We start from the raw sequence: 46,525 nt of genomic DNA on the forward strand, positions 1-46,525 counted from the left end.
TGCGGTGCGAGCGCGATCTGGGGCCCCTATGGCGACGTGCTGAAGGAAGCGAGCCGCGATCGGGAGGAAGTGATTACCGCGCTACTCGACCCGGCTGTGCTGGCCGATGTCCGTGAGCGCGAAACAGTGCTTGCGGACTTCAAGACGCACGCGGTTGAGACGGCGGGTGAGTACGTGGTGCGCCGACTGGATTAACCGCACGCGCGGTGGCGGCCCTACGTGTCGCTCGTCAGGAGTAGCATTCTCTGTGCCACGGGCCCTGCCGCTCAACTGCCTTTGCGGCTGTGATTGCCCAGCATCGGCGGTCGGTGGCATGCAACATGTCATCCGCTACAATGGCACGCACTACCCACCTGGAGACTCGCCTTGAAATCTATCGTTGCTTTGGTCGCCGCGGCTGTTCTTTCTTCCACGGCGATGGCCGCTTCCACCACTGAGAAACTGCCTTCCGGCGTAATCGTTGAACATCTTACGCAGGGCACCGGTGCCCAGCCGGCCGCAGACGATGTCGTCAAGGTCAACTATCGCGGCACGCTCGCTAACGGCACCGAGTTCGATAGCTCGGCCAAACATGGCGGTCCGGCAACTTTCCCGCTTAATCGCGTGATTCCGTGCTGGACGCAAGGCGTGCAAAAAATGAAGGTCGGCGAGAAGGCCAAGCTGACCTGCCCGTCGGCCACGGCCTATGGCGAGCGCGGAGTTGGCCCGATTCCGCCGAATAGCGACCTGACGTTTGAAGTCGAACTCGTAGGTATCGTCAAGTAATACCGCGCGAAGTGCGCTGAGACTGAACCCCGCTCGGGAGATCGAAGCGGGGTTTTTCTTTTTCCGGGCACTGCATTTGCCCACTGAAATCTGTCTGTGATAGAAATCGAGCCACTCTCGTGGTGACTGAACCTGACGTGTAGTCGATCGACTGGATTCTCTAAAAGAACAGAAGTTCTCGCCTTACTCGGCTGGCGCGAATAGCATCGACACATACACAATAGTGGACACGACGATAATGCCGACGCCGACGAAGACTTTGGTACGATTGAATTCAAGGCCGCCGTTGATGGCCACTCCAATGCCGACTACGAAAGAAAGCGTACCGATAGTGGCCAGCAATACGTGAAGCTTGCTGCGTATCAGGCTACGCCGCTCCGGACTTGCACCTTCTCTCCACTCCTTGAGTTTCATTGCAGTATCCTTTTTCACCGGTGTTCAGGTGGTCCGAAGATTCGCATGAGAGACAATGCGACAAAGGATGCCGTTTCGGCATGGAACAGATCACCAGTTGGGGCGCCACGATCTACCAGTTCAACAAAAACTGGTTCGGCGCAGCGATGATCTACTATCAGCGATTGACGGGCTCGGCCGCCGAAAGTCCGGTCGTCACGCAGCGCGGCACGCGCAATCAGATTACGTATGGGGTAGGCGTGGCGTATGCGTTCCGCTAAAAGTAGTCGCGTTCTTTTTAAAGTCCTGTTGCACTCGGTCGTTTACCCTCTGCGCGTGCGGCGACACTGCAATCGCTGCTTTGCGCATTGCGGAAGATCTAGCCGTCATTCGTCGCGCGTCAGGAGCGTTTGCCATGAATATCGATTTTCACTACGGGGTGGTCTATATCGTCGCCCGTACCGGCGGGATGGCGCCCGCTGAGGCGCTCACGGTGGCCCATGCCTGCCAGTATGTCGACGATGCGACCACTTCAGGAATACTGCGTTTTGCGGGCGGCGAGACTTTTGAGCGCTTTGCCACGGCGCACAAGCTATTCGACTACACCAACACGGAAGACGACCAGAACCGTCTGGTGTGGACGCCATTTCATTTTCTGCCTGCCGGTGAGGGGGAGACGCTTGAAGAGAAGGCGGTGTGCCGGCCGGATAGCGCTGTTGCTCGCGAGGTGGTGCGCCGCGCGATCCGGCAGCGGGGCACGGACACGGCATTGCACCGCTTGGGCGTGACGCTGCACGCGTACGTCGATACGTGGGCTCACCAGGGCTTCGCCGGTATCGAAAGCCCGATGAACCGCGTTCATATGCTGGAGGCGGAAGATTGCACGCGGGAAGGCTGGCTTGCCCGTCTTACCCGCGCCACGCGGCATCTGGTCCAACACGTCGAGGAAGATGTACTGACGCTTGCACTGCCCGTCGGTCATGGGGCCGCTTTGCATTATCCCGATCAGCCGTGGGCGAAATGGCATTACATCGACGGCAGAAATGAGCGCGTCAAAAGGCACAATCTGCCGGAGTTCATGCAGGCGGCCGAGATGACTTGCCGCGCGGTGCGCGCCTATGTCGCGGGACGGGAAGATTTTGAATCCCAGCCCGGCTTGCCGGAAGATGTCAAAGCCGCGCTCACGAAGCTTCTCGATACCAATCGGAATCTCGACGACAACAAGCGCCTGCAGATCATTTGCGAAGCGCTGAAAACCGACGCCATTCCAGGCCTGTCAGAGTCGATTCCGGACTATGTAGCCAAGGGGCTCGGCTCCTGGAAATATAAAGCCACCGGTTTGCAGTCCGACGACGACAGCGGGGACCGCCCCCGGTGGAGCGACGTCTTTGAGAAAAGTGATTACCGGCGCTTTCACGACGCCGTCAAAGAGCACCGTTTTGTGATTACGCAGGAGATTCTGCCGACTCGCGGTCTACGGATCGCGTGAAAAGAGGGCGCTTTTGCGCGTCATTTCAATAGCCGCCCCAGCGGCCGCGTCCATGCCATTCGTGCTCGCGCCATTGCTCGCGACGCCATTCACGTTCACGCCATTCGCGGCGTTCGCGCCACTCGCCGTGGCGGTAGAAGGACAGTCCGGACGCAGGTGAAACAGCGCTGCGAGATTGGTAACGTGGGGTTACCGGCAAAAAAATGAACTGCCGCCCTTTGAATCTCCGGATGCTTGCCTATAGTAGAAGCGACTATTGCCGCATTGCACGGCGGCCGGCTTCTCTTGACATAGGTGACGGGGAAATAGAAATGACGCCATCGAATGCTGCAATCTATCAGGCTCAGGCTTGCACGCCGGATTCATTACGAACGCTTGCGGCCTATCTCGAACTGGCGCTCGACGAGGGAGAAAGCGTGGTTCTGATGCGGATCGGCACGCAGGTGCGCAGTATTTATGTCGGCAATCCGTCCGGCACGCTGGAGGATTTGACGGATCACGGCGTAGTGGCCGCTTTCCAGGCCGACGAGATGCTCGCATTGACGCAGCTGGGACTCAACCGGATAACCGCCGACGATCAACAGTACCGGTTCGTGCGCAGCGTGCGGTATATCGCCGATCGCCAGGTTGTCGTTTTTACGCCGACTTAAGCGATTGGCTCGCAATGGGAAAAGCTAAAGAATGCGGCTATCGGGTACAGGACGCGAAAGGTTCGTACTCCACGCGATGCGCTCCCGCGTAAACCTGATGCCCTTATAGGCGCGTAGATCTGCCTTTCTCGCGCTATTCATGGCATAGTGCGATCGATTACCACATAAGGAGCAATCAAATGCCCACGTTAGAGCAAATCCAGGCGAAGCTTAAGAAACTCCAGGCGCAAGCTGACGTCCTTATTGCCAGGAAAGCACAAGCCGCGGTCGACCAGATTCGCGACCTGATGCTCAAGCACGGCCTCACTACCGCAGATATCGAAGCAAAGGCAAAGGCGAGACGCGCCGCGCGCGCCTTGAATGGTCATGCTGCAGGTGGCAAGGTAAAAGCAGTCAGCGCGGGTAAGTCGCTGCCGAAGTACCGCGACCATAAAACCGGCGCGACATGGACAGGTCACGGGCGTGCACCGGCCTGGATTGCTGCCGTGAAAGACCGGACTCAATTCCTGATTGAAGGCGCAAGCGAACTGAAGTCCGCGGCAAAGGCAGCGGTGACTCCCAAAGGCAAAAGTAAAGGCCAGCCTAAAGGCGCGCAGCCGCCCAAGTACCTCAATCCGAAAACCGGTGCGACCTGGAGCGGACGCGGCCCGGCGCCGGCATGGCTCGCCACGGTCAAGGATCGCACCAAATTTCTGATCGATAGCGCTGCGGCCACCAGCAATGTCGCCGCCCAAAAAACCGTCACGGCGAAAAAGGCAGTGGCGTCCAAAGCGGCTGGGAAGAAGGGTACTGCGGCGACTAAAAAGGCTGCGGCAAAGAAAAGCGCGGCCAAGCCCGCTGCGAAGAAAGCCGCGGTAAGGAAGACTGCCGTGAAGAAAACCGCAACGGCCAGGAAAGCACCGGGCCGCAAGACGGGTGGTAAAGGCAAAGCCGGCGCGACGAGCGTTGCCGCAGCGCCGCAAACCTCGACGGTACAAGCCGGCGTGTGAGCGCAACGGAGTCGTGAAGTAGATGACCAGCATGCTAGAAGTACCCCAGCAGGAGGACCATGTCGTCCTGCTGGACTCCGTTCCTCATCCGGCAGCCGATGCCGCCGAACCATTCATTGTCGCCAGCGACCGCCGGGTGATTCTGGCTTATCCGATTGCTGAATCCGACTTCGAACGGTTCGGACCATTCGATTCCGACGACGATCCATTTTGCACGGTGCTATTTCCCGACGCCGTGTTTCATCGGCTCGGGCCGCCCGGCGATGTCGATCTCGAGATCCATCCACTCGCGTCGCAAGGGCTCAGTGGGTACTCGGTTCACGAAGTCATGAATTCGTCGCTGGCCGCTGAGATTTCGGCCGCTACGTCGCCCGGTCCCGTACAACGCCATTTCGTCATCACGTTTCAGGGCGCGACGTTCGAATGCGTGGCGTCGGACTATACGGTGGTCGGCGTGTATGGCGCAGGTGAGATCGCCTGCCGGGAAGCCTTCTCGCTGGTCCGTTAGTGTTGTCAACGCACATCGGGAAGTTCGCGTCGCTGCTGGCTACGCAGCGGCGACGCGATGACTGCGCAACGCGCTGCTGTTTCCTTTCAATAACATTTTCCCGCCAAATTCGAACATATGCTCAATGACTTTTTTTAGCTTTTATTTTTGAAACATGTTAAAAAGCTTTCCGTCATCGTATATTGACATGAAGTCTTCACGCAGTGAGGGCAGACTGGCGTCAACGAATGGCGTGCCGCAGAGATTGAAGCAGCGCATTCGAAATTACATATAAATATATTACGAGGCATCGAACGCTCGATTGAAGCGGACCTGAGTTCAGGCGCGCGTCACGAAGAGCAGGCGGGTATCACGTCGAGTGGTACGTGTTTTCGGTGCAGCAGCGGTCGTCGCGGATCGGATTTGCCGGCGTAAAGGTACGTAATGTACGTAAAGGCAAATCGCATGGGCCTGATCCCCGGTAGTACGGCCGCAAGGCGTCCGCGAGCGCGGGCGCGGTATCGGTACGCATTTGCCTTGCGCAAGTGCATGCGAATACGCCATGCCCATCGAAAAACTCCTTGTTCCGCTACCGGCGGGCCTGAAAGTCTACGTTGAACGTCACGTATTCGATCCGGCCTTCGAGAGTGTCATTCTGATCAACGGCGCGCTGGCCACCACGGCGTCGTTCGGACAGACAATCAAATACCTCGGCGAACGCTATAACCCAATTTGTTTCGATTTACCCTATGCGGGTCAATCGAAAGCGCATAACGTGTGCGACTTCGTTCTGACAAAAGACGATGAAGTCGACATTCTGCTGCATCTAATAGGCTTATTCGAGCCAAGCTTCCTGTTGTCGGTGTCGTGGGGCGGGGTGGCGTCGCTGCTGGCGCTCTCGCGGGCGCGCACCAGCGTGCGACGCGCTGTGATTGCGTCGTTCTCGCCGCGGCTCAACGCGGCAATGACCGCGTACGTGACCGCGGCACGCGACCACATCGCCGCCGGCGAAAATCTGAAGGCCGCGCAGTTGCTCAACGATACCGTTGGCCAGCATCTGCCGCGCATCATGAAGCTCTATAACTACCGCTACCTCTCAACGCTGCCACGCGATGAGCAGGACCAGGTGGCCTTTCACGTCGACCAGATTCTGGCCATTCGTCCAGAGGACTATCTGCACGAGTTCCGCAACATCGAGTGCGGTCTGAAATTCCTCAACGGCGAGATCGACGACTACACCACACCGGAAGACGCCCGCTCGCTTAGCGCGCATCTGAAGCGCGCCGAGTTTCTGACGATCGAGCAGGCCGGGCATTTCCTCGATCTCGAAGGGCGGGCCGCGCTGCGCCAGGTTCGGACGGCCATTTTCGATTACTTCGGCGCCGCGCGGGCGCAGGCGCCAGGCCGTGGGCTCGACTGTTTCGACACGTTCGCCGCCCGCGCGCCCATCATGCCGGTGCAACAACCCGCCATCGCGAACGTCGCGAATGTCGCGTTGCAAGCTTCCGCCGATCACTCGTTCCAAGAGGTCGAACTACCGTGAATATCGCTCAGAGCATCGCTATCGTCGTACCGTGGACGCTGTGGCTGCTGTATTGGATCGCGACGTCGAACCGGGTCAAAGAAACCGCGCGCAAGGAGGCGTCTCTATCGCGCACGTTGCAGTCGATTCCGTTGATCGGCGGAGGCGCGTTGATCGTCCTGCCGGACTTCAACACAGCGGCGCTGTCCTTCGATCCGCATGCAATCGGGCCGCTGCAGTTTGCCGGCCTCGCCGTGCTGCTGGCCGGCCTTGCATTTTCCGTGTGGGCGCGGCTGCATCTCGGCACTAACTGGAGCGTGTCGGTCACACTGAAGGAAGGGCATGAGCTGGTGCGCAGCGGACCTTATGGACTGGTTCGTCATCCGATCTATACCGGCTGCCTGCTGGCGCTGCTCGGCGCTGTGCTGATCGGCGCGCAATGGCGTGGCGTGGCTGGGTTAGTGCTGATTTTCGCCTCGCTGGCGTACAAGGTCCGGGTCGAAGAGAGCTGGCTGACCGGTCACTTCGGCCGCGCGTATTCGCAGTATCGTCGCGACGTCGCCGCGCTGATTCCCGGTCTCTTCTGAGCGACCTGAATGACGAAAGTCATCATCACCGCGATCGGCTCGGCGGGAGACGTGCATCCTTTGCTCGGCATCGGCGCGGCGTTGGCTGCGCGCGGCCACGAGATCGTCTTCTGCACGCATCCGCCGTTCGCGGAGGCTGTCTCGCGCCAGGGTTTCACATTCGTGCCGATCGGCACCGCCGCGGAATATGAAGCGGCGATGGCGAACCCGGCGCTATGGCATCCGCGTACGTCATTCCGCACGCTGTGGGCGGTGATTGCGCCGACGCTGCGACCGCATTTCGACACGCTGGCTGCGTTGACCGATAGCGACACTGTGCTGGTCGGCACGTTGTGGGCTTTTTCAGCGCGGTTGATGCAGGAGCTGTATCGGGTGCCGTTCGTGTCGGTGCAGGTCTCGCCGTCGACACTGCTCTCCGCGCATGCGCCGCCCACCCACCCGCGGCTGACGATTCCGCGTGGCTTGCCGCTGGCTGTAAAAACGGCGCTGCTGCGGCTGATCGAGCGCCAGGCGCTCGACAAGGTCTGCGGCCCCGCATTGAATGCGTTGCGCGTGGAACTGGCGCTCGCACCGGCGCGGCGCATTTTCGGCGAGTGGCTGCATTCGACCGACGGTGTGCTGTGTCTCTTTCCTGACTGGTTCGCGCAAGCTCAACCGGATTGGCCGTCGCCGCGCTGCCTCAGCGGTTTTCCGCTGTTCAACGACACGGGCGTGCACGCGCCCGATCCGCAACTCGACGCCTTTCTCGCCGCGGGCGAGCGGCCGGTGGTTTTCACCGCCGGTTCGACCTTGATCGATCAGGCGCGCTATACGAATGCAGTGAGCGCGGCGCTGGCGGAAAGCGGGTTGCGCGGGATTCTTTTGACGCCGGATGCGCCGCAAGCTCCGTTGGACGGGCAGACAGACGCACAGGGCATGCTGCTCAAGCGGCGCTACGTGCCGCTACAGAAGCTGTTGCCGCGCTGCCGGGCGCTGGTGCATCACGGCGGCATCGGCACGGCGGCGCTTGCGTATGCTGCCGGCATTCCGCAAGTGGTTACGCCGTTCGCGCACGATCAGTTCGATAACGCGCAGCGTGTCGTCGTGAGCGGTTGCGGCGTTCGGCTCGATAAACCACTGGAGCCGCAGGCGCTTGCGCGTGCGCTGAGGCATTTGCTCGGCAGCCCGTCAATCGCGACGCAGTGCGGACGCGTGCAGGACCGGCTCGCGTCATCGCCGGATGGTTGCGAGGCGGCCGCACGCTATATCGAAGGTTTCATGCCGACCGGCATGCGCGCGCAAACCGTCGGCCGCATGTCTTTGCCGGCATTCGCAGACAGCGGGCATAGCGTATGAGCGCCGCCACGCCATTGCCGAAACGCGCCGCGTCGTTTGACGAGGCGCATGGCGTCGGCCCTGGCGCCACCGGCGAGCGCAGCGTACCCGGCATGCACGGTGCGCGGCTCGCCTTGCTGACGTTCGCGCTGTCGCTGGCCACATTCATCGAAGTCCTGGATTCGACGGTAACCAACGTCGCGGTACCGGCTATTTCCGGCGGCCTCGGCGTGTCCAACAGCCAGGGCACGTGGGTGATCAGCTCGTACTCCGTGGCCGCCGCCATCGCCGTGCCCTTGACGGGCTGGCTCTCGCGGCGGGTCGGCGAAACGCGGCTGTTCCTTGGCGCGGTGATCCTTTTCACGTTGACGTCGCTGCTATGCGGCGTGGCCGGCGACTTTCATCTTCTGGTGGTATGCCGGGCATTGCAGGGGCTCTTTTCCGGGCCGATGGTGCCGCTTTCCCAAACGATCCTGCTGCGGACCTTTCCGCCGGATAAGCGCGTCGTGGCACTCGCGCTGTGGGCGATGACGGTGCTGCTTGCGCCGATCTTCGGTCCGGTGGTGGGCGGCTGGATCATCGACAATTTTTCGTGGCCGTGGATCTTCCTGATCAATCTGCCGATCGGCATCTTCTCGTTCGCAGTGTGTATGACGCTGTTGCGCCGCGATGCACCCGTCGGCAAGGCGGTGCCGATCGATCTGCCTGGCATTATCTTGCTGGTCGTCGGCGTGGGCTCGTTGCAGACGGTGCTGGATCTCGGTCACGACCGCGGCTGGTTCGATTCGCCGTTAATCCTGACGCTGGCGATCATCGCCGGCTTGGCGATCGCGTCGCTGTTGATCTGGGAGGCGGGCGAACGGCATCCGGTGATCGATCTGAGCCTGTTCCGTGATCGCACGTTTTCGTTCTGCGTGCTGATCATTTCGCTGGGCATGATGAGCTTCTCGGTGGTGGGCGTGATCTTTCCGCTCTGGTTGCAGGCTGTGATGGGCTACACCGCGTACCAGGCCGGACTCGCCACCGCGCCGCTTGGCGTGCTCGCGCTGGTGTTCTCGATTCTGGTCGGCATTTATGCGGCCCGTTTCGACGCGCGCGTGCTCGCGACTTTCGGCTTTCTCGTGTTCGCGGCCGTGCTGTGGTGGGATGCGCATTTCACGCTGACCATGACTTTCACGCAGATCATCACGCCGGGTCTGATTCAGGGCATCGGCTTGCCGTGCTTCTTCATTCCGTTGACGGCAGCGACGCTCTCGCGCGTATCCGACGACAAGCTCGCCGCGGCCTCGAGTCTGTCGAATTTCTTGCGCACGCTGTCGGCGGCGTTCGGCACGGCGATGAGTGTCACGCTATGGGATAACCGTGCGCTGTATCACTATGACGTCGTCGCGCAGTCGGTGACGAAATCGTCCGGCAATACGCAGCGCTTCGTTCAGAGTCTGCACGGCATGGGCATCGACGGCGCGCGCGAACTCACCACCTTGCATCACGTCGTGCAGCAACAGGCCTACATGATGGCGACCGGCGACATGTTCTACATGGCAAGCATCACCTGCCTCGTGCTCGCCGTCATGATGTGGCTCACGCGTCCCAAGCGCGGCGCGGCGATGGCTTTAGGTCACTGAGGAACTTCGAATGACGATCCTGGGCGCATTGATCATCCTGTTTCATCCGAGTGAAGCGCAGCTCGCGCGCGCGGTGGCGATGCGTTCGGCGTGCGACCGCTTGTTGGTGGTCGACAACTCGCCGTTGCCGGACGCGCGCGCCGCGATGATGCTGGGCGAGGCTGGCGTCGCGTTGCTGCATCACGGCAACCGCAACGGCATTGCCGGCGCCTTCAATTGCGGCTTGAACGCGCTGTTCGACGCAGGCGCGGATGCGGTCGCGCTGTTTGACCAGGATTCCGAGGCGCCGGAGGCTTACTTCGCCGTGATGCGCGACCGGTGCACGTCGATGAGTGGCCGGGCATTTTTAGCGGGCCCGCGTATCTTCGATGAAAACGATCAACGCTTCCTGCCCGAACTCGCGACGAGCGGTTTGGCGGTAGAGAGGCTGTCGATACACGCCGATGCTGCGATGCAGCGCTGCGCGTTTCTGATTTCGTCCGGCTGTGTCATTTCACGCGAGGCGCTCGCGCGGCTCGGCCGATTTGACGAAGCGCTCTTTATCGACCACGTCGATACCGAATACTGCTTGCGTGCATTGCTGCGTAATGTGCCCGTGTACGTGGTGCCGTCGCTCGTGCTGCTGCATCGGATCGGCTCACGGCGCCGCCACAAACTGGGTTCTCTGGAATTGACGACGATGAATCACCCCGGTTTCCGCCGCTATTACAGCGCGCGAAACGCGATGCAGCTTGCGCTGCAATATGGAATGCGTCTGCCGGTCGCAATCGTGCCGAACGTGCTGACGCTCTGGCAAATCGTGCAGATTGCGCTGCTTGAAAAAGACAAGCTGGCCAAGCTCAACGCGATTGCGCTGGGTCTATTCGATGGGTTCTTCGGACGAATGGGGCCGCTTGAGAGGACCCGTCCGCGATTTGCGTCCAAAGTGGCCAGGACCACGAATGCGGTTAATGCGGCTAACTCGGCGAGCTTTGGCGAGATGAATACGCCGGTAGCAGGAGAACGTGCAATGCCTCTTACCCGGCACTCATGAGACGGTCTATGCAATTCCCTATGACACGCACCTTGCCGTTGCTGCTGCCGCTGCTGCTGATTGCAGCGGCGCTGACCGGTTGCGTGAGCGATGCGGGTCTGCAAGCCAACGTCAAACCGATCAAGCCATCCGCCGATGCACTTTCGCAGACCATCGGGCCAGGCGCGAACGGTGCATGGCCCGCGCCCGATTGGGTCAAGCGCTACCGCGATCCGCAACTGGATGAGCTGACCGCCGAAGCCTTGCAAAACAATCCCGACCTGCAGATTGCCAAAGCGAGAGTGGGTGCCGCGCAGGCACAACTCGAGCAGTTTGCATCGCTCACCGGCCTCACCGGCACGGCTGGCGCGACGGTGAGTAAAGCCCGCTTACCGCAGCCGAACGATGTGGCCAACGTATCCGTCGGCGGCCAACAGATTCCGGTGCAGTTGTTCAATGATCCGGTGGTGTCGCCGGCTGCGTTATTCGCGGGCTTGAGCTACCAGCTCGACCTGTGGGGCAAAAATGCCGCGCTGACCGGCAGCCTGCTGTCCACGCGCGATGCCGCACGAGTCGATGCGGAGCAGGCGCGGCTCACGCTGACGGTCGCGCTCGTGACGCTCTACTGCGAGCTCGACCGCGCCTTTGCGATGCAGGACATTTTGCTGCAAAAGCAGCAGGCCGCGGACAGGGTCGATGCGGTCTTGCGCGAGCGTGGCGCGCGTGGCATCGATAACGCGTACGACTCGGCCGACGCCACACTCAAGCGAAGCCGGCTCGCCTCCCAGCAGGCGCTCAACGACGAGCGCATCAAACTGACCGAATTGCAGATCGGCGTGTTGACGGGGCGCGGCGCGGAGCGGGGTTTGTCGCTGCATCGTCCGCAACTGGCCGCGGCGGCCGATGCGCCGATGCCTGCGCAATTGCCGGTCGATCTGTTGGGCCGTCGGCCTGACATCGTGGCGGCGCGTTTGCGGGCTGAAGCGGCGCTCGCCAACACCGACGCCACGCGGGCGCAGTTCTATCCGGACGTGAATCTGGTGGCCTTTGCCGGACTGACAGCATTGACGCCCGGCGCGCTTTTCTCGCGCGCGGCGTTGACCGGCTCGGTGGGACCGGCGATCTCCTTGCCGATTTTCGACCGGACCCGGTTGCATGCGCAATTAGGCGGCGATTACGCCAACGTCGACGCCGCGATCGGCCTCTACAACAAGACCGTCGACGAGGCGCTAGGGGAGGTCGCGCGTCAACTGACTTCCTTGCGCACGTTCGATACGCTCGCGACCGAGCAGACGCGCGCCGTGGAAGCGGCCTCGCATATCGTCGCGATCGCTGAAGAGCGGCATCGCCGCGGCATCGGCATGCAGAAGGACGTGACGCTGGCCGACCTGTCTTTGCTCGACGAACGCGCGCAGCAGGTGGATTTGCAGGGCCGCCGCAGAATGCTGCAGGTTGCGCTGGTCGGCGCGCTCGGTGGTGGCTTCGACGTACGCAAGGTGGCGGGCGCACCGATTTCTCACTATCAGACCACCTTTCCCTCCCACGCACGCATCACGGATACGCACTTCGATTGAATGCACAACGATAAACAGGCACAACATGCCGCGAGCTGGACCGAGGAGCAGGCAAACCCGGCAAACGCGGCGGGCGTAACGAGCGACGCGCATGATTCGAAACGGGCGGCGCGCCGGCGCCGTTTTGCCGTTTTCTTCGGTGTGGTGGCGCTCGCCGGTGTGGCGTGGCTGACGTATTGGGGCTTAAGCGCGCGTTTCTTCGAAGAGACCGACGACGCCTACGTGGCGGGCAACATCGTCCAGATCGCCGCGCAGATACCCGGCACGGTCACCGATATTCTGGTGGACAACACACGGCAGGTGGGTGCCGGTCAGCCGCTCGTCAAACTCGACGATGCCGAGGCAGCCGCCGCGTTCGCGCAGGCCAAAGCGCAACTGACACTCGCCGTGCGACAGGTGGCGAACGCGACGATCTCGCGCAAGCTCTATGTCCAGTCAATCGAGGCGCGCCGCGCCGAACTCGCGTTGGCGCAACGTGCACTGGCGGCGCGCGATCATGCGTCAGTGGAAGTCGTGTCGCCGGAAGAATTGGCGCGTGCTCGCGAAGCGGTCGCAGTCGCGCAAGCGAATCTCGCCTCGGCGCAAGTCCAGCTCGATGCCGCCCGCGCGCTCGGCGGGAAATTCCCGGTCGAAGCCAGCCCGCCGGTTCTGCAAGCCGCGGCGCAATTGCGGCTCGCTTACCGTAATCTGCAGCGCACCACCGTCGTTTCTCCCGTCGACGGCACGGTCGGACAGCGTTCGGTGCAGATCGGCCAGCAGGTCGGGCCGGGGCTCGCACTCATGTCGATCATTCCGCTTGAGCGTCTGTGGGTCGAGGCGAATTTCAAGGAAGGCCAGATTCGCAGCATGCGCGTGGGGCAGCCGGTACGTATCGTGTCGGACGTGTACGGCTCGCAAGTGGTGTATCAGGGGCACGTGGAGGGTTTTTCGGCAGGCACAGGCAGTGCGTTTTCGATGCTGCCCTCGCAGAACGCTGCCGGTAACTGGATCAAGGTCGTGCAGCGCGTGCCGATCGTGATTTCGCTCGACGCGGCCGAACTCGCGGCGCATCCGCTGCGGCTCGGCCTGTCGATGCAGGTGTCGGTGGATACGCATGTGCGCAGCGGTCATCTGATCGGCAACGATACGCCGGCGGCCACACAGAGTACCCGCGTTCACGATAACGTCTCGCGCGATGCGGACGTGCTGATCGCGCAAATCATTCGGGACAATAGTGACCGTGGGGGTGCTGCTGACTAGATTGCCGCCGCTGCGCTACTGTGGCTAGTTGCCCGGATCGATCACGGGCTTGTCAGGATCTGCCAGCGTTTTATAGGGTAGCGACGCTGCGTGCGGGTTGGTTGTAGTGTCGTCGATCACGCGATCGACGTCCGCCGTTTTCGCGAGTTCCGCGAGGAACGTCTGTTTGTCGAAGCCTGGTGCGACGCAGCCTTGCACGTAGATGAAACGACGTTGCAGCGTGAGCCACAGCGTCGACTGTTCGCGCCAGTGAGTGGCGTAATTGATGTTGGTGAGACGCCGCTGGACGGCGTCCGCGATTTCCACGTCGTAGAGATACGCGTTCGACAGACGGCAACGGCCCTCCACCCAGCAGCTATTGCCGCGCTCGATCCGGTAATGACTGTCGTCGAGCCATTCCTGCTCGGTCTCGAGTGGACCTAAGGGAACCGGGCATTTGTCGATCGCTTTGGATATCTGAAAGAATGGATCGTGGCCGCGATTGACGCGTTGCGCTTGCGCCTGGGCATGCGTCGCGGCCATGCAGATCAGCAGACTCGCCAGGTGCTGTTGGATCAGGCGCTTCATCGTCTTGGGCTCCGGGATTTGAGCGTGGGGCAGACGGACCGACGGTTTTGATTCTCGACTACCCAGTCGAGATTATGCAGCGGCTCAGGGCATCACTGACTCTTGCGACGATTTTCAACGGCGAACTTGATCAACTCGGCCTGGCCTTCGATATCGAGTTTGCGCTTCAGGTTCAGCCGATGCGTTTCCACCGTGCGCACCGAGAGGTCGTTGCGTTGAGCGATCTGCTTGCTCGAGAGACCTTCCGCGAGCGCATCGAGAATATCGCGCTCGCGCGGTGTGAGCCTTTCAATGGGCGACTGCGTCGCCGATGCCTGGATCAACCGCGCGCCCAGCCCCGCGCTGAAAAACGTTTTGCCTTCCAGCACCGCGCCAATCGCCTGAATGATTTCGGTGGCGGGCGAGTCCTTGAGCACATAACCGCTGGCCCCTGCGCGCACCGCCTGGGTCACGTACTCGAGGTTGTCGTGCATGGAGAGCATCAGCACGCGTATCGCCGGGAAGCGCTCATGAAACATGCCGGCCAACGCGATGCCGTTCATTCCGTTCATGCCAACATCCATCAGCACCAGATGAGGTTCCTGGCTGGCGGCGAGTGCGAGTGCTTCCTGCGCATTGCCCGCTTCGCCGACGATTTCGATGTTGCGCACGGCTTCGAGCCGGGCGCGCAAGCCGTCGCGTACCAGCGGATGGTCGTCGATCAGAATCAGACGTGCGATGGCAAGTGACATGTCGTTCATAGTGAGGTTTCCTGCAAGGCCGGCGATTGAAGCCCAGACGCAACGACCGGCACGCGCGCGGTTACGATCGTATGACCGGCTTGCGAACTGAGCGACAGCTTGCCGCCCAGTACGTCCAGCCGCTCGCGCATATTGCGCAGACCCACGCCCGCGCGTGGACTGACGAGTGCGTGCGCCACATCGAAACCGCGCCCGTTGTCCGAAATCGTCAGCGTGACGGCGTCGCTCGATACTTCCAGCGAAAGCGCCGCGCTGGACGCCTGTGCGTGCCGTACGATGTTCGTCAGCGCTTCCTGGGCGATACGGAACAGGACCGTATTCACGGCTTCCGGCAAAGCCGCTACATGAGTGTGGGCGATCTGCGTGAAGCCGATCTTGATGCCGGATTCGTCGCTCAACTCGCGCGTGAGCTGCTCCAGCGCGGCCGCTACGCCGAGGTCATCGAGCATCGACGGACGCAGCGCGTGGGAAATGCGGCGCACTTCACGCAAGGTATCGCCGATGCGCGCCACGCTGGTCGATAGCGCGGCTTCCGCCGCAGGCACGCGTACATCGCTGCGTTCGAAGCGCGCCAACGCCGATTCGAGCAGCAACTTCACGGAAACCATCATTTGACTGATGCCGTCGTGCAATTCACGCGACAGGCGCGCCCGTTCGTTTTCCTGCGAGTCGACCACCTGCTGCGCGAGCCGCTTCAGTTTTGCATCGGCGCTGCGGTATTCGGTGACGTTGAGTACCAGCGCACACAATGCGATCACGGCGAGCCCGGCGAGTGCGATGGCATCGATCCACTGCATCGTGCGATCGATGTTGGCCGCCGCGCGCTGATCGATGGCCGCGAGCGTGGCGTCGACATCGTCGAGATAGATGCCGGTGCCGATCATCCAGCCCCAGCGTTCGAGCGGCACCACGTAACCCAGTTTCGACGCGAGCTTGCCCGTCGACGGACGATGCCACACGTAGCGCACATAGCCGCCGCCGCGCGTGGCCGCGGCGAGCAATTGCTGGATCGTCAGCTTGCCTTGCGGATCGCGCAGCTCCCAGAGGTCGCGTCCGACGAGATCGGGTTCGCGCGGATGCATCAGCGAACGGCCGTGCATGTCGTAGACGAAGAAGTAGCCGTCCTTGCCGAAATCCATTTTCTCGAGGATGTCGAGCGCGCGGGTGCGCAGCATTGCGTCGTCGCGGGCGTTGTCCTGGCCGGCGTTGTAGAGCGGGGCGATCGCCGTGGTCGCGAGCTCGACGTAGTGTTTGAGCTCGACTTCCTTGCTGGCCAGGTACGCGGCCTGGGTGGTCGCGTGCTGCGTGTCGGCGAGCGCCGTGGCTTCCTGGCGCACGCCAATTTCAATGCTGGCGATGGCCGCCAGAAAGGGCACGATCGCCAGCAGGACAATCTTTGCTTTGAGTTTCATCGTAGACAGGACGGCCGACGGGCTACGTAGTATTACGTAGCCGGCTTACGTAGTTGCGCGCTTGTGAGAGCGCTCACGAAGGCGAATACTACATCCCCACGACGCACCGCGCCTTCCGGAGCGCGATTTCAATAATAGACCTAGGAGAAGTTTGTGGAGACCTCCCAATCTGCCGGCCGTTCATGGCTATGGCTAATCCTGCTGATCCCGTACATCGCGTTGCTGTGGTTGCCGTTCTATAACGACACGCGGCCCTCGTTCGCCGGCTTTCCGTTCTTCTACTGGTATCAGTTCTTGTGGGTTCCGTTGACCTCGCTACTGATTTACGTCGTGTACCGAGGTGTCAAATGAGCGATGTCAACCCGGTCGCGATGACCGTCTTTATCGCGTTCTTTGTTCTCGTCACTGTGATCGGTTTTTTTGCCGCGCGCTGGAAGCGGGGCGATCTGACGCAATTGCATGAGTGGGGCCTGGGTGGCCGCCAATTCGGCACGGTGATTTCGTGGTTCCTCGTCGGCGGCGACTTCTATACCGCTTATACGGTGATCGCGGTGCCCGCGCTGGTGTATTCGGTGGGCGCGTATGGCTTCTTTGCGCTGCCGTACACGATCATCGTCTATCCGTTCGTGTTCGCGGTGATGCCGAAGCTGTGGAAGATCGCGAAGGCGAAGGATCACATCACGGCAGCGGATTATGTGCAGAGCGAATACGGTGGCAAGTGGTTCCCGGCTGCGGTTGCATTGACCGGCATTGTCGCGACGATGCCATATATCGCGCTGCAACTGGTGGGCATGCAGGTCGTGATCAAAGGGCTAGGTGTGACGGGCGAGATGCCGCTGATCGTCGCCTTCGTGATTCTTGCGCTTTACACGTACGCAAGCGGCTTGCGGGCACCGGCGATGATCGCGTTCGTCAAGGACATCATGATCTATATCGTCGTTATCGCGGCGATTTGGCTGATTCCGGCGAAGCTCGGCGGCTATGCGCATGTGTTCGATGCGGCCGATACGTATTTCAAGGCCAAGGGCGGCGCAACCGGGATCATTCTGAAGCCGGCTCAGTTCACTGCTTATGCATCGCTGGCTTTGGGTTCGGCACTGGCGGCGTTCATGTATCCGCATACGATGACGGCGGTGTTGTCGTCCTCGTCGGCTAATACCGTACGCAAGAATGCGATTTTCCTGCCGGCGTATACGCTGTTGCTGGGGTTGATTGCGTTGCTCGGGTATATGGCGATTGCGGCCGGTGTGCATGTGAAGTCGGCGTCCGATATGGTGCCGGCGCTGTTTAACACGTTGTTCCCGTCGTGGTTCGTTGGCTTTGCGGCTGCGGCTATTGCGATTAGCGCGTTGGTGCCCGCCGCGATCATGTCGATTGGTGCGGCTAATCTGTTCACGCGGAATTTGTGGCGTCCTCTTGTTTCGCCGGGTATTACGCCTGAGGCGGAGGCTTCTACTGCGAAGATCGTTTCGCTGGTTGTGAAGTTTGGGGCGCTGTTGTTTATTGTGTTCCTGCCGACGCAGTATGCGATTGATTTGCAGTTGCTGGGTGGGGTTTGGATTTTGCAGATCTTTCCGGCTATTGTGTTTTCTTTGTATACGCGGCGGTTGAATACGGCGGGGTTGTTTCTTGGGTGGTTGGTCGGGATTGTGCTTGGGACTGGGCTTGCTGTTTCTCAAGGGCTAAAGCCGGTGTTTGCCTTGCATGTTGGGGATGCTGTCTATCCGGTTTATATTGGGTTGATTGCGCTCGCTGCTAATGTTGTTGTTAGTTTTGTTGTGTCGGTTTTGTCGCCGCGGAGGGTTGTGGCGGCGGTTTGATGTTTTTGTTTGGCTGGCGCTGCTGGGGTGATTGCTCCGGCGGCGTTGGCCTTTCCTTGTTTTGTTAGTGGTCTATTAGCGTTGCCCCTGTGCGGGGCGGCACCTACTTTTCTTTGCATGCCGCAAAGAAAAGTAGGCAAAAGAAAGCGGCTCAAACCACTCCTGCTAGGCGGGGTCCATAGTTTACACAGGGTAGTGGTGCATCTGGAATCCGTGTGCGTGCACCTGCATGCGCTTGTGACAAGGGCGTCATACTTCCGGCGGCGCTGCGCTCGCCGAAGAGTACTTCGAAAACCATTGGTCATCTGGAGCCTAGCTCCGTCGAGGTGCGATGGCGATGCAACGGCGTGATTTTTATCAGCGTCTCCGCCGGAAATTAATCCCCACGAATACCGCCATCAACATCAAAAATCCGCCAAACACCAGGGTGGAATTGACGACAACGTGTCTGACGCCAAGCACGTCGACATAGAAAATTCTACGGCGTGCTACGCGAAACACTGACCGGCTGAAAACGGTTCACTACCTCGGGAATAGCTGAACTCGCCGGTGACGTTTCATCAATTGCCGTGCGGCCGCCGTCGTGGAAGAACGCGAGTTCCGCGGCCTTATTCAGCACGAGGATACTGATCCGTCGATTGGTCGGTTCGTCGGCGACGTTGCTGTTCAGCGGCAATACATCGGCGAGTCCGCGCACCTGCAGCAGCTTCTCGCCGCGCATGCCGCCGACGACCAACGCGCGGCGCGCGGCGCGCGGCGTTGGCCCGGTCGGACGATAGTTCCCAGTTCGAGTAGCCCTCGGGCCCGGCCGTGTATGGCACCGCGTCGGTATGGCCGGCTATCGAAATGCGGTTCTCCACGTCGTTGAGCGCGGCGCCGATCTGCGTCAGGATCGTCACGGCGTAAGGCTGCAACTTCGAACTGCCGGACGGAAACATCGGACGATTCTGCGAATCGACAATCTCGATGCGCAGACCTTCGTTCGTGATCGAAATGCGGATCTGATCCTTGAATGCCCTCAACGCTGGGCTCTGCTCGATCAAGGCGGTGAGCCTCTCTTTCAACTGCTGAAGCCGTGCCGCGTCCGAGGGCGCTACGATCGGTGGGACCGTGGTCGGCGGCGTCGGTTCGGTCTGGCTCTTCTTGCCGTCGCCGGGTAATCGTTCGAATCGACTTCCGGTAATTTTGTCCGTCGTGTTGCGACCAGTCGTTGTGGTCGCAACCAATAGTGGCGATTTACGGATCGGATGAGTAAGGATGTGGCTGCATGATCGGGTTATCCAAAACGCGTGGTGTGGCATTTTTACCGGGCGGTCTGCTAGCATGGCAAACAGTTTGTAACGACAGCCGGTCCCGGCGCTCAAAGCGCGCCACGCGGCTTCTCGTCGGCTCACGAATGCCGGCAGCGACAGCGGCCCATCCGGAGATGCGAAAAGCATGTGGAATCTGAATTCTGCCGAGAACATCAAGCTGGCAACCAAAGCGGCCTCCTGCCTTGCCGGTCTCGGGCTCCTATTCGCGTCCAACGCGGCTCACGCCCAGGAGTTTTCCCTATTCGGCGGCGGCTCGCGCGCGGGCAGCACGAACACCTACACCTGGGCAATCGACTATCAGGAAGGGCTCGGGCAATACTTCGCCGCGAGCTTCACGTGGCTGAATGAAGGGCACATTCCCAATCATCATCGCGACGGCCAGATGATCCAGCTATGGGGCCGTATTCCCGTCGGGAGCCCGCAGTTCGTCCTGCAGGTGGGCGTCGGTCCATACCGTTACTTCGACACCACCACGGCCGTGCAAGGCGGGAGCTATTCGGACACTCACGGCTGGGGCGTCGTGTATAGCGTGCGCGCGGCGTACTACGCGTCGAGCCGGTGGATCACGCAACTGCAGTTGAATCGCGTGCATGTGCAGCGCGGGCCGGATGCGACCAGCGTGATGTTCGGCGTCGGCTATCAGCTCGATGCCCCGGGCACACCCGGTCCACGCGACTGGGCGAGCGGCAGTACGCACAAGGTCACCAACAACGAAGTGGCGGTGTACCTCGGCGAGACGATCATCAATTCGACCAGCTCGCCGACTGCACTTGGCGGCGCGATCGAGTACCGTCGCGGCCTCGCGAAATACCTCGATGTGACGGTTGGCTATCTTCACGAGGGCAGCAGCAAGGTGGCGCGCCGCGACGGCTTGACCAGCCAACTGTGGGCGACGCGTGCCTTCCTCAACGATAAGGTATCGCTCGGGCTCGGCGTCGGCACCTACTATGCGATCAACGAAAACGAGAACAGCCTCACGCCAGGGCCGGGCGCCGGGAAGTTTTCCGGCCTCGTCACGATCGCCGGCTCGTATCGCCTGACCGATCACTGGAATGCGCGGATCGAATGGAATCGTGTCGTGACACGCTATGATCGCGACTCGGATGTGATTTTCGGCGGTGTGGGCTACCGTTGGTGATGGCTCACCGTGCCAGCAGAAGCAGTCTTCTAGAACCGATAGTAAAGATTCACACAAAAAAACCGGAGAAGAGCATGAAAGCCAGCACCATCGCCGAACGGGAGGCCCGTGGCCGTGCCGCCCGTGAGCACTCGAAGCGTTCGAGCCATCGCGCGGTAGGCGAGTTGCATCGCAACCCGATCGAATTGCTCAAGCAAAGCAGCGAGGGGCGAGTCGAAAGGCTCGTGCCGCTGCGCTACGGGCGTATGTCGGTGTCGCCGTTCACCTTCTTTCGCGGCACCGCGATCATTCAGGCGCACGACCTGAGCCGTGTCCCCGATACCGGCCTCACCATGCCGATTTGCGGCGACGGCCATCTGATGAATTTCGGCGGGTTCGCGACACCGGAGCGTCAACTCGTGTTCGATCTGAACGACTTCGACGAAGTCGCCACAGGTCCCTTCGAATGGGACCTGAAACGTTTGACCGCAAGCCTCGTGGTCGCTGCACGTCATATGCGTTTGAGTCGTGGAGCAGCGGAGAATCTGGTGATGACCGCCGTCACCGAATACCGCGACCGCATGGCGCAATACGCGCAATGCGGCGCGCTCGAACTCTGGTACGACCGCATCACCTTCGACCGCATGGCGGAAACCGCGCTGACCCCCGAGCGCCGCCGTATCGTGCGGCGCGGCATGGAAAAGGCCGCGAGCCGCACCCACGAAAATCTGCTGGAGAAAATGGCCGAGCACGACAGCGACCGCTGGACGATCCGCGATGCGCCGCCGGCGCTGTTCCACGTGCTAGGCGCGAACACGCTGTTCACGCCTGAAGAAACCGAGGCATTCAAGGGCCACAACTGGCGCAAGATGCTCGAACGCATGTGGGGCGAGTACCTGAAGACGATGTCGCATGACCGGCGCGAGTTGCTCAGCCATTTCACCGTGCAGGACATCGTATTCAAAGTGGTGGGCGTCGGCAGCGTCGGCACGCGCTGCATGGTCGTGCTGAACGTGGATCACATGGGCAAGCCATTGTTTCTGCAGCTCAAGGAGGCGCGGCCGTCGGTGGTCGCCCAGTACTACAAGTCGCCTCCCGTCAAGCACGAGGGCGAACGCGTCGTGCAAGGGCAGCGCATGTTGCAGGCCGCGAGCGACATCTTTCTCGGCTGGGCGAACGGGCCGTTAGGGCGCCATTTCTACTTCCGGCAACTGCGCGACATGAAGCTGTCGGCGAACATCGAACTGTTCGACACCGACCTGCTGGAGGGGTACGCGAAACTCTGCGGCTGGATCATGGCGCGCGCGCATGCCAAGGCGAGTGGCCAGGCGATCGAAGTCAGCGCGTATATCGGCCGTAGCGACCAGTTTGCGGAGTCGCTCGCGGCTTATGCCGCCAGCTACGCTGACCAGGTGGAGCGTGATTACGACGTGTTCCTGAAGGCCTGCCGCAGCGGCGAGCTCGAGGCGCGCACGGACGAAGACATGGCGGCGGATTTCCGCGTGTAACAGTCAATCGCGCCTGAGCAGTGCTTGAGCCGCGTAAGCAATGTTTGCGTGGCTCGCCGCGTGCCGGTGGCCGAACCACGCGGAAAGATTGCTCACAGTTCAGTCGTCGATGCGTGCTTCACGCAGCGTAACGAAGCGCAGGTGCTGGCTGCGCGCCGCGTCGATCACGCGCGGCAGGACGGCGAGTATCAGCGGTTTGCCCTCGATGGTGAGCGCGGCATTGCCATCGTGCAGCAGCAGGATGTCGCGCGGCGCCAGGCCGCGGAGTAGCCGGTGCGCGACCACGTGGGGATCGCGCTCGCGCGTGTCGTAGCCGCGCCGTGTCCACGCCGCGAGCCGCAAATCGAGTTTGCGCAGCACGGGCTCGAGAAAGATGTTGCGCAACCCCGCCGGGGCGCGGAAGAACATCGGCCGCTCGCCGCTCAATGCCTCGAAGGTGCGCTGCGCCGCGCCGATCTCGCGGGTGAGCGCGCCCGGAAACGTGATCGAAAACGTGTGGACGTGAACCTGCGAATGGTTTTCCAGCGCATGGCCGCGTGCGACGATCTCGCGTGCGAGTTCCGGGTAGCGTTGCGCTTTCGCGCCGATACAGAAGAAGGTGGCGCGCACCTTGAAAGCGTCGAGCAGATCCAGCACTTGCGGGGTGACGACCGGGTCGGGGCCGTCGTCGATGGTCAGTGCGATCGCGTCTGCGTTGCGCGCGCCGGCGGGCAGGTGCGTCCAGTTCGGGCCAAGCAGCGAGGTGCGCGGCAAAAGGCCGGCCACGGTAAAAATAGCGTGATTCACGAAGATCGCGGCGAGCCACCACGGCCATGCGGCGGGTGCCAGCAGCCAGCCCGCCAGTACGAATACGTGCCATGCGGCGGTGGCCGCGAGCATCGCAGGATAGCCGGTGCGCGGCCAGCGGCGCTGCGGCGGAGCCTCGTTGCGTTGCTGCGGCGTGAAAAGTTCGTTCATAAAGCGTGCTTCCTGTCTTCCTTCCTCCGTCCTGGGAAGGCCCTGAATCGCGCGCGTGACGCGCAACAGCCAACGATACCATTGATGCGCAATGCGACGCTGTTGCGGAAGGTAACGATAAGTAATGAAAGAATGCTGAAAGACGCCATGCTTCGCGACGGCCGCGCCGTTGCATTTGTGATGGGCGATCCGCTGTTGTATGGTGCTAAGGCCCAAGAAACGGAGCAGGAGAGGTGCTGTGACAGGAACGGGAATCAAGAAAGTCGCGCTGGTGACGGGCGCGGGCAGCGGCATCGGCCGGGCCTGCGCGCTCAAGATGCTGGAACACGGTTATAGCGTCGTACTCGCCGGCCGTCGCCAGGCGCCGCTCGACGCCGTGGTCGAAGAAGCGCAGCAACTGGGCGGCGACGCGCTTGCCGTGGCCTGCGACGTGACGGATGCCGACAGCGTCGCCGCGCTGTTCGACACGATCCGCTCGCGGCGCGGCCGCCTCGACGTACTGTTCAACAACGCGGGCCGCAACGGCTCGCCGGTGGATATCGATGAGCTCGATGTCGACGAATGGCGCTCGGTGGTCGACACCAATCTCACGGGCGTGTTTCTTTGCACACGTGCCGCCTTCGGTCTGATGAAAACGCAGACGCCGCGGGGCGGCCGCATTGTCAACAATGGCTCGATTTCCGCGCATGCGCCGCGGCCGAACAGCATCGCCTACACGGCGACCAAGCACGCGATTACCGGCATCACGAAAGCGGTTTCGCTCGACGGCCGCAAATACGACATCGTGTGCGGGCAGATCGACATCGGCAATGCGGCGACAGAAATGGCCGAGCGGATGGCGCGCGGCGTGCCGCAGGCGAACGGCGAAATCGCGGTCGAGCCGTTGATGGACGTGCAGCACGTCGCCGACGCGGTGCTGCATATGGCCGAATTGCCGTTGTCAGTGAATGTGCAGTTCATGACCATCATGGCAAGCAAGATGCCGTTCGTCGGGCGGGGCTGAGCGGGGCGCCGCACGCATCGCGGAAGATCAACTTATACTGGGCGCTTCCCGCCTTCTGGAAAAAGCGATTCGCCGTGCCCCGCGCCACACCCAAGGACGACCCGCAGCCGGTGCCGCCCGCGCAGCCCGACCTCGACGATTGTTGTCATAGTGGCTGCAATCCGTGTGTCTTCGATCTCTACGATGATGCACTCGAGCGCTATCAGTCGGCGCTCGCCGAATGGCAAGCGCGGCAGACGGCACTGAAGGTGCAAAAGGTACGAACGGTGCACGCACGGCCGAGCAAACCGCGTACGCGCCGCTAAACGGTGTTTCAGGTTTTACGCCAAGGCCGCAGCCATACCCCGTCCCCGTCATGACCGACCTTCAGTCCGCACCCCTCGAACCCTTCAACGAAACGCACACGCTGGACGACCTGCATACCTTCGTGCAGCGTTATCCGCGTCTGTTCGTGCTGACCGGCGCGGGCATCAGCACTGACTCCGGCATTCCAGGCTATCGCGACGACAACGGCGAGTGGAAACGTTCGCCGCCGATCACGCTGCAGGAATTTCTCGGCACCGCCGCGATGCGCCGGCGCTATTGGGCACGCAGCATGGTGGGCTGGCCGGTGGTGGCCGACGCGCAGCCGAATGCCGCGCATACGGCATTGGCCCGGCTCGAGGCCGCGGGCCATGTGCCGACGCTCGTTACGCAGAACGTCGACGGTTTGCATCAGCGGGCGGGCAGCCGCGAGGTGATCGAACTGCATGGCGGCATCGACGGCGTGACGTGTCTGGACTGCGGCATGCAGCATTCACGCGCGTCGATCCAGCGCACGCTGGAAGCCGACAATCCCGCGTTGCTGAGCGTCACCGCCGAAACCGCGGCCGACGGCGACGCGCATCTGGAGTGGCACGATCTCGACGCTTTTCGCATTCCGGCGTGCACGAACTGCGGCGGTTTATTGAAGCCCGCGGTGGTGTTCTTCGGCGAAAGCGTGCCGCGCGAGCGTGTCGAAGCGGCGTCGCATGCGCTCGACGCGGCGGACGCAGTGCTGGTGGTCGGCTCGTCGCTGATGGTCTATTCGGGCTACCGCTTCTGCGTGTGGGCGCAGAAGCAGGGCAAGCCGATCGTCGCGATCAATCTGGGGCGCACGCGCGCCGATCCGCTGCTGTCGCTGAAAATCGCCGCGCCCTGTGCCGACACGCTGACCGCGCTGGCGGGCCGTCTGGCACTGGATTGAGCGGCCCGCCCGAGCCTTCCGATCAGCGCGCGGCCCGCATAAATCGTCGATAATCCCAATCCCACGCAGCGCCGCTCTCACGAAAAGCAACCGTCCAGCAAAAGGAACGCCGATGTTGACGACGATCGAACAGCTCGAAGCAATCTACGGTCAGCCCCACGAACGCGCAGTGAAGAAAGAAATTCCCTATGTCAACGAAGACTATCGCGCGTTCATCGAAGTCGCGCCCTTCGTCGTGCTCGCCACTGCCGGTCCGGAAGGCCTCGACTGTTCGCCGCGCGGCGACGCGCCGGGCTTTGTACGCGTGATCAACGAACGCACGCTCGCGCTGCCGGACCGCATCGGCAACAATCGCGTCGACAGTCTGCGCAATATCATCGTTGAGCCGCATCTGGCGCTGCTGTTCATCATTCCGGGCGTCGGCGAAAGTTTGCGCGTGAATGGCCGCGGCCGCATTTCCAACGATCCGGAATTGCTGGACAGTTTCGCCGTCGAAGGTAAACTGCCGCGCACCGTGCTGCTGATCGACGTCGACGCGGTGTACTTTCATTGCTCGAAGGCGCTGGTGCGCTCGAAACTGTGGGATCCCGCGCGTCACGTCGAACGTTCGCGCCTGCCGAGTGCCGGCGAGATCCACCGGCGCATCAACGGCGCGAGTTTCGATGCCGCGACCTACGACCGTGAGCTCGCCGAACGCGTGCGCACGGCCCTGTACTGAAACAGCGTGAACATGACTGATTCCCATCGGGCGTTGCGGCAACACTCGCCCTCCGCCGAACGCAATCGCGAACCGATCCTTGCCGTATTGCGTGACGTGCTGCCGCCCACCGGCCGCGTGCTGGAAATCGCGAGCGGCACGGGCCAGCACGCGGTCTTCTTTGCCGGCGCATTGCCTGGGCTTGACTGGCAACCGAGCGATCTGGATGCGGATGCGCGTGCGTCGATTGCCGCGTGGGTCGCGCACGCAGGGCTGGCGAACGTGCGCGCACCGCTCGCGCTCGATGTGCATCAGCCGGAGTGGGGCGCGCAAACGCTGGACAAGCTCGATCAGTTCGACGCCGTGGTCTGTATCAACATGATTCACATCTCGCCGTGGAGCGCGACAGAAGCGCTATTCGCCGGCGCGAGCCGCCGATTGGTCGACGGCGGTGTACTGTATCTGTACGGCCCTTACAAACGTGGTGGCGCGCAAACCTCGCCGAGCAACGATGCGTTCGATCAGCAATTGCGCAGCCGCGACCCCGCGTGGGGCGTGCGCGACATGGAAGCGGTGGTAGCGTTGGGCGCATCGGTCGGGCTCGTGTGCGACGAGCCGATCGCGATGCCGGCCAACAATTTCAGTCTGGTTTTCAGGAAACGCGTGGACGTGGCGCGGGTCTGACGGACGTTGCGTAGTGCGGTGCGTCATAAAGCGCATCACAGGGCGCCGCATAAAGTATCTCGTGAGGCCCGCATACAGTGGAAAGCCCACTCGTTGAGTGTCAATGCGCGCCAGCGAGCGGCAAGCCGGCATTTCTTTTATCCTTTCACCCTCGACGTCCCGCCGACGTTCTTTCCGGCGCGGCGTCTCGACATTTATCGGACTCTGGAGAATTCACATGGGCAAACAGGCAATCGGCGTGGTGGGGCTAGCGGTCATGGGCCGCAATCTGGCGCTCAACATCGAAAGCCGCGGCCACGCGGTGTCGGTGTACAACCGTAGCCGCGAGAAAACCGACGAACTCATCGCCGAATATCCGGACAAGAAGCTGGTGCCGGCCTTCACGCTGGAAGACTTCGTGGAGTCGCTGGAAAAACCGCGCCGCATTCTGCTGATGGTCAAGGCAGGCGAGCCGACCGACGCCACCATCGCGCAACTCAAGCCGCTGCTGGACAAGGGCGACATCCTGATCGACGGCGGCAATACGCATTTCACCGACACCATCCGCCGCAATCAGGAACTGGCGAAAGCCGGCCTGCATTTCATCGGCACGGGCGTGTCGGGCGGCGAAGAGGGCGCATTGAAAGGCCCGTCGATCATGCCGGGCGGCCAGCGCGACGCCTATGACCTGGTCGCGCCGATCCTCACCGAAATCGCCGCCAAGGCGCCGGACGGCGAGCCGTGCGTCGCGTACATGGGTCCGGACGGTGCGGGCCACTTCGTGAAAATGGTGCACAACGGCATCGAATACGGCGACATGCAATTGATCGCCGAGAGCTATGCGGTGCTCAAGCAGGTCGTCGGTTTGTCGAACGAGGAGCTGGCCAAGGTCTACACCGAATGGAACGAGGGCGAGCTCGACAGCTACCTGATCGAAATCACCTCGAAGATCTTCAAGAAGAAAGACGAGGAAAACGGCAAGGATCTGGTCGACGTGATCCTCGATCGCGCGGCGCAGAAGGGCACCGGCAAGTGGACCAGCCAGAACGCGCTCGACCTCGGCGCACCGCTGCCACTGATCACGGAAGCCGTGTTCGCGCGTGTGTTGTCGTCGCTGAAAGTTCAGCGCGTGGCGGCGAGCAAGGTGCTGGAAGGGCCGGCAGCCAGGCCGCTCGGTGCCGAGCGTGACGCGTTCATCGAATCGGTGCGGCGTGCGCTGTACTTCAGCAAGGTGATTTCGTACGCGCAAGGTTTCGCGCAACTGCGCGCGGCATCGGAAGAGTACAAGTGGGATCTGGACTACGGCGGAATCGCGAAGATTTTCCGCGCCGGCTGTATCATCCGCGCCCGCTTCCTGCAGAAGATCACCGACGCCTACACGAAAGACAAGGCAATCGCCAATCTGCTACTCGATCCGTACTTCCGCGACATCGCGAAGAACTATCAGTCGGCGTTGCGCGAAGTTGTGATTGCTGCCATCAATGCGGGCGTGCCGGTGCCGGCATTCGCGTCGGCCGTCGCCTATTTCGACGCGTATCGGTCGGAACGCCTGCCGGCGAACCTGGTGCAGGCTCAACGCGATTTCTTCGGCGCGCATACGTTCGAGCGTATCGACAAGCCGGGCAGCTTCCACGCGAACTGGAGCTGATCGTTTGAATCGTGGCCCGGCGCGCGCTTGCTGCAAGGCGCGCCGGGCCACGCTAGCGATTGAAATCGAGATGGGCAATTATTGCTGATAGCTATCGGACGGATAGCGTGGCAGGACGCCGGACCGTCTACTATTGCGAATTTTGGAATAGAGTTTCATCGTTTCAGGGGTTTCCCCTAGATGTCGACGCTCCTAAACTTCTACTTAAGCGCTACGGGACAACGAGCCCAACGCGCATTAAATACAAGTTCTGGAGGTTTACATCATGAAGACGCTTATCTCTGCTGTTGTCGTCGCTGCCGCTCTGGTCGCTCCTGTTGCTTCGTTTGCTCAATCGAACCAGCCGCTTACCCGCGCTGAAGTGCGCGCTCAACTGGTGCAACTGGAAAAGGCCGGTTACAACCCGATCGGCGATCATGTCGACTACCCGGCTAACCTGCAAGCTGCGCAAGCCCGCGTCGATGCACAGAACGGCACCGCTCAAGCTGTGAACAGCGGCTACGGCGCACCGATCGCTGGCACGTCGCAAGCTGGCCGTCCGGTGACCGGCAACGACCGTAACTCGGTCTACTTCGGCAACTAATTCGCCGAAGCTGATGTGAACGCCGCCTGGCTGACAGGCGGCGGGTAATGAAAAAAAACGCCGACCGGATTGCCGGGCGGCGTTTTGTCGTTTATGGCCGAGCCTATAGCCTGGCCGTCAGATCGATTTGAAGGCGCGCTTCAACGGTTCGGCAAATGCGGAATCCCTTCGTTGCTGGTCAGATTGAGCTGGTGAATCTGCCGATGCGCCTTGTTCAGATGCGCCTGCGCGGCGACGCGTTGCGCTTCCAGTTGAGACACCTCCTTGCGCACCTGATGCTGCCGGTTCGACACGATCTGTTCCTGCGCGCCACGCCGTTGCAGGTCTGTGCGCAGCCGTTCGGCCTGCGCCTCGGAGCGCGCGATCATGCGAGCAAGCTGTTCGTTTTGCGCCTCGAGTTGCGCGCGGCGTGTTTCGCCGTCCGAGAGCCGCGTCGCCTGTTCCTCGAAGTGATGGAAGGCGGCTTCCGCGGCTTCAAGGTCGGCGGCTTTCAGCGCTCGCCACAGCGAGCCGTCCTGATACAGCGCGACGTAGTACGCCAACTCCTTTGCGTGAAACAGCAGGCTGACCGAATAGGCAAAGCTGCGGAACACGCGGAATGGCGTCAGCGCTTCTTCTTCGGCGAGCCATTCGATTTCGGCCGTGTCGGCCATCTGCACACCGCGCGCGCTAACCTGCGAAGGCACCACCGGCACCGGCCGTAACGTCGTCACCGGCCGCGCCGGCTCGGCGGTTGGGGCGGCAGGTGCACCAGCGGCAGCGACAGCGGACGCGACGCCGGCCGCCGCGGCCAGCGCCGCCTCCTCGCTGTCGTCGGGCGTTACGGGATCGGCGGCGTTCTCTCGAGCGACCGGCACGAGATGCGATGGGCCTGCCAGCACGCTGCGGCGATTCAGGAGACTTTTCACGGCGGTTCCTCCGGTTGACTCGCCCGAAACCTTCAGACGGCGTCGACAGTCAAGCATGCCGGACAATCTGGCGGTTCGGGCGGTGAGCGAAAAGTGACGGACCGGCGGCGCTAGCGCTGAGCACCGGGGTGCGCGGCAGTGCGGATGCGTTTTCCGCGAGCGCGGCTTTAATGCAAGGTGCGATGCCGGCGGCCTATTTCATCGAACAGCGCGCGGCTGGGTTCGAGAGCAAGCAACCAGGATTCGTCATAACCGCTGAGATTGTCGAGCGCCTCGCGCAGCCGTTCGATCGCCAGAGCCGGAATCTCGACGCTGGCTTCGACGCCGCTCGACAATCCCGCGATGCTGGCCAGTTGGACCAGTGCGTCGGCGGCTTCGGCGACGTCTGCCGCGAAAACCAGATGGGTGTTCAGCAACTCGACCAAACCGGGCGACGCCGCAACATCGTCGACGTTGAGTTGCACGGCCAGAAACGTGGCTTTGTTCATCCTCAACTCCTCGCAGGATCCAGGCGTTTGTGTACGGTGCGTTGCGGCAGCATGACTGAGTATAGGCGAGGGTTGAAAGGATTCAATAATCACACGAATGCCCTCGCGCGGCCGTGTGGCGGCGGTCGTGCCTGCCACAACACCTATAATGGGGGCCGTCGAAACGCGTGATCCTGCTGGGCCGGGCGGCTCGGTATGCGGCACGGATAACGCCTCGACAGCGACTGTTTCTCAACCCACTATTCACCATGAAGATCATTCGCAGCAAGAGCTTCACCGCGACGCGTCCGTGGGGCGCGCTCGATATCGCCAACATGGGCGGCATCACGACGCGCCTGCATTGGACCGATCAGCCATACAAGTGGCATGTCAACGACGGCGAGGAAGTGTTCGCCGTGCTCGACGGCCGCGTGGAGATGCGCTATCGCGAAGGCGGCGTCGAACAGTCGGCGATTCTGGAAACGGGCGATGTGTTCTACGCGTCGGTGGGCACCGAACATGTTGCGCATCCGATCGGCGTGGCGCGCATTCTGGTGGTCGAGGCCGAGGGCAGTGTCTGACGGTTCCTTGGCCCATGCCGTGTCGAAGTCGTCGCCAACGCGCACGGCGGCATAATGGATAGGCGCCGCGGCGCCCGTAGCGAGCGGCACGGCGAATGCTTGGGGCTGATTGAATCCGATTGAATCTAAGTGTCGAGGAAAATCACATGACAAGACAATGGCAATTCACGGCGGCCCGGTTGCTGATCTCGGCGACGCTCGGCGTGATGATCAGCGGTTGTACGTCGATGCCGTGGGAAAGCACGCCGTTCTATAGCAGCGCGCCGTCCCGCCCGACTACCCTCGGCACGGTCCCTGTGCCGGCCGGTTACTACCGCGCCAATCCGGGTGACACGCTGGCGGGCATCGCGTCGGCGTACGGTCGCAAGCCGCAGGAGATTGCGACATGGAACGGCCTCGCATCGAATGCGGCGGTCAATCCGGGGCAGGTGCTGCGGGTGGCGCCGCCAATGGCGTCGGGTAGCGTGGTGACGCCGCCGGTCAACGTGGCCGGTCAGAATGGCGCTGCCGCCACGCCCGGTGCGGCTGGCGTCGCGCAGCAAGGCGTGCTGCTGTGGCCGTTGCGGGGTCCCGTGCTGAAAGCCTTTGCGCCGGGCAAGTCGAACGGTATCGTGATCGGCGGTCGCGCAGGCGATCCGGTCAAGGCCGCCGCGACCGGCCGGGTCGTTTACGCCGGCACGGGTATCGAGGCGTACGGTCCGCTCATCATCATCAAGCACGACGACTCGCTGATTACCGCCTACGGGCAGAACAGCACGCTGCTGGTCAAGGAAGGCGACGCTGTCGCGCAAGGACAAACCATCGGCGAAGTCGGCGTGGATAGCCGGGGCGTGGCGTCGATCCAGTTCGAAGTCCGCCAGAACGGCCAGCCGGTCGACCCGCTTGCGTGGCTACCGAAGTCGGGTGGGTGAGCCGCGCTTACTAGCGCGGTTTTCAGCGCCGCGTTAAATAATTGAATACACTGTGTGGCTCAACAGCCGGAGTCGTGGCCGTTCATCGAAGCAGATGAAGCGGTGCGCGGGCCGGCGGTCACAGGCTTGTCATGCATTGACACAAACAGGGACACACGAGGCTCTCACCATGATCGATTTGCGCAGCGACACCGTAACCCGTCCAACTCCTGCCATGCTCGCGGCGATGTCGGCCGCCGAAGTGGGCGACGACGTCTGGGGCGACGACCCAACCGTGCTGCGCCTGCAAGCAACGGTCGCGGAGCGCACCGGCAAGGAAGCCGGCCTGTTCTTCCCGAGCGGCACGCAAAGCAATCTGGCGGCGTTGATGGCGCATTGCGCGCGCGGCGACGAATACATCGTCGGCCAGTTGGCGCATACCTATAAGTACGAAGGCGGCGGCGCGGCGGTGCTCGGCAGCATCCAGCCGCAGCCGCTCGAGAATGCCGCCGACGGTTCGATCCCGCTCGAGAAGATCGCGGCCGCGATCAAGCCGATCGACAACCACTTCGCGCGCACGCGGTTGCTGGCGCTGGAAAACACCATCGGCGGCAAGGTGCTGCCGGCGGGTTACGTCGACGAGGCGGTGCAGTTGGCGCGCCGGCATGGCTTGTCGGCTCACCTCGACGGCGCGCGGGTCTACAACGCGGCGGTCGTATCGGGCAAGCCGGTTGCGGCGTTGTGCGAACGGTTCGATTCAGTCTCGATCTGTTTTTCGAAGGGCCTGGGCGCGCCGGTCGGCTCGGTTCTGGTCGGCAGCCAGGCGCTGATCGATGTGGCGCATCGCTGGCGCAAGGTGCTGGGCGGCGGGATGCGTCAGGCCGGCGTGCTGGCAGCGGCATGCCTGTACGCGCTGGATCACAACGTCGAGCGTCTCGCCGACGATCACGCGAACGCCGCGCATCTGGCGGCCGGTCTGGAATCGATCGACCAGGTCAAGGTGCAGTCGATCGCGACCAACATGGTGTTCGCGCATTTTCCGCAGCAACATTGCGTACCGCTCGAAGCGTGGCTCAAGGAGCGCGGCATCCTCACGCAGATGCTCTACGCGTCGCGCTTCGTCACGCATAAGGATGTGTCGCGTGCGGATATCGATACGTTTATCGGCGCAGTGAAAGGGTATTTCGCCGCGCATTAATCGAAATGCCGGGAAGGAAAAAAGGCGCACTGCCACAGCAGTGCGCCCTTTTTGTTTACTCCGCCGACGCTTTCGCGTGCACGCCCGCGCGATGCGACGGCGCGAACAGCCGCAGTCCGCTCGCAAGGCTCGCCGCGCCTGCAAAGAAGGCGCCGGCGCTGAGCGCGAGTGTGGGTCCATGCCGGCCGGCGATGCCGAAGCTCAGCGCGACCAGCGCTGCACCGGTGGTCTGCCCAAGCAGCCGGGCAGTCGCGACGATGCCGCTGGCGCCGCCGCTGCGCTCGGGCGGCGCGCTCGCCATCAATGCCTTCAGGTTAGGTGACTGGAAGAAGCCGAAGCCCGCGCCGCAAATCGCCATGCGGATGCCGATGTCGAGCACATGCGGATGCACCGGCAACAACGCCAGCGACGCCATCCCCGCCGACATCACCGCAAGGCCGATCGCGCCCAGCAGGCCCGGTGGATAGCGGTCGGACAGACTGCCCGCCAGCGGCGCGGCCAGTGCGACCACCACGGGCCACGGCGTCATCAGAAAGCCGGTCTCGACCTGGCTGCGATGCAACACGTCCTCGAAGTAGAAAGGCAGCGACACGAACGCCAGCCCTTGCGCGGCGAACGAGCACACCGCGGTCACCGCCGACAACGCAAACACCGGCCGCTTGAACAGATCGACCGGCAGCATTGGCGCAGGGTGACCGGCTTCACGGCGAATCAGCAACACACCGAACACCACGGCGATTGCGGCCGCGCTCAGCACCAGTTGCGTCGAGGCGCGCTGGGCCGCTTCGCCGAGCGCGAAGATCAGCGCGGCGAAGGTGATCACGTTGAGGAGCGCCGCAATCGGGTCGAAGTTGTGTTTGCCGCGCTCCGTGTGCGGCAGCGCGGGCCACGCGAAGGCCAGCGCCAGCAGGCCGAGCGGCACATTGACCGCGAACAGCCACGGCCATGCGGCAACGGACAGAATCAGCGACGCTACCGTCGGCCCGACCGCGAACGACACGCCGACGATCAACGCGTTAGTGCCGAGGCCGCGTCCGAGCCGATGCGGCGGATATAGATAGCGGATCAGCGCCGTGTTGACGCTCATGATCGCGCTCGCGCCAAGACCTTGCAGCACGCGCGCGGCGGCCAGCAGCGGCAGTGTCGAAGCGAGCGAGCAGGCCAGCGACGCCAGCGTGAACAGCGCAATGCCGCCGATATAAATCCTGCGATGCCCGACGATGTCGCCGAGTGCGGCAAGCGGCAGCAGTGTCGCGACCATCGCGAGCTGGTAGGCGTTGATGATCCACACCGACGCCGCGGGCGCCGCGTGCAGATCCGCGGCGATGGCGGGCAGGGCGGTGTTGGCGATCGCGGTGTCGAGCGTGGCGAGCGCGACTGCGAGCATGATCGCGGCCATCGCGCGGCGATTGGCGGCGCTCATCGGGCCGTCCACTGGAAAGGTCTGGTCGAGCGTGGCGCCACGGGTGGCGCTGGGTTTGTCGGACAAGGCGTGGCTCGTCGGGTTATGCATGCCGCAGCGCCGGGTGCGTCGGAGGGACAGCGCGGCGGCGTGCAGGCGGCAGGGTTGCGAGGCATGAAGCGCGGGGCCCGAGTCCAGCGGTCAGAGCGGCGCGCGCGGCGAATGAAGTGATTGTTACAGAGACGTGGAAATCCTGCTGGGAGGCCGGCAGGGCGGGGCACTCGGTCGGACGTCCGCAATGCAACTAACGGTCAAGCCCGCGCGGCGTCTTCGAATCGGCGTGGCCCAGCGTTGTCGCATGTCACTCCGGCATAACAGTTCAGCAGACGAGGCGCTCCGATTTGACCACTTATCGAACCAGTCAACGCATTCATCGCCACGTCACACGTCGAAAAAGATAATCATGCTGCCTCTCCCATGCAGTCGGCTTTCATTGCTTGCCGTCGTTTGCCTGTTTTGCGGGCCGATGCACGCGCCCAGTGCCGCGCACAGGCTGCCTCTGCACCGCGTGCGTGCGCGGAATGCGTGCGAAATGCGTGAAGCCCCGCATGTCGGCGGGCATGGCATGTGCATGAACACCCGCTCGCGCTCGCCGGTGTCCGCGCGCCGTAAAATGTCGTACTCTGTTTGTTAACCCGCCTGACCGACCCGCGCCTCCCGTCCGTCATCTATGCGGTTCGCGTATGTCGCGTCGTTATTTCCCGGAGGCTTCGATGACAGCCGTCGATCTGGATTTCGACCAGCTCAACAGTACCGTCGACGCGCTACGGCGCTCAATTTCCAATCGCATGATGTACGGCGTCGGCAAGGACGCCGTCACCGCTCATCCCCATGACTGGCTGCACGCCGCGGCGCTCGCCGTGCGCGACCGGCTGGTCGCGCGCTGGATGAAGACCACGCGCCTGCAGTACGAACAGGACGTCAAACGCGTCTACTACCTGTCGATGGAATTCCTGATCGGCCGCACGTTTACGAACGCGTTGCTCGCGCTCGGCATCCACGATCAGGTGAAGGAAGCGCTCGCGGGTCTCGGCGTCGACATGGAGACGCTGGTCAATATCGAGCCGGACGCGGCCCTCGGCAACGGCGGCCTCGGGCGGCTCGCCGCCTGTTTTCTCGATTCGATGGCGACGCTCGGCATTCCGGGCTTCGGCTACGGCATCCGTTACGAATACGGCATGTTCCGTCAGGAGATCGTCGACGGCGAGCAGGTCGAAGCGCCGGACTACTGGCTGCGCGCGGGCAATCCGTGGGAGTTTCCGCGGCCTGAGATCAAGTACATGGTGCATTTCGGCGGGCGCACGGTGCAGCGCGGCGAGCATGTCGAGTGGATCGACACCGAGCATGTGAACGCAACCGCGTATGACACCGTCATTCCGGGTTACGCGACGGACGCGACCAATACGCTGCGCCTATGGTCGGCGCGCGCCACCGAAGAACTCGACCTCGGCGCGTTCAATCGTGGCGACTACCGCAACGCGGTCGATACGAAGAACATGTCGGAGAACGTCTCGCGCCTGCTGTATCCGGACGACTCGACGCCGGCCGGCCGCGAACTGCGGCTGCGGCAGGAATACTTCTTCGTCTCGGCGACCATGCAGGATCTGATTCGCCGCTATCAGCGCACGCACAGCACGTTTGGCCGCTTTTCCGAAAAGGTGGCGGTGCATCTGAACGACACGCACCCGGTTCTGGCGATTCCGGAACTGATGCGTTTGCTGGTGGATGTTCATCATCAGCCGTGGGACAAGGCGTGGCATCACGTCACGAAGATTTTCTCGTACACGAACCACACCTTGATGCCCGAAGCGCTCGAAACGTGGGACGTCGAAATGCTCGCGCGTCTTTTGCCGCGGCATCTGGAGATCATCTTCGAGATCAATGCGGGCTTTCTCAAGCATGTCAGCGAACAATCGGGCCACGACGGCGAGATGATCCGCCGCATTTCGCTGGTCGACGAATATGGCCAGCGGCGTGTGCGGATGGCGTATCTGGCGATCGTCGCGAGTCACAAGGTGAACGGTGTATCGAAGCTGCATTCGCAACTGATGACGCGCGATATTTTCGCCGACTTTGCACGCATCTATCCGGACCGCTTCACGAACGTCACCAACGGCATCACGCCGCGGCGCTGGTTGGCGCAGGCGAGTCCGTCGCTGTCGTCGCTGATCGATCAGCAGATCGGCAAGCATTGGCGCAGCAATCTGTTCGAGCTGGAGCAACTGCGCAATCTGCGCAACGATAGCGCGTTCGTCGACGCCTTTCATGAAGCGAAGCGGCAGAACAAACTGCGGCTCGTGCAGCGGCTTGCGCATCACACGAAACTGAACTTCGATCCCGATGCGTTGTTCGACCTTCAGGTCAAGCGCATTCACGAATACAAGCGGCAGTTGCTGAACGTGTTGCACGTGATCGTGCGCTACAACCAGATTCGCGCGAATCCGGAGCGCGATTGGGTGCCGCGTGTGGTGATGTTCGCCGGCAAGGCTGCGTCCGCGTATCGCATGGCGAAGACGATCATCAAGCTGATTGGCGATGTCAGCGAGAAGGTCAATCACGATCCGTTGATCGGCGATCGTCTCAAGGTGGTGTTCGTGCCGAACTACGGCGTGAGCGTGGCCGAGTTGATCATTCCGGCGGCCGATCTGTCCGAGCAGATTTCAATGGCCGGCACCGAAGCGTCAGGCACCGGCAACATGAAGCTCGCGTTGAACGGTGCGTTGACGATCGGCACGATGGACGGCGCGAACATCGAGATCTGCGACGCAGTGGGACGAGAGAACATTTTCATCTTCGGCCATACCGCCGACGAAGTGGACAACCTGCGCGCCACCGGCTACCGGCCGCGGCAAGTGTACGAGGAGAATCCGGAACTGCGCATGGCGCTCGACCAGATTCGCACGGGTTACTTCTCACCGGATGATCCGCTGCGCTTTTCGGACATTTTTCACACGTTGGTGGATTGGGGCGATCACTATATGGTGCTCGCCGATTTCGCCGCGTTTGCGAAAGCGCAGGACGAAGTGGATGCGCGTTTCGTCGACAAGCGCGCGTGGACCGAGAGCGCGATCGAGAACGTCGCGGGCATGGGGCAGTTTTCGTCGGACCGCACCATCGGCGAATATGCGCGCAATATCTGGCACGTGAATCCGCTCAGTATGGAGTGACGCGGGCGCGTTTGTGTATGGCGCTTGCTCAAATGAAAAAGGCCGTGCGAATTTTTTGCACGGCCTTTCTTTATCGATCGATGAACATCACGGGGCGAATCGTTCGCTCTCTTTCGCGGCATACAAACCGAATTGTCCGCGCGGGAAATCGAACAGCACGTCGATGTTCTGCATGGCCATCAAACCGACCACGATGCGGTTAGCGTCCAGCTTCGCCTTGACGATCGTGACTTGCGCCTTCTCGTAGCGGTGCACCCACGATCCAGTGCCGATGGCCGTCTCGTAGTTGCCCTGATCGAGCACGTTGCCGACCTCGCCGTCACCGGTCCAGTTGGGCGCTTTGTCCATTTCGAGGCGGATCATGCCGGTGCTGCCGGTTGCGAACACCAGCGGCGCGCAGAAGGTCATCTTGTTGCCCACATTCACGCAGCCTCGCGGCCATTGCGCCGTGCCGTCTTTCGACATTGTCATCGGCACCATCGTGTAGTCCTTGGTAACGGTGCTCGAGGGACTCAACACCATGTACGGCTTCGCGAAGTTCGAGTGCACCAGATAGCGTTGGCCGATATTGCCGGGCAATGCGCGCAACGGTTGCGTGTAGCTGTTGTCGTCGGGCTGCGCGGCGCCGACGCCGACGATGCCGGAAAACGCCCAGCCGAATTCACCGGTGTAGCCGTCCATCCCGGCGCACTTGCGCGCGTTCGGCAGGCAACGTATGACATCCACCGCTTGCGCGGCGATCGGCGTTGGCGTGGTGCCGGCGAGGCTGAACGGCACCTTCACGGCCGAGCGGAGAATCTCCACACCGTTCGCGAACGACAACGACGTCACGCCACCGGCGCTTGCATAGTTCGAACCCGGCAGCACCGACTTCAACACCCGCGTGCCTTGCGTTCCCGTGTCGAGTGCCATGTACACCGGCTTGCCGTCGAGCTGGACCGGCAGGCCGAGGCGTGCGTGGTCTTCGTCGGCACGCTCCACATGCAGCGGAATCAGCAGGCCGTCGTTGCCGCCGTTGATCAACGCGGCATTGGGGGCCGGCGGCGTGGGGGTGGGGAAGGTGACGGAGCAGCCGGTCAGTGCGGCGAGCGCGCCGGCTGCAACCAGTGCCGCTGCGGCTGAACGACGAAATTGAGAACAAAAATGAGGACCGGCATGCCGGCGCGCGGCATCGAGAGACGACAGGAACATAGGATCACGCTTTGCAAAGAGGCGGGTCCCTGGCGGAGGCGATGCATCGTGAGCTGTGGGTTGGACTACTCGAACAGCACTGGCGGCAATCTCACTGGATTGCCGCGGCGTGGGCGGGGAAACCGGGACGCTTGCGGGGGCCTGCGGGAGGGAACACGCGATAACAGGAGCGGCGACTCTACACGGTCACCCGTGGGCAATTGCAAAGATGTGTAAAGGTTTGGGGGACGGCTAGCAAGTCGTCCGTGCAAGAATTGATCTATGTCAATAGTCGCGCGGACGGCGGATCACGGTGGCTTGCGCGCGGCCGAGCGTGGCGCGGTCGAGGGCGCTTGTCAGCAGGCTGATCACGTCGTCGAGGGTGCGCGAGGTGACTTCGACACGAAAGGTCACGCGCTCGTGTTGCTGGTCGACGGTCATGACGTAGAGGCGCAGATCGTCGCCGAGAGCGGTATGCAACGCGCGCCGTCCATGTGCCGACGAAGTGCCGGGCACGGTGACGTCGATAATCACAAGCGGAACGACGACATGCGTGCGGCGGGGAAGGCGTGATTCGCGCGGTGCGCGCGGGACTGAGACTTCGGACGTTGCAACGGACGTGAGCATCATGATTGCGCCGATTCGGCGAGGCGGCGCGCGTTGTTGACACCCAACCACTCTAGCGGCGCGCGCCTCAACGACGCGCAAAAGCTGCCGCGTCGCGAATCAATTTTGTGTTAACGCGCCCCGCCTCGCGTATGGGGGACGGCGATTGCTCAGGCCTTGGGCGCCGCAGTGACGGCCTGCGCCTCGTGCACGGCCGCGGCGACGCGCTCGACGAACTCGCGATCGGTGCTCATGAGCGCCTCACGCAGGCCATTCGCGGTCTGCACCATCAGACGATGCGTGATGTCCTGGGTCACCCAGGTGAGCCAGCCGACCACGATCAGCATCGTGCCGCACACCATGCCGACCGGCGAGCGCAATATCCCGCCGGCAATAACGCCCACGAGTCCGACGAGCGAGATCGCACGCGGCAGCGCTTTGTTCTTCTGCACGGTGACGACTTGCACGTCGACGATGTCGCGCAGCGGAAAGACCTGGCCGGCCGACGAGAGTGCGTTACGCGTGACCGACACGCCGCGATCGTTGAAAGGAGTTTCCATCGAGTCCAATGCAATCCGTAGCAAAGGGCGCAGCGTACCAGACTTCAAATTCCTAAAGTTATGGGATTTTCGGATCCTCATGTCGCGTGCTGCGTGAGGTATGTGGCGTCAGCTGACTAAAAGTCGGAATTGTGGGATTTTATGCCTAAATTATGCAGCTTGCTTCATCACATTTCATACACCGAAATACGTGCGGTAGCAATAAATCGATATCATGCTGCGCGTTAGCTTAGGCTCAGAGGGCTAACGGCCGCTTCCAAGCGAACGATCAGGTCACAGGCCTCCTCGTTCCGTCGATCCGTTTTGAATGCGAGAACTAAAGATATGGTGGTCTCCCGAGCGGGAAATGTTCAGCGCGCAGAGTGAATCGGCGCTTACTCCGTCGCCATCGCAAAGAGGCTATCGGGATCTTTACCTTCTCTAAAAACTGCGAGCTGAGAGTTGAAGGTCTCGACCATCGCTACAAAGTTAGCTCCCAAATCGGAGGCTACGCTATTGCTCAATAGCGCCTCCGCCTTTTCCAGATCGATGAAGTCGGACATCAGCTTCAAATTCAGCGTACGGCGAACGTGCCCTACACGGTCGCCAAAAGCTTGTGATTTTTGTTCACTAAGAAACGTAGCCATCAGACGAAGTAGATTCTGCGTGTCGGAAGCAAAATTATCGGCCCATCCTCTCGCGGCATCTCGCGTTCCCCGGTCGCGCCAATGAGCTAGTACTGAAGGCAATTCGGGCACGTCGATCAGCAGGTCGGTCTGCGCATACTCATCGATCCGCACTAGCGCGATGTCCTGCAAGATTGCAAGCGTTTCAGGCTTAACCTGGGTGAGCACAGCTGCTGCGCCATGATCAACCGGCTTCTCATGACATGTTTCGATTGAGAGAATAACGTACCATAGGTACGCAAGCGCTCGCCCTTGTCTCGAAGATGCAATCAACAGATCATCACGTCTATCGGCGGGGACGCGGTTCAATACGTGTTGCATCACCCAAATGAGCAACCACGTACTGCGGGGCGCGAACATACCGCCGGTCTCGTCGCTTGGGATAATAAATCTGTCGCCAACTCGCCCGAGAATGTTGAGGAGGGTTGTGGCCCGCGCTGCATCTATTTCGCGGTCGAAATCCAATAGGCGAGAAAGGTATTCCTTGGCCTTCGACGAGCCGTCGGGGCGCTTAACGTCGATTGCGTCCAGCAACGTAGTTTCCGAAGCCTCTGCATTAGACAGATTCTGAATGAAATCCGAAATCGCTTGTCGGCTCAGTTGGTCCTGATCGACCGCAAACTGAAAGTAAATCGGGAATACGTCGGGGTGGGCTGCGCGTCTTACCCGAGCCCACTCGCTCAGGAACTCGCTTCCCCGCCCCATGTTGCTAAGCTTTGGAAAGATCCGCTCCATCATTGCCTGGATACCCTCGCGGATGCTGCCGTCGAGGTCGTCGGCCCAGCTTTGGTGGAAAGCTCGGTCTTCAGTTCGCTCCGCAGATTGAATGCCGCGTTGCGCGTACCCAGAGAAACGATCCCGGTTCTCGCGGATCGTGTCATATAGCTTCGGCAATTTCAGCCTCAGGAACTCCAACGCGAAAAAATCAGCGATATTTACTTCGTCTCGAAGCGCCGGAAAGGTCACCGACAGCATATTGACGTACCGAACGATGTCCCTAGGCTTTGTCAGCATCGGCGCCATGCCTTCCATGAACACGTTTCCCCAATACGTGGAATCGAACAGCGCCGCATCCGCACCTGCTAGCAGTCGGTCGAGGTCCCTAAAGAGCTTGTTTCTCAGCAGAAGCTCATCCACGGCCGGCAACACGTACGGTACTTGGACAATTTTTTCTAGGTAGGACTCGCCGTCCACCTGCATTGCGTTATTGAGGGCCTGTGCCACCACCTCCCGATCGAATGAAAGCAAATAAACCACGTTCGGGAAGTCCGCCAATGCCTTAATCACTTTGAAGACTTCACGAATCTCCGTGGGGCTTAGCCGGTCGATGTCGTCGACGACGACGATGAATCGCTGGTTACTCTTGCCCAACGCCGCTGCAATTTCAGCCTTCAGCTTCGGGACGTCTTGCGGTTTGCGCTTCAAACATTTGAGTAGTAAACCGACAGGCACATCGATCCAAGGAATTCCTGTGCTCACCGATACGGCCTTTCCGAGTGCACCCGAATATTCGGCCATCAAATCGCCCGCGTCACGAAGCGCTTTGTTTTCGAGGTTTAGTTTCGCTTTGAATTGCAACAGGAATTGGTTCGCCAACTGGCCCCGGTCGTCGAACCACCAAGGGTTAAAATCAATCACTACCGGCCGTGAATCAATTTGACTTTCCGTCAGATAGTATTTGACGAAATTGAGCAAAGAAGATTTGCCCATGCCCCACTGCCCGTGGATAGCCATAACCAGACCTTGAGGGCTTGGCGTTTTGACAACAGCGTCAGCAATCAGCTTTGCGACAGAAGCGTAGCCAAAAGAATCGAGCGCCGGGTCAGTTTGCGGGATGTCTGAGCCGATGCTGATCCGCGGCTCGTTCGATTTGTCGATTTGTTTCATACGAGCTTGACCCTATGAGCAGCGCAAGACGTGGTTGATAAAAATGTTTGTGCGCCGGGAGACCGGCAAGGAGTAAAGAGTGGAAGTCTCTAACAACGAAGGTCTAGCAAACCACGTTGTCCCCGAGTCATGCGCAGTATGTCGCGAGACATGCGGCGAAGCGTTGGCAGGGGTACGTGCGGGCCAGCCATTGAGCCGCGATAGTTTAATTGTCCCGAGCGCCGACGCCGTTGACATTGCGGAAGGCAACATGACGGAGCGCGATAATGCGAGCACTCCGTCGGCTCGGCGTGGTCGGAGACCCTGGCACGCACGCACGCTCCTTGTTCGGGAACCGGGAGATCTCCAGTCTGGCCTGTCGCAGCAGGGACGGGTCCGCATCGGGAAGGCGAGGAGCCGTAGCCGATGATGAACGGACGGGAGAAGTCAGACTCCGCCATAGTAGCGAAGAAGCCTGCGAACAACGCCGGGAAACTGGCTGCGGAGTGGGTGGAGCCAAGGGCGGGGACCAAGGGGAACACGGACCAGTCGCACACGTGCCGGGCGCAGAACCGGGCAAGCGTGCCACAGGCGCTGGAACGTGTACGGCAAGCTGCAAGGCAGCGGAAGAAGGAGCGGTTCACCGCGCTTCTGCACCATGTCACGATCGATCGCCTTCGGGAGTCGTTTCTTGCGCTCAAACGCAATGCGGCGCCCGGGGTGGACGGTGTGACGTGGCGGTACTACGAAGCAGGACTGGAAGAACATCTCCAGCGTCTGCACACGCAAGTACAGAGCGGAGCGTATCGGGCACTGCCCGTTCGGCGGCAGTACATACCCAAGCCGGACGGCAAGCAGCGTCCGCTGGGGATTGCCGCGCTGGAAGACAAGATCGTCCAGCGCGCGGTGGTCAAAGTGCTGAATGCGATTTACGAGGCTGATTTCCTCGGGTTCTCGTACGGGTTCCGGCCCGGACGCAGTCAGCACGATGCGCTGGATGCGTTAGCGACGGCGATCACCAGCACCCCGGTGAACTGGATTCTGGACGCGGATATCCGGGGCTTTTTCGACTCGGTTAGCCAGGATTGGCTAGTCCGTTTCATGGAGCATCGGATCGGCGACCAGCGCATCATCCGCCTTGTGCGCAAGTGGCTCAAGGCGGGCGTACTGGAAGATGGGGAGCTGAGCGTTAGTGAGACCGGTACACCCCAGGGAGCGGTGGTTTCACCACTGTTCGCGAATGTGTACCTGCACTACGTTTTCGATCTCTGGGCCAATCGTTGGCGACGAAAGGAAGCCAAAGGCAACGTGATCATCCTTCGGTACGCGGATGATATCGTGGTCGGCTTCCAGCACGAAGACGACGCGCGGCGCTTCTGGGACGCGATGCGAGCAAGGCTGGAAGAGTTCTCGCTTGCGCTGCATCCGGACAAGACGAGGCTGCTGGAGTTTGGCCGCAATGCAGCGGGCAGACGAAAGCGATACGGCCTTGGCCGGCCGGAGACCTTCACCTTCCTGGGTTTCATCTTTATCTGTGGGCGGTCTCGTCGTGGCGCCTTCCAGCTACAGAGGAAGACCCGAGGGGATCGCATGCGGGCGAAACTCAGGCAGATCAAGGAGGAACTTCGGAGGCGCATGCATGAACCGATTCCAGTGCAAGGGCAATGGCTGCGGCAGGTGGTTCGCGGGTACTTCGCGTACCACGCGGTGCCCACCAATTCGCGCGCACTCGCTGCATTTCGATACCACGTCACCAATCTTTGGCGGCGCACGCTCCGGCGACGCAGCCAGAAGGATGCCATGACGTGGGAGCGAATGTCGCGGATCGCCAATGCCTGGCTCCCGCGCCCTCGAATTCTTCATCCTTGGCCAAGCGAGCGATTTGCCGTCAAACACCCGAGGTAGGAGCCCGGTGCCCGAATTGGGCACGCCGGGATCTGTGCGGGGGGTGCCCAGTAATGGCCATTCCTACCGCGATCGATCGAGATGTCAGCAGTTTGACAAACGCACATATGGCTTCGTTTTGTCAAGATATCGGCGTTCCACCGAACTCGCAGCAGCGGAACTCTGTCATTTGCTTCCTTCTGCGTGGACGATGTTTGCTTCGTGTAGCAGCAACCAAAGGCGCTCGTTTACTCGACGGAATTGGGTTGCTGCTTACCTCTTGGTTCTCGACCTCGCTTCCTATGATCTTCTTTCGCCCGATCATCGGTTGCACGCCGACGGCGATCCGCTCGTATTGGGAGCGCTATGTCCAAAGAACGCCAAAGCATTGGATGCACGGCTATCGATGAACTCTTCTTATACTGACCATCCGATATTCCGCGATCGTCGAGGTGTGACCAGCTCACTCTTTCGGTGGCTTCCGGTTTGATGCCTACGATCGAGACGGTGTAAAGAATTTTCAGAATCTGGATGATGCAGGCGTTTGCATTTCTTTGGTTTTGCAAGTAATCGTTAGCGGCGATGCCAACTGGGTCTGTATGTGGAATACCCAGCCAATGTTCTTGTAGACATTCTTGCAATTGACTCTCAGTTATTTCGGAATACTTGAAATGAGATTGGCGGCCGCGGAGGAGTTCGGTACAGGCTTCTAGAGATGCATAGTGGCCGCTCCATTCATCCCGGAGCGAACGTAATCTGCCTATCGAATACTTGCGCTCTGCATCTTGCACCGTGGAAGGCGGAACATACTCTTTGCCTTCGCAAAGTTCAATGCAGCAGTTGACGAAAGCAATTGCATCGCGCGGGCGCAGAAGAGTTCGAGTTATCAGATAGTCGATGGCCGATTCGCCCCGGACGGCACCTCGGAATACGTCATCAAAAGCGACTTTCTTTTGGGTATATGGTTCCCTGATCAGTTTGTCAATACGGAGGTCAAGCAGTTGCTTAAGCTGTGCCTTGCTCCATCTTAGACGCAGGATGAGACCTTCGAATTTTTCTTCCTGGAAGCCAGCATCACGCGTCTCTTCGAACACTGTTCGGAGGAGATCTTCGCGTATTGCAATGACGGCCTTCACAGAACGAACCCGCTGAAAGGCTTTGACGGTCTCTATCAACGCGCGAATGAGCTTGAAACGAATCCGGTCATCAACCCACGATTCGTCGAGTCGATCGATCACCAGATAGAAACGATTTTTTGGGTCGGTGAATACCTCGTCGGCAAGCAGCGTGATAATTTCGCCCAACTCGCGAACTTGGTTCTCGTTGACGATCGACTGCGCTTTGTGCAGCACCTCGGCCTTCACTTCGTCGCTTAGTGTCCGCGCGCCGGCCGCGTTCAGCGTGATTCCATATGCCTTCGCATCGATCGCACCGGAGAGTTTGCTCTCGAGTTTCGACGTGAACTCCTTGACTCGAGTTTCGGTGTCTTGCCAGAAATGGTCGTTCCACTGTCGGAGGTATTCCACCGCGCGTTTCTTTGCGTGATCTCGCTGAAACAGGTCCCGAAACTGGTCAAGGAAGCTCCACGGATCGTTAGCCGAAATCCGATATTTTTTGCACAGCAATTCGACGACAAATACATGTCGCCATAGTAGCTGATAGAAAAGGTCCAGTTTTACACCTGCAGATTCGAAAAACTGAATGATGTCGGAGTTGGCTACGTAGCTGAGGGAAAGTGATTCTGCTCGAATCTCAAAGGCGTTCGCCTGCACCTCTAGCAGGCGCGTGAGAAGCGCGCTCTTACCGGCGCCGACGCGTCCAACGACGATCCGCTTTGGATCGTCGCAGTCTGCAAGGGATTCAAGATCGCCAGTGTCGAGAAAGCAGTCTCGCAAGAACCTTTCATCGGACTCGGCGTCCATGGCACCGACGGAACTGTTTCTGCGAAATACGTAACGCATGCCACACCCCGGCCGCCGGCTAGATTTTGTCGTACCAATCGTATCACTTCGAGATGTTCGAGTGGCCGTAACCGGGGCCGGAGAAGTTGCGGTCCCGTGCAGTGAGGTCTTTTACTTGTTTAAAGCGCCTACTAAATTCGTTATCGCGTCCGTTGCGATCCAACTTTGACGTGCGAGTCTGTTTTCGGAAAACTCCCCTCCACGAACGCGCGCGTCTGCGTGAGGTCCGTCTTCGCATAGG

General features: G+C 61.2%; 41 protein-coding genes and 3 pseudogenes (1 of these 44 running past the window's edge). 30 read left to right on the top strand and 14 right to left on the bottom strand.

The features are described 5' to 3' along the window. Positions 1–195, top strand: the 3' end of a protein-coding gene (locus M0D67_RS24245; RefSeq protein WP_266239928.1) for a carbon-nitrogen hydrolase family protein. Its footprint begins 672 nt before the window's first position; 195 of the gene's 867 nt are visible here — the last part of the coding sequence; its start codon lies off the left edge, out of view; it ends in the stop codon at positions 193–195. A gap of 222 nt (positions 196–417) precedes the next feature. After that, positions 418–765, top strand: a complete 348-nt coding sequence (locus tag M0D67_RS24250; RefSeq protein ID WP_233465191.1) for an FKBP-type peptidyl-prolyl cis-trans isomerase — start codon at positions 418–420, stop codon at positions 763–765. Between the two features lie 183 nt (positions 766–948). Here M0D67_RS24250 and M0D67_RS24255 read toward each other — a convergent pair whose 3' ends face one another. After that, the gene (locus M0D67_RS24255; RefSeq protein ID WP_171928257.1) at positions 949–1,179 is read right to left on the bottom strand and encodes a DUF2964 family protein; all 231 of its coding nucleotides are present in this window, start codon (positions 1,177–1,179) and stop codon (positions 949–951) included. 80 nt (positions 1,180–1,259) lie between these two features. Here M0D67_RS24255 and M0D67_RS24260 point away from each other — a divergent pair, with 80 nt between their 5' ends. The 12 genes and pseudogenes from M0D67_RS24260 to M0D67_RS24315 all read left to right on the top strand — a co-directional run bounded on the left by M0D67_RS24260 (position 1,260) and on the right by M0D67_RS24315 (position 13,646). Beyond that, complete coding sequence (locus M0D67_RS24260) at positions 1,260–1,439, top strand: MipA/OmpV family protein (RefSeq protein WP_266239931.1); 180 nt, start codon at positions 1,260–1,262, stop codon at positions 1,437–1,439. 134 nt (positions 1,440–1,573) lie between these two features. Beyond that, complete coding sequence (locus M0D67_RS24265; RefSeq protein ID WP_308112590.1) at positions 1,574–2,647, top strand: DUF6765 family protein; 1,074 nt, start codon at positions 1,574–1,576, stop codon at positions 2,645–2,647. A 311-nt stretch (positions 2,648–2,958) separates the two neighbouring features. Further along, positions 2,959–3,297 carry a hypothetical protein gene (locus tag M0D67_RS24270; RefSeq protein WP_115776790.1) on the top strand — a complete coding sequence of 113 codons (339 nt, stop codon included), beginning with the start codon at positions 2,959–2,961 and terminating at the stop codon, positions 3,295–3,297. A 179-nt stretch (positions 3,298–3,476) separates the two neighbouring features. Next, positions 3,477–4,286 (top strand): H-NS family nucleoid-associated regulatory protein, encoded by an 810-nt coding sequence (locus tag M0D67_RS24275; protein WP_266239937.1) that lies wholly within the window; start codon positions 3,477–3,479, stop codon positions 4,284–4,286. A gap of 22 nt (positions 4,287–4,308) precedes the next feature. Next, positions 4,309–4,794: a hypothetical protein gene (locus tag M0D67_RS24280; protein ID WP_266239938.1), complete on the top strand. Its 486-nt coding sequence runs from the start codon at positions 4,309–4,311 to the stop codon at positions 4,792–4,794. A gap of 541 nt (positions 4,795–5,335) precedes the next feature. Next, positions 5,336–6,172: pseudogene (locus M0D67_RS24285) on the top strand (alpha/beta fold hydrolase); the annotation flags it as partial. 140 nt (positions 6,173–6,312) lie between these two features. After that, positions 6,313–6,882 carry an isoprenylcysteine carboxylmethyltransferase family protein gene (locus tag M0D67_RS24290; RefSeq protein ID WP_266239939.1) on the top strand — a complete coding sequence of 190 codons (570 nt, stop codon included), beginning with the start codon at positions 6,313–6,315 and terminating at the stop codon, positions 6,880–6,882. 9 nt (positions 6,883–6,891) lie between these two features. Then, complete coding sequence (locus M0D67_RS24295) at positions 6,892–8,217, top strand: glycosyltransferase (protein ID WP_266239940.1); 1,326 nt, start codon at positions 6,892–6,894, stop codon at positions 8,215–8,217. Between the two features lie 92 nt (positions 8,218–8,309). Further along, positions 8,310–9,821 (top strand): DHA2 family efflux MFS transporter permease subunit, encoded by a 1,512-nt coding sequence (locus tag M0D67_RS24300; protein ID WP_266240001.1) that lies wholly within the window; start codon positions 8,310–8,312, stop codon positions 9,819–9,821. 10 nt (positions 9,822–9,831) lie between these two features. Beyond that, positions 9,832–10,710, top strand: a pseudogene (locus M0D67_RS24305) (glycosyltransferase family 2 protein); the annotation flags it as partial. A 152-nt stretch (positions 10,711–10,862) separates the two neighbouring features. Continuing rightward, entirely contained in the window at positions 10,863–12,407 is a 1,545-nt protein-coding gene (locus tag M0D67_RS24310) for an efflux transporter outer membrane subunit (protein ID WP_266239941.1), read from the top strand. Beyond that, positions 12,408–13,646: an HlyD family efflux transporter periplasmic adaptor subunit gene (locus M0D67_RS24315; RefSeq protein ID WP_266239942.1), complete on the top strand. Its 1,239-nt coding sequence runs from the start codon at positions 12,408–12,410 to the stop codon at positions 13,644–13,646. Between the two features lie 24 nt (positions 13,647–13,670). Here the strand turns inward: M0D67_RS24315 and M0D67_RS24320 are convergent, their stop codons facing one another. The 3 genes from M0D67_RS24320 to M0D67_RS24330 form a co-directional block, all read right to left on the bottom strand. After that, positions 13,671–14,213, bottom strand: a complete 543-nt coding sequence (locus tag M0D67_RS24320) for a hypothetical protein (RefSeq protein ID WP_266239943.1) — start codon at positions 14,211–14,213, stop codon at positions 13,671–13,673. A gap of 92 nt (positions 14,214–14,305) precedes the next feature. Then, positions 14,306–14,953, bottom strand: coding sequence for a response regulator transcription factor (locus M0D67_RS24325; protein WP_171928246.1), 648 nt, complete (start codon positions 14,951–14,953; stop codon positions 14,306–14,308). Beyond that, on the bottom strand, positions 14,950–16,365 hold the full coding sequence (locus M0D67_RS24330) for a cache domain-containing protein (protein WP_266239944.1): 1,416 nt from the start codon (positions 16,363–16,365) through the stop codon (positions 14,950–14,952). The genes M0D67_RS24325 and M0D67_RS24330 overlap by 4 nt, the downstream gene beginning before the upstream one ends. Before the next feature lie 153 nt (positions 16,366–16,518). On the opposite strand from M0D67_RS24330, the gene M0D67_RS24335 reads away from it, so the two are divergent. Together M0D67_RS24335 and mctP are read left to right on the top strand one after the other, a co-directional pair. Then, positions 16,519–16,716: a DUF3311 domain-containing protein gene (locus M0D67_RS24335; RefSeq protein WP_093634922.1), complete on the top strand. Its 198-nt coding sequence runs from the start codon at positions 16,519–16,521 to the stop codon at positions 16,714–16,716. After that, positions 16,713–18,185 carry a monocarboxylate uptake permease MctP gene (gene mctP, locus M0D67_RS24340; RefSeq protein ID WP_266239945.1) on the top strand — a complete coding sequence of 491 codons (1,473 nt, stop codon included), beginning with the start codon at positions 16,713–16,715 and terminating at the stop codon, positions 18,183–18,185. The genes M0D67_RS24335 and mctP overlap by 4 nt, the downstream gene beginning before the upstream one ends. Before the next feature lie 478 nt (positions 18,186–18,663). Here the strand turns inward: mctP and M0D67_RS24345 are convergent. Next, positions 18,664–19,342: pseudogene (locus M0D67_RS24345) on the bottom strand (OmpA family protein); the annotation flags it as partial. Positions 19,343–19,622: 280 nt separating this feature from the next. Here M0D67_RS24345 and M0D67_RS24350 point away from each other — a divergent pair. Both M0D67_RS24350 and M0D67_RS24355 read left to right on the top strand, forming a co-directional pair. Beyond that, on the top strand, positions 19,623–20,636 hold the full coding sequence (locus M0D67_RS24350) for a hypothetical protein (protein ID WP_266239947.1): 1,014 nt from the start codon (positions 19,623–19,625) through the stop codon (positions 20,634–20,636). Between the two features lie 74 nt (positions 20,637–20,710). Next, positions 20,711–22,123 carry a DUF2252 domain-containing protein gene (locus tag M0D67_RS24355; protein ID WP_266239949.1) on the top strand — a complete coding sequence of 471 codons (1,413 nt, stop codon included), beginning with the start codon at positions 20,711–20,713 and terminating at the stop codon, positions 22,121–22,123. Between the two features lie 99 nt (positions 22,124–22,222). Here the strand turns inward: M0D67_RS24355 and M0D67_RS24360 are convergent, their stop codons facing one another. After that, positions 22,223–23,080: a polysaccharide deacetylase family protein gene (locus tag M0D67_RS24360; RefSeq protein ID WP_266239951.1), complete on the bottom strand. Its 858-nt coding sequence runs from the start codon at positions 23,078–23,080 to the stop codon at positions 22,223–22,225. 238 nt (positions 23,081–23,318) lie between these two features. Between M0D67_RS24360 and M0D67_RS24365 the strand changes: the two genes are divergently transcribed. From M0D67_RS24365 to M0D67_RS24395, 7 genes are all read left to right on the top strand, one after another. Continuing rightward, positions 23,319–24,083 (top strand): SDR family oxidoreductase, encoded by a 765-nt coding sequence (locus tag M0D67_RS24365; RefSeq protein ID WP_266239953.1) that lies wholly within the window; start codon positions 23,319–23,321, stop codon positions 24,081–24,083. A gap of 74 nt (positions 24,084–24,157) precedes the next feature. After that, on the top strand, positions 24,158–24,388 hold the full coding sequence (locus M0D67_RS24370) for an oxidoreductase-like domain-containing protein (RefSeq protein WP_266239955.1): 231 nt from the start codon (positions 24,158–24,160) through the stop codon (positions 24,386–24,388). Between the two features lie 50 nt (positions 24,389–24,438). Continuing rightward, on the top strand, positions 24,439–25,308 hold the full coding sequence (locus tag M0D67_RS24375) for an NAD-dependent protein deacetylase (protein WP_266239957.1): 870 nt from the start codon (positions 24,439–24,441) through the stop codon (positions 25,306–25,308). A 112-nt stretch (positions 25,309–25,420) separates the two neighbouring features. Continuing rightward, a complete protein-coding gene (locus M0D67_RS24380) occupies positions 25,421–26,026 on the top strand; it encodes a pyridoxamine 5'-phosphate oxidase family protein (protein WP_266239959.1) in 606 nt (201 codons plus the stop codon). A 12-nt stretch (positions 26,027–26,038) separates the two neighbouring features. Beyond that, positions 26,039–26,689, top strand: coding sequence for a DUF938 domain-containing protein (locus M0D67_RS24385; protein WP_266239961.1), 651 nt, complete (start codon positions 26,039–26,041; stop codon positions 26,687–26,689). A gap of 217 nt (positions 26,690–26,906) precedes the next feature. Next, positions 26,907–28,316: an NADP-dependent phosphogluconate dehydrogenase gene (gndA, locus tag M0D67_RS24390; RefSeq protein ID WP_266239963.1), complete on the top strand. Its 1,410-nt coding sequence runs from the start codon at positions 26,907–26,909 to the stop codon at positions 28,314–28,316. A gap of 265 nt (positions 28,317–28,581) precedes the next feature. After that, positions 28,582–28,899 carry a DUF4148 domain-containing protein gene (locus tag M0D67_RS24395; RefSeq protein WP_154565713.1) on the top strand — a complete coding sequence of 106 codons (318 nt, stop codon included), beginning with the start codon at positions 28,582–28,584 and terminating at the stop codon, positions 28,897–28,899. A gap of 140 nt (positions 28,900–29,039) precedes the next feature. Here M0D67_RS24395 and M0D67_RS24400 read toward each other — a convergent pair whose 3' ends face one another. Both M0D67_RS24400 and M0D67_RS24405 read right to left on the bottom strand, forming a co-directional pair. Continuing rightward, positions 29,040–29,807 (bottom strand): DUF2968 domain-containing protein, encoded by a 768-nt coding sequence (locus M0D67_RS24400; protein WP_266239966.1) that lies wholly within the window; start codon positions 29,805–29,807, stop codon positions 29,040–29,042. Between the two features lie 167 nt (positions 29,808–29,974). Further along, complete coding sequence (locus M0D67_RS24405) at positions 29,975–30,295, bottom strand: hypothetical protein (RefSeq protein ID WP_054041885.1); 321 nt, start codon at positions 30,293–30,295, stop codon at positions 29,975–29,977. Between the two features lie 248 nt (positions 30,296–30,543). Here M0D67_RS24405 and M0D67_RS24410 point away from each other — a divergent pair, with 248 nt between their 5' ends. The 3 genes from M0D67_RS24410 (at position 30,544) to ltaE (ending at position 32,943) form a co-directional block, all read left to right on the top strand. Further along, entirely contained in the window at positions 30,544–30,855 is a 312-nt protein-coding gene (locus tag M0D67_RS24410; RefSeq protein ID WP_054041883.1) for a cupin domain-containing protein, read from the top strand. Between the two features lie 146 nt (positions 30,856–31,001). Continuing rightward, positions 31,002–31,766: a peptidoglycan DD-metalloendopeptidase family protein gene (locus M0D67_RS24415; protein ID WP_266239968.1), complete on the top strand. Its 765-nt coding sequence runs from the start codon at positions 31,002–31,004 to the stop codon at positions 31,764–31,766. 169 nt (positions 31,767–31,935) lie between these two features. Beyond that, positions 31,936–32,943 carry a low-specificity L-threonine aldolase gene (ltaE, locus tag M0D67_RS24420; RefSeq protein WP_266239970.1) on the top strand — a complete coding sequence of 336 codons (1,008 nt, stop codon included), beginning with the start codon at positions 31,936–31,938 and terminating at the stop codon, positions 32,941–32,943. Positions 32,944–32,998: 55 nt separating this feature from the next. Here the strand turns inward: ltaE and M0D67_RS24425 are convergent, their stop codons facing one another. Further along, positions 32,999–34,366, bottom strand: coding sequence for an MFS transporter (locus tag M0D67_RS24425; RefSeq protein ID WP_171928260.1), 1,368 nt, complete (start codon positions 34,364–34,366; stop codon positions 32,999–33,001). A gap of 752 nt (positions 34,367–35,118) precedes the next feature. Here M0D67_RS24425 and M0D67_RS24430 point away from each other — a divergent pair. Continuing rightward, positions 35,119–37,572: a glycogen/starch/alpha-glucan phosphorylase gene (locus tag M0D67_RS24430; protein ID WP_266239972.1), complete on the top strand. Its 2,454-nt coding sequence runs from the start codon at positions 35,119–35,121 to the stop codon at positions 37,570–37,572. Positions 37,573–37,659: 87 nt separating this feature from the next. On the opposite strand, the gene M0D67_RS24435 is transcribed toward M0D67_RS24430, so the two are convergent. From M0D67_RS24435 to M0D67_RS24450, 4 genes are all read right to left on the bottom strand, one after another. Next, positions 37,660–38,763: a hypothetical protein gene (locus M0D67_RS24435; RefSeq protein WP_266239974.1), complete on the bottom strand. Its 1,104-nt coding sequence runs from the start codon at positions 38,761–38,763 to the stop codon at positions 37,660–37,662. A gap of 264 nt (positions 38,764–39,027) precedes the next feature. After that, positions 39,028–39,372, bottom strand: a complete 345-nt coding sequence (locus tag M0D67_RS24440; RefSeq protein ID WP_154565706.1) for a hypothetical protein — start codon at positions 39,370–39,372, stop codon at positions 39,028–39,030. Between the two features lie 146 nt (positions 39,373–39,518). After that, a complete protein-coding gene (locus tag M0D67_RS24445) occupies positions 39,519–39,908 on the bottom strand; it encodes a DUF6232 family protein (RefSeq protein WP_266239976.1) in 390 nt (129 codons plus the stop codon). Between the two features lie 374 nt (positions 39,909–40,282). Further along, entirely contained in the window at positions 40,283–42,460 is a 2,178-nt protein-coding gene (locus tag M0D67_RS24450; protein ID WP_266239978.1) for a P-loop NTPase fold protein, read from the bottom strand. 408 nt (positions 42,461–42,868) lie between these two features. Between M0D67_RS24450 and ltrA the strand changes: the two genes are divergently transcribed. Next, positions 42,869–44,344, top strand: coding sequence for a group II intron reverse transcriptase/maturase (gene ltrA, locus M0D67_RS24455; protein ID WP_367892352.1), 1,476 nt, complete (start codon positions 42,869–42,871; stop codon positions 44,342–44,344). A gap of 227 nt (positions 44,345–44,571) precedes the next feature. On the opposite strand, the gene M0D67_RS24460 is transcribed toward ltrA, so the two are convergent. After that, positions 44,572–46,284: an ATPase gene (locus M0D67_RS24460; RefSeq protein ID WP_266239982.1), complete on the bottom strand. Its 1,713-nt coding sequence runs from the start codon at positions 46,282–46,284 to the stop codon at positions 44,572–44,574. Positions 46,285–46,525 lie beyond the last annotated feature (241 nt).

This window comes from Paraburkholderia sp. SECH4, from assembly GCF_030511745.1.
In the GTDB taxonomy this organism is placed as follows: Bacteria; Pseudomonadota; Gammaproteobacteria; order Burkholderiales; family Burkholderiaceae; genus Paraburkholderia; species Paraburkholderia madseniana.

Excerpts from the sequence above, each read along its gene's own strand:
- M0D67_RS24350 (WP_266239947.1), top strand. The coding sequence starts at position 19,623 with ATGTGGAATCTGAATTCTGCCGAGAACATCAAGCTGGCAACCAAAGCG.
- M0D67_RS24355 (WP_266239949.1), top strand. The coding sequence starts at position 20,711 with ATGAAAGCCAGCACCATCGCCGAACGGGAGGCCCGTGGCCGTGCCGCC.
- M0D67_RS24385 (WP_266239961.1), top strand. The coding sequence starts at position 26,039 with ATGACTGATTCCCATCGGGCGTTGCGGCAACACTCGCCCTCCGCCGAA.
- M0D67_RS24275 (WP_266239937.1), top strand. The coding sequence starts at position 3,477 with ATGCCCACGTTAGAGCAAATCCAGGCGAAGCTTAAGAAACTCCAGGCG.
- M0D67_RS24280 (WP_266239938.1), top strand. The coding sequence starts at position 4,309 with ATGACCAGCATGCTAGAAGTACCCCAGCAGGAGGACCATGTCGTCCTG.
- M0D67_RS24395 (WP_154565713.1), top strand. The coding sequence starts at position 28,582 with ATGAAGACGCTTATCTCTGCTGTTGTCGTCGCTGCCGCTCTGGTCGCT.
- M0D67_RS24315 (WP_266239942.1), top strand. The coding sequence starts at position 12,408 with ATGCACAACGATAAACAGGCACAACATGCCGCGAGCTGGACCGAGGAG.
- M0D67_RS24405 (WP_054041885.1), bottom strand. The coding sequence starts at position 30,295 with ATGAACAAAGCCACGTTTCTGGCCGTGCAACTCAACGTCGACGATGTT.
- M0D67_RS24430 (WP_266239972.1), top strand. The coding sequence starts at position 35,119 with ATGACAGCCGTCGATCTGGATTTCGACCAGCTCAACAGTACCGTCGAC.
- M0D67_RS24330 (WP_266239944.1), bottom strand. The coding sequence starts at position 16,365 with ATGAAACTCAAAGCAAAGATTGTCCTGCTGGCGATCGTGCCCTTTCTG.
- M0D67_RS24375 (WP_266239957.1), top strand. The coding sequence starts at position 24,439 with ATGACCGACCTTCAGTCCGCACCCCTCGAACCCTTCAACGAAACGCAC.
- M0D67_RS24270 (WP_115776790.1), top strand. The coding sequence starts at position 2,959 with ATGACGCCATCGAATGCTGCAATCTATCAGGCTCAGGCTTGCACGCCG.
- M0D67_RS24300 (WP_266240001.1), top strand. The coding sequence starts at position 8,310 with ATGCACGGTGCGCGGCTCGCCTTGCTGACGTTCGCGCTGTCGCTGGCC.
- mctP (WP_266239945.1), top strand. The coding sequence starts at position 16,713 with ATGAGCGATGTCAACCCGGTCGCGATGACCGTCTTTATCGCGTTCTTT.
- M0D67_RS24410 (WP_054041883.1), top strand. The coding sequence starts at position 30,544 with ATGAAGATCATTCGCAGCAAGAGCTTCACCGCGACGCGTCCGTGGGGC.
- M0D67_RS24450 (WP_266239978.1), bottom strand. The coding sequence starts at position 42,460 with ATGAAACAAATCGACAAATCGAACGAGCCGCGGATCAGCATCGGCTCA.
- ltaE (WP_266239970.1), top strand. The coding sequence starts at position 31,936 with ATGATCGATTTGCGCAGCGACACCGTAACCCGTCCAACTCCTGCCATG.
- M0D67_RS24255 (WP_171928257.1), bottom strand. The coding sequence starts at position 1,179 with ATGAAACTCAAGGAGTGGAGAGAAGGTGCAAGTCCGGAGCGGCGTAGC.
- M0D67_RS24250 (WP_233465191.1), top strand. The coding sequence starts at position 418 with ATGGCCGCTTCCACCACTGAGAAACTGCCTTCCGGCGTAATCGTTGAA.
- M0D67_RS24310 (WP_266239941.1), top strand. The coding sequence starts at position 10,863 with ATGCAATTCCCTATGACACGCACCTTGCCGTTGCTGCTGCCGCTGCTG.
- M0D67_RS24360 (WP_266239951.1), bottom strand. The coding sequence starts at position 23,080 with ATGAACGAACTTTTCACGCCGCAGCAACGCAACGAGGCTCCGCCGCAG.
- M0D67_RS24320 (WP_266239943.1), bottom strand. The coding sequence starts at position 14,213 with ATGAAGCGCCTGATCCAACAGCACCTGGCGAGTCTGCTGATCTGCATG.
- M0D67_RS24445 (WP_266239976.1), bottom strand. The coding sequence starts at position 39,908 with ATGGAAACTCCTTTCAACGATCGCGGCGTGTCGGTCACGCGTAACGCA.
- M0D67_RS24265 (WP_308112590.1), top strand. The coding sequence starts at position 1,574 with ATGAATATCGATTTTCACTACGGGGTGGTCTATATCGTCGCCCGTACC.
- M0D67_RS24460 (WP_266239982.1), bottom strand. The coding sequence starts at position 46,284 with ATGCGTTACGTATTTCGCAGAAACAGTTCCGTCGGTGCCATGGACGCC.
- M0D67_RS24380 (WP_266239959.1), top strand. The coding sequence starts at position 25,421 with ATGTTGACGACGATCGAACAGCTCGAAGCAATCTACGGTCAGCCCCAC.
- M0D67_RS24440 (WP_154565706.1), bottom strand. The coding sequence starts at position 39,372 with ATGATGCTCACGTCCGTTGCAACGTCCGAAGTCTCAGTCCCGCGCGCA.
- M0D67_RS24435 (WP_266239974.1), bottom strand. The coding sequence starts at position 38,763 with ATGTTCCTGTCGTCTCTCGATGCCGCGCGCCGGCATGCCGGTCCTCAT.
- gndA (WP_266239963.1), top strand. The coding sequence starts at position 26,907 with ATGGGCAAACAGGCAATCGGCGTGGTGGGGCTAGCGGTCATGGGCCGC.
- M0D67_RS24325 (WP_171928246.1), bottom strand. The coding sequence starts at position 14,953 with ATGAACGACATGTCACTTGCCATCGCACGTCTGATTCTGATCGACGAC.
- M0D67_RS24425 (WP_171928260.1), bottom strand. The coding sequence starts at position 34,366 with ATGAGCGCCGCCAATCGCCGCGCGATGGCCGCGATCATGCTCGCAGTC.
- ltrA (WP_367892352.1), top strand. The coding sequence starts at position 42,869 with ATGAACGGACGGGAGAAGTCAGACTCCGCCATAGTAGCGAAGAAGCCT.
- M0D67_RS24415 (WP_266239968.1), top strand. The coding sequence starts at position 31,002 with ATGACAAGACAATGGCAATTCACGGCGGCCCGGTTGCTGATCTCGGCG.
- M0D67_RS24295 (WP_266239940.1), top strand. The coding sequence starts at position 6,892 with ATGACGAAAGTCATCATCACCGCGATCGGCTCGGCGGGAGACGTGCAT.
- M0D67_RS24260 (WP_266239931.1), top strand. The coding sequence starts at position 1,260 with ATGGAACAGATCACCAGTTGGGGCGCCACGATCTACCAGTTCAACAAA.